This window comes from Microcoleus sp. AR_TQ3_B6, from assembly GCF_036702785.1.
In the GTDB taxonomy this organism is placed as follows: domain Bacteria; phylum Cyanobacteriota; class Cyanobacteriia; order Cyanobacteriales; family Microcoleaceae; genus Microcoleus.
This window is the reverse complement of the sequence record NZ_JAUBVJ010000002.1, coordinates 1-57671: the sequence shown is the minus strand read 5'-3', so window position 1 is coordinate 57671 and position 57671 is coordinate 1. Positions and strand designations below refer to the sequence as shown.

Below are 57671 nucleotides of genomic sequence, written 5' to 3'. Positions count from 1 at the left end.
CCCATTCTGCCGTCGGGAAATCGGCGGCGGAAATCAGCAGCCCCGTAAATTTTGTGCCCGGAAGCGACTTCTTCCGAAAGCGGAGCTTGCTTGATTGCTTCTGGATAAAGGTACTGGGTTAAGGCGATTTCGCTGGGGGTGGCGTGAGAACCTTCTTGGTTTCCGTACAGTTCTTTTGCGAGTTTGTAGACTGAACCGCACATGAACCAGTTGCCGATTTGACACTGGATTCTTTCGGCATTCGGTAAATTCAAGTCTGACAAATGCGCGTAAGTCTCGGAAAATGCTGCTTTCATCGTGGCAATGTTGCCACCATGACCGTTAATGAAGAAATATTTTACAAATCCCGCTTTTGCCAAAGAGGTGATATAATCCCTGATTACAAGTATCAGCGTCTGCGGTCGGAGGCTGATTGTGCCGGGAAAGCTGGTGTGGTGCAAGGCCATGCCTACATTAATTGTCGGGCCGATTAAGGCATGGGCAGCTTCGCCGACACCGCGGGCGATCGCACTCGCAGCAATGGCGTCAGTGCCGATCAAGCCGGTGGGCCCGTGCTGTTCGGTGGAGCCGATCGGGATAATTATGCCTCGGGAGCTATCGAGATAAGCTTCTACCTCGGCCCAGGTACTCAAATGCAGCAACATGATAGGCAGTCTACAGAATTTTTACTTGCTATCGTCGATCGTAGCCGGCACGGGAAAAAAAAGGACTTTGGGCAAATTTCTTATTGTCTTGTTAAAAAAGGTTCTACAGGGCGATCGCAACTTTATAGTTATATTACTTAACCTTAATAATTTAACGACTTGATTACCAAAACTTTACCTTTTAATAACCTTTTAAGAGTAGTATAGCAAGCATCTCCCTATAGATTGGGTGTTACCTGGTCGATTAACAGCGGGCAATGTTTTATGAAATTAACACCGACCCCTAAAAATGACCAGACTTCTGAGGCCAGGACGCAGGCAGACAGCGCGGCTCCGGCAACTGCTCTACGGCTGTATTCCTTGCACGAGCAAGTAGCAAAGGTCGAGCGCGTGTCTGTGGGATGGACTGGGGAAGGATTCTAAGCGATCGAACAAATAGGGATCGTACAAGCGATCTCCGCGCGAGAGTGCCTCAGCTACCGAACAAGGCCCCTCTCGCTAGCCACATACAAACATAACTCCCCCTGATATTTATGTCTTCTGCTGAATTAAGCGAAAGTCCTTCTAGGTTGGCTGTTGGACAAGCTGGCCGAATCTTATTATTGGAAGGTGAAGACCTGTTGCGGGAAATGCTAGCTTTAGCCCTTAAAGAACAGGGCTACGAGGTGGTGGTTACTAGCGACGGGCGCAACGCTCTGCCTTCTGTACAGGCTTCTTCGTCATACCACGGCGAATTTGCCTTCAACCTGTTAATTATGGATTCAATTAACGGTTTGGATCTGTGTCGAATGTTACGGCATCAAGGAAATCCCGTCCCTATTTTGATTATCGGTGCTAGAGGAAGTGCCAACAATTGCGCTTTTTACCTAGAAGCCGGATCGGATGATTATCTGACCAAGCCTTTTGGAATGCGGGAGTTTATCGCTCGGTGTCGGGCGCTGATGCGACGCCAGCGCCTCGGTCGGTTACCGGAACCGAGGATGCTGCAATATAAGAGCATAACTCTGTATCCTGAAGAGTGCCGGGTGTTGGTTCGCGGTCTAGAAGTGAAATTTTCTCCTAAACAGTTTCGCTTACTAGAACTATTTATGAGTTATCCCCGGCGAGTTTGGTCACGCGATCAGTTGCTGGAAAAAATTTGGGGTCAAGATTTTATCGGAGACAGCAAAACAGTTGACGTGCACATCCGTTGGCTGCGCGAAAAGTTGGAAATCGATCCGGGCCAACCGGAATATATCATTACGGTACGTGGGTTCGGCTATCGATTTGGTTGAATTTTTAAATCAGTTGTAGGGTTGCAAGTTGGAGTCGAATTGACGTAGGGACACAACATTCTTGTGTCCTTATTTGTCTGTGTAGGGTGCGCCACACAATAGCTTGGAGGTGCAACCAGTAGAGCTATTCCAGCCATCGTTGCCGTTCTCTTTTACTCTGCATAACTCAAAACTCCCCTGTCCACTCCCAACAATCAAGTTTCCAGCAATCTCCTGCAACCGCAACAGCCGCCACCATATCTGAACTGGGAAATAATTCAATTAAAGACCATTTCGATGCTTCTTCGGGGTTTCCTTCAACATTTAACAGCGCTGCTGGTTCTCCTGGTGCGAGGCTGACATCAAACTGATTCAGCGGAATAGAAAGTCCTTTTCCGACTGCTTTAATGTAGGCTTCTTTGCGAGTCCAGCAGGTGAAAAAAGCAGTGGCTTGGAGAGGTTCGGGGAGCGAACGCAACACAGAATTTTCTAATGGTGAAAAAAACTTTTCAGCAATCTCCAGACAAGAAAAATTTGGATTTATGCCTTCAATATCCACACCAATATCTCGATTTTTGGTAATAGCAATTAGAGCTATCCCCCGAGAGTGAGACAAATTGAAACGCAGGGTATTTCCACCTTGGGTGACGATGAGAGAAGGTTTGCCGTAGGGATTGTAGTCAAAGCGCAAAATGTCAGCACGTATGTTAAGATAGCGACTAAGAATCGCTCTCAGCGCGCCACGAGTCACAATAAATTGCGATCGATCTTTTGGAAACACAAAGCGATCGGCTTTTGTCCGCTCGTCGGTAGAGAGAGTCTGTTGTAAACTCTGCAAGCAAGATTCTGTTTGAGCCAGAGAGACGCGCCAAACATGAATTTCGCCCAAATCCAATGTCAAGTCTAGCGGTGGGGAATTCCACGAAGTAACAACAGCAATCATATATTTACCCTGCCTTATCCAAAGCTTCCACGTACCAAATTACAGATCTTCTTCTCGATCTTCTTTCTCTTCCTTCGCGCCCTACCCTTCGGGAACGGCTCCGCCGAACGATCCGAAAGCGGTTCGTTAAATAAGTCTTAATTCCAAAGGTTAATCGATTTTAGATTTTTGATTTTTGATTTTAGATTAAAGAATGGAAGAAAGCCACCCCAGTGATAAATCCCCGGGCCCGGGATCAAATTGCTTGATTGTCAATAAATCCAAGTCTGCACAACCTTGCCCGCTAATTGCTGTCCCAACCAAGGCGTATTTGCCGATCGCGACTTCAGACTAGACCCATCAACAGTCCAACTCATATCCGGGTCGAACAGAATCAGCTCAGCAGAGACACCTGGTGCAACCCTGGCGCAGGTTTGCCCGAGACAAACGGCCGGCCCTGCGCTCAAAACTCGCCACAGTTCTAAAGCCGAAAATTCGCCGGTTTCTACCAGTCCGTGCCACAGTAAAGGCAAAGCTAATTCCAAACCGATCGCCCCGGGCGGACTATCAGCAAAAGCCACAGTTTTCTCCTCATAAGTATGCGGGTTGTGGTCGATCGCGATCGCATCAATTACCCCATCTTTCACAGCTTGAATCAGGGCTAATTGGTCGCTGAGATTGCCCAACGGCGGTTCTAGGTGTAAATTCGGGTCGTAGGCCAACGAAGCAGTGAGAGCATTTTTCCCGCCGGAATCTTTAGAGTTTCCTGAAATTGCCCCGACATTCAACAGCAAGTGCATCCAAGTCACACTCGCAGTCACCGGCAAACCCCGCGCCTTCGCATCTCGAATCAATTCCACACTGCGCGCCGTAGAAACCCGCATAATGTGCACCGGAGTGCCCGCAGATGCCACCAACTCAAGCATTGCCGCCAATGCCGAAGTTTCCGCACTCGCCGGAATTCCTGGCAAACCCAAGCGCACCGACACCGCACCCTCCCGCGCCGCGCCCTTTCCTGCTAAAGTTCGATCGCACGGCCACAAAGCCACAGACTTGCCCAAAGGCTGGATATACTCAAGCAAACGCCTCACCAGAGCCGGATTAGACAGCGGCAAACCGTCCGCAAAACCCACCACCGCAGAGGAGACCAGCTCGCCCAACTCAGCCATCTGCTGCCCTTTAACGCCCGCTGTCAGCGCGCCCCAAAAATACAAGCGGGGCCCCCCGGGCGACAAATTGCGGATATGTTGCTGCAACAATGCTAAACCGGCCAAATTGTCAATTGGCGGCGAGGTATCCGGCAAAATCGCCAGCCGCGTAAAACCGCCAGCCGCCGCAGCCTGTATCAAGGATTCCAGGGTTTCTCGATCCTCAAAACCCGGTTCTCCGCTGTGGCTGTAGATATCAGTTAACCCCGGCCCCAAAATCAGTCCCTGGCAATCCCGCACTTCCGTGTCAGCGGGATACTCAGCTATTTTTTCCTCAACTGCTTTGATATTACCTTCAGCAATCAGAATATCAGCGATGCGATCGATCTCTGAAACTGGATCTAGCACTCGTACATTTTGTAGCAGTTCGCGGCTCATAACTTAAGATTCAAATATTTTGAAGAAGGAAGAAGGAGGTACGAACCGCGAAGACGCGAAGGACACGAAGGAAGAAGGAAGAAGGAATAAAATCAACGGTTTCAGCAATTAAGAATTTCCTAACCATCGGGCGCGGTTGTTATCGACTTTTAAACTTTTTTCAGGCGGGCGAAGCGTAGCGGTGGGCGTTCCTTCCGCTACGGGTTCGCGCCCAGCACTTTACTAATTACAGTGCTCCTGCGGCTGTTTGGTCAAAAACGCCGCCGCTCAAATGAGTTGTGATATTCATCGCTTGTAATACCGGCAAACCATCGGGGCCGTGGGGATAATCTATCACGCTAACGGCTCCGTTTCCTTGTTTGAATTTCCAGAAATGTTCTGGTTCCAAACCGAATAGGTGGCAGAGAATTGCTTTGTTAATGGCATCGTGAGCAACCACAATCCCCGTACCAGAAACTGATTGTACAATTTCTCGCCAAGATGCGATCGCCCGAGTCCAAACGTGCTGCAAATTCTCTCCTTCGGGCATTTGCACTGTTTCTGGAGATGTTTTCCATTCCTCTAGCAAACCCGGATAGGATTGTTCTATTTCTGATTCAAATTTTCCTTCCCAAAGTCCGTGGCTGATTTCTCTCAACTCGTCGCGGAGTTCTAGTTGCAAACCGCTGTGATATTTGAGAATAATTTCTGCAGTTTCTTTCGGGCGCAGCATCGAACTGCTGATCGCAAAATCTAATTTTACATCCTTGAGAAATTCTGCTGCCCGCCGGGATTGTTCGCGGCCGTTATCGTTGAGAGGCACGTCAATTTGTCCCTGAAATTTACCTGCTTTATTCCAGTCTGTTTCGCCGTGACGCACCAGCAACAAGCGCGGGCCCCGGTGTCCGTCTCTCGGTTTGGGAAAAATTTCTCCGTTATGGGCCGTTAAATTTAGCGATTCTAATTGAACTGCAAATTTCTTTTTCGGATCGGCTTGCTCATCGGTGGCAACAGGGGAAGTTCCAAAATTAATGACACTAATCCCGCAATTTGACTGTTGAATCGATTGATAGTAATCCGGGGAAATTTCCGATATTGTAGCGATGAGCGCGCGGTTAATTCCGTTGTGACCTACTACTAGAATTGTTCCGTCCCGGTGGCGCGATAAAATTTCTTTCCAAAACTGTCGGGCGCTAGCAAAAATGGCTAATACTGGGAAGTGTTCGATTTCTCCGTCAGCAGATGGCAGTTTCATGGAAAATTTGTCTGGCTGTTTTTGCCACTGCTGATATGCTTCGGGGAATTTTTCGATCGCCTCTTGGCGCAGCATTCCTTCCCACAGAGGCAAATCGATTTCCATCAATTTATCGGTTGGCTGGAGTTGTGGCGGATTTGTCAAGCGCGACAGGATAATTTCGGCTGTTTCTTTGGCTCGTTGTAGGGGACTGGTATAGGCGGCATCAAAGGCGATACTGCTGAGTGTGTCGCCTACTTGCAGGGCGCCGCTGCGGCCTGCTTCTGTCAAAATCGATTTATCCAGGCGGCCTTGGATGCGACGTTCTTGATTGTATGTGCTTTTGCCGTGACGGACTAAGATAATGCGAGTCATTCGATTTTAGATTTTAGATTTTAGATTTTAGATTTAGCCTGCTACCCAGCGGAGGTTGCGCCGTGCGGATCTTACCTCATACATCGGCTTATGCCGCACTACTCCTGTAGGGGGCGCTACAAGCACCGCTGCACTCTCGGTGGAAACCTTACGCATACATGGCGGAGGGAGGATTTGTGGCGTAAGTCTTGTTGAGGCGAGTCAAAAAGATAAGCCAGTGAAATTTTACCAGTTGTCGGGATACTCTCGTCTGCAACGACCTATGATTAAAGACGGAAAAGATTTAGCCACGGATTCGCGCGGGACGGAAAAGCAGGAATGACACTGAAGCGGGTAATTTTAGGTATTTTAACGGCGATCGCGATCGCTCTGGTCGGTTTATCTTTAGTTGCTAGTTGGAATCAGCCACAAATTCAAAGCCGGCTGGAACTCTACCAGACAAATTTGCTGCTTCACGCCTCTGAGTGGCAAGGAGAAAATAATCAGAGTGCTAATTTAAGTTCGGCGCGCAACAATATTGTCGGTGCAGATCCTTTAAATACGGCTTTGACGCAATATCAAGAAGCGCGAGACTCGACTCGCAAAACTCTCGAAACAACTCAATCACAATTTAAAGGAATTCAGTCTGCCATCGCCTCTAAGTCTGCTGACAATACTCTGAATATTGCTCAAAATAAGGCTTTGTCAGAGACGATAGAGCAACAGTCAGCGCTGCTAAACGAACTTGATTTGCGCTTAGGAATTTTGCAGGCAAGCAGCGGCAAAACTCAGGCGGCGCTCCAAACTTGGAAAAATTTAGTTGAGCGGTACAATACTCAAATTGATTACGACTCTTCGGCGGTAACTGCTAAAGTTTTAACGGGAATTTGGAGCAATCCGGCTCAACTGCTACCGGATGCCGAGCAGAACATTAAAAAGTCTTTGGATGGCTGGTTTCGCTATCGCGCTCTAGCTCAACTTTACAAGCTGCAAGAACGTTCTAAAGAGCTGGTGGCGCTGCAAGCTGCAGAGCAAGCAACGGCAGAGCAAGCTGTAGAAAAGTTGGCAATTATAGTTGGCGTTCCGGCGATCGCACTTTGTATTGGCACGGTTTTGCTGGTTGGTTTGACCGTGCAGTGGCTGTTGCAGCGGCAGCAGTTAGATCCAGCAGGTTCCGGCCCGGTGTTGGCGCGAAATGCGAGCTTGACTTGGGATGTGCCTTGGGATGGTGAGATTGTTTGGCAGGTACTTGTGGTCGGCTTTTTCTTTGTCGGGCAAATCTTGATTCCCTATTTGTTGCTGCCTGTTTCTCTGGCTGTTTTAAAACTCAATCCTGCTACTTTTGATCCGCGCGAGAAGGCTTTTTATATCTTTGCTACTTATTTGTTGCTGTCGGCTGGGGGGCTTTCGGTACTGTATTTTTCGGTCAAGTCTTTTTTGCCTTTGCCTGAAGGTTGGTTTCGGATTAATTGGCGGGGAAGTTGGTTTTTGTGGGGTTTTGGCGGCTATTTTGTTGCTTTGCCTTTGGTCGTTTTGGTGTCGCTGATCAATCAGCAATTTTGGCAGGGACAAGGTGGCAGCAATCCGATTTTGCCGATAGTTCTCGAAGGTAGGGACAACGTGGCTTTGGCGGTGTTTTTCGGCACTGCTGCGATCGCCGCTCCGGTTTTTGAGGAAATTGTGTTTCGGGGCTTTCTGCTGCCTTCTCTGACTCGCTATTTGCCTGTTTGGGGGGCGATCGCCGCTTCTGCTTTCTTGTTTGCGGTGGCTCACTTGAGTGTCTCTGAGATTCTGCCTTTGGCGACTTTGGGTGCGGTTTTGGGGTTTGTGTACACGCGCTCGCGCAATCTCCTCGCTCCTATGCTTCTCCACAGTCTTTGGAACAGCGGTACTCTCCTGAGTCTGTTTCTTTTGGGCGGCGGCGCGAGTTAATTCGGACGGTTGTTAATAATTGTGAATTAACCGGCTTTTTTTGATAGCGATGGTCAGGGCGATAAACTCTTGCCAAAAACAGCAGTAGGGTGTTCGGTGCGCCCCTGATATCTAGTCCGGTAAAATAACCCGAATTCCAGTAGGGGCGGGTTCACCCTAATCTGTAATATCAGCAACAGAGCCAGCTCCCTAGGGGCCCGGGTCGCTTATTTTAGCGGAAAAACTTGGTTTAACATGGAAGTAATATCTTGTCCGCTGATGATTGAGAGACTGACCCGGGCGCTTGTACCACACGGAAGTTGACAATCCGGCTAATTTATAGGTAAATTTTAATTTAGGATGAGGCTTAAACCCAATGAGCAATTTGAACAGCCGCAAGTTAGAGGGAACGCCGAGTTGGATGCGTTTCGCACCCTACGCAGCCTTGGGCCTTTTAATATTTTCTCTCAATTCAGGCAGCGAACTAAATTATTTCTTGAGAGGCTACTTGGTCATTCTACAAGCTCAAGCCGGTATAGTTCTGCTGTATTTTGCGATGTCTAAGTTTCGCAAAAATCCAAATAAATGAGTAAAAATTAGTAAGATTACTTAACTCGCTCGTTAAAGGTCGAGGGTTAAAGGTCGATCGCGGAAGTTAAAATAAAAAAATGGGGAAAGTAAAAATGGTAAAAGATAAAACCGTAGCAGTTGTGTTAGCTTTCTTTGTAGGAGGTTTCGGAATTCACAAATTTTATTTGGGCAATAACTTAGCAGGGGTATTATACTTGCTATTTTCTTGGACATTAATTCCGTCACTGATCGCATTTTTCGATTTTCTCGGCCTGCTGCTGATGTCAGAACAAGCTTTTCAGGTACAATACAATGGCGGAACTTTGCCATCTGGGTATGTCCTCAGAGCGGCAAAAGATGTTACTGGGGCGATCGGCGAATTAAAAAAACTTTACGATCAGGGCGCAATTACGGCCGAAGAATATGAAGAAAAACGCCAAAAACTGCTGCGAGAATTGTAATTAAGAAGGAAGGAAGAAGGAAGAAGGAAGAAGGAAGAAGGAAGAAGAAGGAAGGAAGAAGGAAGAAGGAAGAAGGAAGAAGAAAGCCCACTATTAAAAAAGTGGGATTGAAATAAGTGTGAGATCACAGATATTTAAGGATATAACTAAAGTGTCTCAAGATTTATACTGGCTGCGTCAAACTCCAAATTGGGTGTGGTATGCTTTTATTCCCTACTTCGGCGGATTGGCGATCGCCTATGCAGGCCAAAAGTCAAATATTCGCAGTTGGATGGGATGGGGTGTTGCCATTACTTTAGCAGCACTAGCGGTATCTTCATCAGCTAATTTGGGTACGCTCGTTTGGATTGCTCAAATTGTCACTGCTTTTAGTTTGAAAAAGCGCTATCTCATCAAAACCGCACCCAGAGGTTTACTGGTTCCGGCAACTGCAACAAATGCCGAAGAACTGGCAAACGTGCGCGGCAAGATAGATATTAATGAGTGTACCAAAGACGATATGGTCAGAATCTTGGGTTTGCCGATCGTCTACGCCAACGATATTGAATCTTTGCAAAACGAAGGCTACATTTTTACCCACGCCGAAGAGTTATCAGAAATAGCCGGAGTCCCCGAAAGTCACGTTCGACGCATCGCCCCGATGATTTGCTTCAGCTACAATTATCAAAAAGAAGCGCAGTTTACTTGGAAACGGTTAAATATTCTTTCGCCGGAAGAGTTAATCGCCAGCGGTTTAGATCGGGTTGTTGCCGAAAAAATAGTTAGAGAAAGGCAGAGAAAAGGCGCTTACAAATCAGTTGTCGAAGTCAAGCGGCGGACGGGACTGCCTTTTGATTCCTACCGCCATATTTGTTAATTTGCAGGGGAACGACTATTCAAACATCCACGCCTGAAAATCTGATTTCAGAAATAGAAGACATGGGGCGAAGTGAACGCCCCAGTTGAGAAAGTAATCTGGTGGTAATTCTCCTGGGCTTGCTTAAGTGGCAATTTCAACCGGATAAAAGAAGTGGTAGCATCTCTAAAATCTAAAATCTAAAATCTCAAGCAGAAATAGAAGACATGGGGCGAAGTGAACGCCCCAGTTGAGAAAGTCATCTGGTGGTAATTCTCCTCGACTTTGTTAAGTGGCAATTTCAACCGGATAAAAGAAGTGGTAGCATCTCTAAAATCTAAAATCTAAAATCTAAAATCTAAAATCTAAAATCGATTGATTGATTGATTTTCTGCCAGATGAGAGGATTCAAGCGTAGCATGGCAAAAAAGGTCGATCGCCTCCTGGTAATTGACCTTCAATGCACCTGCAGGCAAAAATCTCCCCCAGCAGGCGGACCCAGGGAAATTATTAAAAAAGTATTTATCCTCTTGACATTTACACAAAATAATGATATTAACATATATTGGTGAAAAGCGTACTTTTCCCTAGAATCAACTCGAATCGGGGGGTACTACCATTTGAGATTAGAGATTTGAGAATTGGGAATGACTCGTGAGAATCGGGGTTTGAAGCTTGCCTACAGTTGCATGATTTTTTTGAACTGGAATAAGTTTTCAAGACTCGACCTTAAATATCAGTGGTAAGCTATCTGAATTATTATTGAAATGCAAAACGACACAATAGTAGCAGTACCGCTAACATCAAATTATGTCTGACTCTCCTCCATCCCAAATCTCCCCAGAAGCTGCACCGTCCAGTGCTGCTACCGAAAACCGCAGTGCTAAAACTCGGCAACTGTTGGGCATGAAAGGGGCCGCTAGTGGGGAAACTTCCATCTGGAAGATTCGCTTGCAACTGATGAAACCGATTACCTGGATTCCCCTAATTTGGGGCGTTGTGTGCGGGGCGGCGTCTTCTGGAAACTATGTTTGGAACCTAGAGAATTTCTCGATCGCAGCAGCTTGTATGTTGATGTCAGGGCCGTTGCTGGCAGGGTACACTCAAACTTTAAACGATTTTTACGATCGCGACATCGACGCCATTAACGAACCCTACCGTCCGATTCCCTCCGGTATCATCTCGATTCCCCAAGTAGTAACGCAAATATTGGTATTATTGGCCGCTGGCATTGGGGTGGCTTATGCTCTAGACTTGTGGGCGGGTCATGAATTCCCGACAATGACTGTTTTGACTCTCGGCGGCGCGTTTCTAGCTTATATCTACTCTGCGCCTCCGCTGAAACTCAAGCAGAATGGCTGGTTGGGAAATTATGCCCTGGGTGCTAGCTACATTGCCCTGCCTTGGTGGGCGGGTCAAGCTTTGTTTGGTAAACTAGATCCCACCATTATGATCTTGACCCTGTTTTACAGTTTGGCAGGGCTGGGGATTGCGATAGTCAACGATTTCAAAAGTGTTGAAGGCGATCGGCAATTAGGGTTAAAATCTTTGCCAGTGATGTTTGGCATTAGCACCGCAGCTTGGATTTGCGTGTTGATGATCGACATATTTCAAGCTGGGATTGCAGGCTACCTGATTAGCATCCACCAAAACCTTTACGCTGTCATTCTGCTGCTGCTGATAATTCCCCAAATTACTTTTCAGGATATGTACTTTTTGCGCAATCCCCTGGAAAATGATGTTAAATATCAGGCAAGTGCTCAGCCTTTCCTGGTTTTGGGTATGCTGGTAGCAGCCTTGGCACTGGGTCATGCGAGTTAAGCAGAGTTTTGAGGTTTGAATTAAAAATTTTGAATGTAAAAAATCTAATTCACTTCTCAAAAAAATACCAAGCTCTGTAGTGTTAAGAAAAGTTTTGAATTTTGACTTATGAATTAAAAAAAAATTAATTCAAAAAATCTAATTCAAGGCAGCGTGTTATTCAAGAAAAAATGTCGAATTAAAAATTAAGAATTAAAGAAAGCTAGCTTTTTTAATTTTTAATTTTTAATCGGACTTGATGAGGTTTGAAGGTCTGAACGTGGCAGAATTTTTCTCAAATATCAAAGATAAGTTGAGCAAAGTCACTAACGCAATAAGCGGTAATTCCGATGGAGAACCGCCGAAGGCTGCGAAGGGCAATAAGCTCAAATCGCCGGAATCGGAGGCGGAATTTTATACAGGGATAAGGGAGGAGCGATCGGAGTATGTGGTATCGGAAGATGCTGCACCTGTAGAAGAGCCAGAATATTTAGAGTCAGAATATTTAGAGCCAGAATACGCTCGATATCCAATAGTCAAGCGCGATTGGGAAGGGTTGAAGCGCTTAATTGCTTGGTTGGAAATTGAACCTCAAGTTACCAGCTTGCAAACGAAGGGAAAAGAATTGTTGCGGCCGGGATTAAGTTTGCTGGCAACTAAATTACCCCAAAAATCCGATAGTAGCGAATTGCCGGAAAATAGCGCAGCGCAGAACACCGAACTGCAGAGAAATACGGCACTACAGGAAAATAGCGCAGCGCAGGAAAATACTAAAAAACGGATCTCCCGCAGCCCTAGATTTTGGATAAGTTTAGGTGTGGCAAGTATAGGCGGGGGCGCTTTAATCTACTGTTTATGGATTTTGTACACCTTAGACAAAGGTTTGCCGGATGTTAACGATTTGTCGGCCTTTAACCGCGACGGGACACTGACAATTAAGGCGGCAGATAATACGATTTTGTTGCAGTCGGGACCGGCAACTAGAGATAAACTGAAACTTCAAGAAATTCCCGAACTGTTGGTTAAAGCTTTTATTTCCATAGAAGACCGCCGTTTTTACAAACATCGGGGGGTGGATTATCAAGGTATTGTGCGATCGATGGTTTCTAATTTGATAGCGAGAGATTTAGTGCAGGGCGGCAGTACAATTACGCAACAATTGGCTCGCGTTGTTTTTCTCAATCAGGAAAGAAGTATTAGGCGGAAGCTTAGGGAAGCTCTTTTAGCTCAGAAAATAGAGCGGGAGTTGAGTAAAGACCAAGTTTTAGAAAGGTATTTAAATCTGGTTTATTTGGGTTCGGATGCCTACGGAGTGGCAGATGCGGCTTTGGTTTTCTTTAGCAAAACAGTCGATCAATTAACTTTGGCAGAGATGGCAACTTTGGCGGGTTTGCCGCCGGCACCGAGCGAATATTCGCCTTTGGTTAATCCGGATATGGCTAAGCAACGCCGCAATCTTGTGCTCCAACAAATGCAGGAAGCGAAGGTAATTACAGAGGCTCAGGCGAAGGAGGCGATGGCGGAACCTATGGCGGTTAAACCAAGTCCGCCGAAACGGTTTCAAGTGGCGGCGCCTTATTTTGCTAGTTACATTCGGAAGGAATTGCCCCGCTATGTTTCTCAGGATGCTTTGGAAGCTGGGGGTTTGACTGTTGAAACGACGGTGGATTTGAAGTGGCAGAAAATAGCGGAAGAGGTTATTAAAAATGCGATCGAAGTAGATGGCCGCCGTCAGGGTTTTGAACAGGCGGCTTTAGTTTCTATGGACACTCAGACTGGGGAAGTTAAGGCGCTGGTGGGCGGCGGAAATTTTAAGGAAAGTCAGTTTAATCGCGCTACCCAGGCTTTGCGGCAGCCCGGATCGACGTTTAAAGGGTTGGTTTATGCCGCGGCGATGGCGGCTGGTTTTTCTCCCTATGACAGTTACGAAGACGAACCAATTATTATCGACGGCTATCAACCGAATAATTATGGCAAAAAATTTAGCGGTTGGCGATCGATGTCTGATGCTTTGACACGTTCGGTGAATGTCGTAGCTGTGAAGGTGTTGATGGATGTGGGGTTTGAACCGACGATAAAATTAGCCCACGATATGGGAATTAAGTCTAAATTGAGTCCGATTTATTCCCTAGCTTTGGGTTCTTCGGAGGTGAATTTGCTGGAGTTAACCAATGCTTACGGTACTTTAGCATCGCAAGGGAATTTTATTGAAGCCCACGGAATTACTCGGGTGATTAATCAGCGGGGAGATGTGATTTATCAGGCTAATTTTAAACCGAAGCGGGTTTTGGATAAGGATAGCGCTGCGATTACTACTTGGATGTTGGAGGGTGTTGTGCAAGACGGTACGGGGGGGCCTGCGGCTTTGTCCGATCGCCCTGTAGCGGGCAAAACCGGTACTTCGGAAAATGTCAGGGATTTGTGGTTTATTGGTTACATTCCACAGGTTGTGACTGGCGTTTGGCTGGGGAATGATGATAATTATCCCACATGGGGAACTAGCGGTACGGCGGCGTATAATTGGCGCGATTTTATGAGTCAAGCTGTTAAGGGAATGCCGGTTGAGAAGTTTCCGAAGTTGCCGCAGTTGGAGGGCCGCAAAGGCAGTATTAAGGCTAAACCGGTGCAGCCTAATAGGATTATTCGGGGGATGATTGTGAATGATGATGGGGCGATCGTCCCTTACAATCCTAATCCTGAACCGAAGTATTACCCACCGCAAGAGCCTGCTTATCAAGAGCCTGCTTATCAAGAGCCTGCTTATCAAGAACCTGCTTATCAAGAACCGCAATATTAAACGGGTTTTGCCAACAATTGCCACCCTCGGGGGCGGGTTTCAGCAACAATAATTGCCTAAAACCAATAATCTCATAAACCCCCCCACTCCGGCCGATAAATCACAATCTACAAATCTAATCTTGCTTTAGCCTCACCATAAAAAAGCCGTCCATTTGATTTCGGTGCGGCCAAACTTTTACCCATCCTTCGGGTGATGGCTGTACGGGTAAATCAATTGTTGGCGGTTCTATTTGCCAGTGAGGATTGCTGTCTAAGAACGATCGAATAACTGTTTCATTTTCCAAGGGATGAATTGTGCAAGTTGCATAAACTAATACGCCGCCGGACTTGACAAATGTCGCTGCATTTGCTAGCAATTCCGATTGCAGTTGGGATTGTGTTTGAATGTTTTCGGGCGTGTGGCGCCAGCGGGCGTCGGCGCGGCGGTGGAGGGTTCCGAGGCCGGAACAAGGTGCGTCTAATAAAACTCTGTCTGCGAGGTTAACAAACTCTGGGAAATGGCGGCTGTCTCCGGTATGAATTTTAATGGATTTCATCTGGAGTCTGTCTGCATTTTCTGTGAGTTTTTTGAGTCTGCTGGCGGTTTTGTCGCAGGCATAAATAGTGCCTGTATCCTGCATTAATTCGGCGCTGTGGGTGGTTTTTCCCCCGGGCGCGGCGCAGGCGTCGATGATGGTTTCCCCTGGCTGGGGCCCTAGTAAATGGGTGACTAATTGAGCGCTGCTGTCTTGGATTGTCCACCAACCTTCGCTGTATCCGGGGAGGTTTTGAATTGCGCCGATGGTGCCATTTAGTCTTAATGCTTGTGGCAAGTGTGGGATTCTGCTAACGCTGATGTTTTGGGATTTGAAGGCGGTTTCAATTTGGGCGATCGAGCTTTTTAAGGGATTGATTCTCAGGTCAATTGTGGGGGATTGGTTGAACCATTCACAGAGTTGTTCGGTTTCGGTTTCGCCTATTTGTTCTATCCACAATTCTACCAGCCAGTCGGGGAAGCTGTGCAAAATTCCTAGGCGTTCAACGGTTGATTTATAATTAGTAACTTTTAATGGGTTTAAGTCGTTATCTGTTAAACGGATGTATTGGCGCAACAAACCGTTGACAAAACTGCTGAGTCCTGAAAATCCGTTTTCTTTTGCTAGTTGAACGGTGGTGTTGACGGCGGCGGAGGGGGGAATATGGTTGAGATATTCGAGTTGATATAAGCCTAAATGTAGGATGGTGCGGAGTTCGGGCGGTTGTTGGAAGGATTTCTTTGTGGCTAGTTTGTCGATGATAAAGTCGATCGATCGCATTCTCCTGACGCTACCGTAAACTAATTCTGTGACTAAACGCCGATCGAGGTCGTTGAGTTGAGAATTGCTGAAAGCGCGATCGAGTGCGGCATCTGCGAATGCACCGCGGCGGTGGACTTCGCGGAGTGCGAGAAAGGCTATTTGGCGGGGATTTTGCATGGTTAGTTACTGATAAAAATTCTCGGCGATGGGAAATCGCGTCTACACAAACAAAGTCCGCCTTCGCGCACTATAATCTAAATAACTGCTTATTTATTTTACCATTTCCTGTTTCGAGTTTCTGTACCCTTGATTAAAAGGTAATATCTTATGACTCAAACATCTGTAAAAAATACAAAAAATCTAGAACAACAAACTCCTTCGGAAGATGCAGAAAAGATGCTGCCTCTGGAAAATGGCGATCGGCTTTCGCAGCCTGAATTTCACGATCGCTATGTCGCCATGCCGCACGTTAAGAAAGCTGAACTAATAGAAGGAGTTGTGTATATGCCATCGCCAGTACGTCACAGAAGTCACGGTCAACCTCATGCCAGGATTACAGGATGGTTGTCCCACTATTGGGTAGCAACCCCTGGTGTTGATTTGGGTATTGAAACTACTGTATTTTTAGATGGCGATAATGAACCGCAGCCAGACGCTTTGCTGCGAATTGAAAATGGGGGAAATTCGCGCATTACTGATGATGATTACGTGCAAGGTGCGCCGGAATTGATTGTTGAAATAGCCGCTAGTACCGCGTCTTACGATTTGCACGATAAGAAAAAGGCTTATCGGCGAAATGGGGTGCAGGAGTATATTGTTTGGCAGATTAACAAAAAACGTTTGTATTGGTTTAGGCTAGATAAAGGTAAGTATGTTTCCATTCAACCTGATGAGAATGGTGTTGTACACAGTGTAGTTTTTCCTGGTTTGCGGTTGGCTGTGGCGGCTTTGTTGGAGGGTGATTTAGCGCAGGTGATGAGGGTGTTGCAGGAGGGGATTAATTCGGCTGAACATGGGGAGTTTGTTAAGTTTCTCGGCGGTTGAAACGGCGCCTACACAAAGAAAACCCGCCTCAACCAAAGAAACCGGGTTTTTGGCCGTTTTTCCGCTGTAACGTGTCTTGTGGGCAAAAAACCCGGTTTCTGACTACCCCTGCGTCCAGGACTATAAAAGTTTCAAATTTCCTCTGGATTTATCCCCATTTCTCGCAATTTTTCCGATAGGCGATCGGCTTTTTGCTGTACTAACTCTTTCTCCTCTCGTTCTTGTTCCATTTGTTGCTGCGCTTGTTCGATTTGTCTTGATAACTCCACATAAGACAAAAACTTCAGTCCGTCGGGACGATAAATTTCTAACTCTCCCGATGCAGTTTCAAAACGGATTTCCAAACGCGGACTTACCCAACCCTCCATTGATTCAATATAGTTGAGTCCTCCGTCACTTCGCACCCAACCCATTAACTCATTATCCTCTGGATCGTAGACATAATATTCTTCGACTCCATAATTCTCATAGAACTTAAACAGCTTAAACATTGCTGTCATGCGGTTGCCGGGGGAGATGATTTCAAAGACAACTTGCGGCGCAATATTATCTTCAAGCCACTGTTTGTAGGAACCTCTGTCACCTTTGGGTCTGCCAAAGACTACCATAGTATCAGGTGCTTGGCGAGTTTTGTTATCTCCTTCGACGGGATACCACAGTAAATCACCTGCTACAAAGACATTTTCGTTGTCTTTGAATAAAGCATCTATTCCGCCTTGAATTTTTACAATTAATTGGAACTGTTTGGTATTGTCAGACATGGGTTTTCCGTCGCTGTCTGGGTAGATGATTTCTGGCAAAGTTTGAGAGGGAATTGTTGTTGTCATGGGGATGACTCCATTGCTAGTAGCATCAATTTCTATTTTATATCTATTTTATAGGACTTACGCAGGGGGCCCAGAAACCGGGTTTTTTTACGAAATCACTTCCTTCGTACTCGAAGATTAGGTAAAAAACCCGGTTTCTTTGCGGGAGTGCGTAAGTCCTGTTTTACTTATTCTGGTTTGGTTGACACCAATGGTTCTAATAAATTGCGTTCTTCTATGGCAAGTTCTAGCAAAACTCGTCTGTCGCCCTTTGTTTCCTTATAGCGGACTGCCGCATTCAGCAGGCGCATGGGAATTTGGAATTGTTTGTAGTTGCTGGTTAGTTTTTGCCACAATTCTAACCAAGTGCGTGCGGCTTTGTCGCTGACCATTTCTGACATTAGCGCGGGGATGTTTCGCACAATTCCCTGTCCTAAGATTGAGAGAGATTTGTATTTTTCATAAACGGCTATCAGGCTGGTGATGCGAGTTTGAGATCTCGCTAGATCGTGCGTGTTGATGAACAGGTTGCGGATAATTAAATCGGCATCTTCTGCATAAGCTTCATAACCTGGTTCTAGGCGTTGGAATGCGTCGTCTAAGTCGGCGATACCTTCATCCCAACGATTTAATCCGAGAATGGCAATGGCGCGATTGAAGAATACAGGTGCACCTTCCTGACCAAGTTCGATCGCTTTGTCGCAAGATATTAAAGCTTCTTCATAGCGGCCGAGATTATCCAGCGTCCAGCCTCGGCTAAACCAAGCCCACTCATAATTGCTGTCAAGTTCGATCGCCCGATCGTAAGATACTAAGGCTTCTTCATAGCGTTTGAGGTTGTCGAGTACATCGCCTCGCTTAGCCCAAGCCCCCTGATAATTGGCATCAAGTTCGATCGCCCTATCAACGGATTCTAAAGCTTCATTGTAGCGTTTGAGGTAGGTGAGTACATTGCCTCGATTAGTCCAAGCCCACTGATAATTGTCATCAAGTGCGATCGCGCGATCAAAGGATTCTAAGGCTTCTTCATAGCGTTGGAGGTTGTCGAGTACATCGCCTCGCTTAGCCCAAGCCCACTGATAATTGGCATCAAGTTCGATCGCCAGATCACAGGATTCTAAGGCTTCCTCATAGCGTTGGAGGTTGTCGAGTACATCCCCTCGCTGAACCCAAGCCCACGGATCATTCTCACCAAGTTTGATCGCGCGATCAAAGGATTCTAAGGCTTCTTCATAGCGTTCAAGATTTTTGAGTATATCGCCTCTCCTAGCCCAAGCCCACGGATCATTCTCGCCAAGTTCGATCGCGCGATCAAAGGATTCTAAGGCTTCTTCATAGCGTTCAAGGTTTTTGAGTATATCGCCTCTGGCAGTCCAATGCCACGGATCATTGTCGTCAAGTTCGATCGCGCGATCGAAGGATTCTAAGGCTTCTTCATAGCGTTCAAGGTTTTTGAGTATATCGCCCCTCGTAGTCCAAGTCCACGGATCGTTCTCGCCAAGTTCGATCGCGCGATCAAAGGATTCTAAGGCTTCTTCATAGCGTTCAAGGTTTTTGAGTACAATGCCTCGTAAAACCCAAACAAGCTGAAAATTGGCATCAAGTCCCATCAACATATCACAAGATATTAAGGCTTCTTCATAGTGTTTGAGGTTGTTGAGTAGATAACCTCGCTTAGCCCAAGCCCCTCGATCATTGGAGTCAAGTTTGAGCGCCCTATCGTAAAATTCTAAGGCTTCTTCATAGCGTTTTCTCTCATAGTATACATCGCCTACGATATGCCAAACCCTTGCATCATCATAATTGGAGTCAATTGCAATAGCTTTGCCTAAACATTCTAAAGCTTCATCGTCGCGTTCCAGACTAATTAAGCAGAATCCATTTAGCAACCAATCCTTTGCCTCGCCGCGACTTGTTACTAATTTTTCCGCATATGCTAAAGCAGAAACATAGTCTTTTTGTTCAATACAATTTTCAAATTCATCAAAATAAGCCTTCAGACGCGGGTCTTCCTCATTTCTCTCAATAGCCTCAAGCGCCCGCGTATAATATTCTCGTTCCATCACAGCATCAGGTGGAATCGGTTTCAAACCTTGCCGATACATAAAATGACATTCTTTCTCCGCCAAATCAACATCCGCCATCCTCAATCCCAATCGCTGCTGCAATTCTTGCCGCGTATACCAAACCCGAATAAAATCCACAATTAATCGAATCGGTTGATTTCGCTGCTTCTTTACCTCCAGACAAAAACGCATCAAGGGTTCCCGCAATTCATACCACGATTCCCGTCCAATTTCCTCAGTTTTGACATAACCCTTATCTCGCAAATCTTTAAGTTGGCTAGATACAGTTCGCTGCTCAATAAAACAGCGTTTAGCAATTTGTTTTACTGGTGCGGCACCACCTCGATCGCACAAAAAGTCAACAATCTTTCGCTGCTGATTTGAAAGATATTTCATCCGATCCTGATAGTAGGGCGTGAGGCTGTCCAGCATTTCCATGAACGGTTCTACCAATTTATCGAGCGATTCAGGAGTCATCAGAAAAGCCGAAAAAACAATGTAGACGCGAGGACTGCCACCAGAAAGGTAACGCACAACTTTAATGCGATCGCGCCCTGTGGGACTTTGAATAAAAGATGCTAAATCATTATTCCCTTCTAACTTGGCAATATGATTTAATAAAGCTACAGCATCATCGAGCTTAAACTCATCTAATTCATGTAAATCAAAAAAGCCATAAAAAGGATTATTAGAGAGCTTGACTCCATCAAACAAGCTTTGTGATGTTGCCAAAATTGTCAAAAACGAATAATTTTTAATGTACGCCATCAACTGCTTCTGCCCGAAATCCCCCAAGCCGCTAAACACGTCCTCTAAATTTTCGACTATCAACAACAGCACCCGCTTGCCCACAAAGTCTCTCAGCAATTCTGCGGCCTTAAATTCAGCTTGCTCCGGCGACAAATCATAAAGCTTTTCAACATCATCATGTAACTGGGCTTTATATTCTGGCTCATATTCTTTAGCAAGTGCCCGGAATATTCCCCGCAATAAATCCAAAAAAGACGCAATCCCCCATTCCTCTTCCTGCAGCCACGCAATTAGCAATTTATCCCGCAAATCTTCCATCTTAGCAACGCGATGATAAACCAGGGAAACCAAGTGCGTTTTGCCAATGCCGCGCGGCCCAATTAGCAGTTGAAAATGCTTGTTATCTGTTAGGGCGCTCACCCGAATTAGCTCTACTAAACGTTCTGCCAGTGCGTGACGCTGTACTAAGATAGCTTCCAGGGTTTCTGGTGACATCAAGCTAGGAGTAAATCGAGAGATAAATGTATTTTTCATAATATCTATTGGGTTTAACTGGTTCTCCGGCTGTGCCTGGGAACCGATATAAGCGAGGCTCTGCTTCGTCGGCTGCGGAGGAAAACAGGAGGCAGAGCCTCCGGATCAGCGTCCCCTGGCAGAGCCGGGGAACGAGACAATGCTTATTAACTTCCCGGCTGTGCCTGGGAACCCATATCGAGAGGCTCTGCCTCGTCGGTTGCCCAGGAAAACAGGAGGCAGAGCCTCCGGATCAGCGTCCCCTGGCAGAGCCGGGGAACGAGAAAATATCTATTGGGTTTAACTTCCCGGCTGTGCCTGGGAACCCATATCGAGAGGCTCTGCCTCGTCGGTTGCGCAGGAAAACAGGAGGCAGAGCCTCCGGAGCGGCGTCCCCAGGCAGAGCCTGGGAACGAGAAAATGCTTGTTAAACTAAGCTTTTAGAATTTGTACGTCTACTTTACCATAGGTTTTATAAATATACGTTAAATCTGTTGTATATTTTTTGAAGCAGTGTTAGACTGCCCTTAACAAGCAAACAAGCGCCCCTAGCTTTTACTAGAGACGCTTTCGATCGCTTATTTTTTTCAGAGCGACTGGCGGCCACCAGAAACGCTCATCAAGTTCCCATTTTTACGGTCTTTATACAGACCAAGGAGTTTCTATGTCTAATGTTAGCACCAAGCAAGTCATTGTGGTTTCTACGGCTCCAACTGATTCGGCAAGACCGCCTGAAACTGGAGGTTTCATGCCTTTACTGATGTACGGAGGAGTTGCAGTAGCCGTGATTATTGCAATGGCTTACTTTTCCCAAACATTGCTCAACTCGATTACTGATTTGACCAAAACCCTGAACAAAAAACGCAAATAATCACGCATTTCCTGGTTCCCCGGCATAGCCTCGGAGCCGATATCCAGAGGCTCTGCCTCCCAAGTCTTAGACTAGGGGGAGGCAGAGCCTCCAAATCTACGCCCCCAGGCAGAGCCTGGGAACAAGAAAAAATCAGAAAAATATTCCTTAAGATTTGTTACAATACGCAAAACTTCATACTTTCCCCAACACTGGATGACCTTTTTCAACGCCTCCGAACCCTTAATCCGCAGCAAACAGGAACATCTTGATGTACAAGACCTCGAAGGCCTGTTGCGACTCCGCTGGCAAATTGGAAATTTTACTCTTTTCTCAGGATTTTATACCCGGATCGACCAAACTTTTCTGCTGTGGGGTTTGGTGACGGCGGGGATTTTTTTTACGGCTCAGTTTTTCCCCATCAGTTGGACTTTTCAGGCGATTCTGTGGTCAACTTTGACTCTAATTGGCACGGCGGGGATGGCGGTTTTGACTTTGTTTTGGGTAAGAGTCGAGCGAGTTAGCTGGATTCTTTACTCTTGGGCGATTTTGATGATTGCTGGTTTGGTTCTGACCGATTGCAGTATTTTTGCCGGTTGGGGAGGTTTGTTGCTGCACCTTTGCGATTTGTGGTTGGGGTTGAGCGCGATCGGCTATTTTTGTACTGGAGTCGGTTTGCGATCGCGCACTTTTCTCTTCTGCGGACTAACTCATCTATTTAGCATCCCTCTATTAACTTTTGTTGCACCTTGGCAATATTTAACCACTGGCATAGTTATGGCCGGCTGTTTGTTGTTGTTGTCCGAATTGCAGTGGGATATGCGATCGCCGATCGACAATACAATGCTTAGCGAAGAACAGAAACAATTTAACCGGATTCAACAGCAAATGCGGCAAATAACCGCGACACTAGGCAAATAGGTCAAAAATTCAACAAGTGCCTTTCCTTCCCCCCTTAGCAAAAAGCTACCTGGGCAGAAATTGTAAAGAATTCTGTACAACAGCTAACATTTTCCAAAAATCGCACACAATAGAAAAATACAGCATAAATAAAAAACCAACTTTAACCAGAACAGGTGTTTTGCTGTTTTACCTGTGAATCGCCAACCTTAGGAGAACGGTGTCCGGGAGGCGACTGGCTAACAATGCTGTACTGGCGACGATAAAAGTTAACTCCGGTTGAGAGTAGTTGTTAAAACACAAAAAGTGGTGCAGGGTTTTTACCGTTTCCCCTGCTTCGCAGTCTCCGAGGAGAGGCGAAACCCTCTACTAGAACAGCCTGAGGAGATTGGCACAGGTTTTGACAGTTGCTGAGGCGGATTTTTGAGTTCAGTGTTTAAGAAAATTGAGGAAAGGCTCGCTTAGCAGCCTAGCAGGACTTACTATTAAACAAGTCCTGCTTTATGCTGGGAAATTTAAATTATGTTTTACTCTGACGTGCGTTTTCGCAATATTTCCCTTACTTCCATTAAAATCTGTCCCAACATATTTTTGCCGCTGCCATCTTTGCCGCAACCCCAATAGTAATCAATAGGGGAATTTTCGACTATTTCCTCATCGCCAGTAGCTAATAAAATTTCTCTAATTTCGGGATGAGTTTCAAATTTGCGGAGTACGGCTTTTCGCATGATATCATCTTTGACTTGTTCCCAATCTTTGCGGAGGGGACGAGAGCGATCGCGTCCCATTTTTGCTGCATCTTTCGGCGTTTTTGCTTGGCGAATTTGGTCGCAGTCAGCCGTTGCCGGAAACTTTTGTGCTTGAAAATAATGTTCGGTAGTTGGCCAATATTCTCCGTCTAACTCGAATCCATGACTGGAAAAATTAGAAAAACAGCCGTAGTCGCTGCCAGTGGTGTAGAAGTAGATAGCCATAATATCTTCGATTTCAACCGCCCTAATAATCTTGGTCGTGAGTCAGCCTTACCTGTGTTGATTCTCCACTATCTTCAACCGCAAATCAATATTTTCAAGATAGGAACCGATGTAAGACAGCAGGGCGTAGATAAATACGATCACCCCTACCATTTCCAAAATTTCCTCAACAGAAGCCATCAAACCGTATATCAAGGTTCGCTGACCTACCGCATCTGCATAATAGCCGCCAACCATTTCCATGCCAAGTGCTCCACCGACATATATACTGCCTGCCTGTAAGAATAAGTCCCTTGTTTTCCGGGGTAGGTGCAGGAGAAACTTCAGATAAGCCAGCCCAGTAACCACAACAAAAATCGCCCCCGGAATTACCCAAATGAAGTAAAAAAATCCCCCTAAATCCAGTGCTTTTCGCAAGTCATTAATAATTAATATTTCGTGCAAACTAAAAATTTCATCTAAAGAAAAAAATACAAAGATGAACCCCAGCGCTTTCCAGTGTGCAAAATACCGATCGCCCTGCTTCTTCTTAGCACTAGCAATAATACCTAGCAAAATCGCGCAAAACAGCAAAGTAAATGACGAGTACCACGAAGGATAATTGATTTCTCTGTCTAAGTTAAACAAACTAATCCAGCGTTCTTGATAGTTAAAACCGTACCGCAGAACTTGTACGATGCAACCAGCAAGAGCAAAGAAGATCACCCAAATGCTGAGAGAGAAAGCAACTCTCTTCGGCGAAACAGAAATAATGAACTCCATCAAGTTTTTGATAAACTAGAACAAGCACAATCAAACTATAAAGTAAAAAGTAAAAAATCGCAATAGCGGCGCAATCCGCCACCTCGGATTTTTCTCTACAAAAAATCACCAATCACTGACAATGCACGTTCAAATTGAAACCTTTACTGTCCGCAAGCGGTTTGCGCTTACCATCAGCCGCGGTACAACAGCCCAAAGTACCAATTTATGGGTGAAGCTAGAACACGAAGGCATCGAAGGCTGGGGAGAAGCTTCGCCGTTTTCCACAGGTTCTCGGCCCCAAACTACCGAAATTCTGCTAGCAGCATTGCAGGAGGTTGCACCACTGCTAGAAAAGTTTACTCCGTTCGATCGCCAAAAAATCGAACAAGTATTAACAGAAGCCAACTTACCCTCAGCCGCCCGCGCCGGCATAGACATGGCAATGCACGACTGGCTGGGCAAAAAAGCAGGCTTGCCGCTGTGGAAAATGTGGGGATTAGATCGATCGCGCATCGTCCCCACCTCGGTCACAATCGGCATTAATTCGCCGAGGAGTGCAAGAGAAAGAGTGCGCGATTGGTTTGGTAAAGATGCGACAGATGCAGGAAGCATCAAATACCGCGCCGTTAAGGTTAAATTAGGAAATCCCGCCGGAATCGAAGCCGACAAAGCTATGTTAATAGCAGTGCTTGACGAAGCACCAGCTAACCTTAAAATTAGTGTAGATGCTAACGGCGGTTGGAGTTTGACCAGCGCGATCGAAATGTGTCGCTGGCTGGAAAAATACCAGATAAATTATGTCGAACAGCCGCTTTCACCCGTAGCCGATAGGGAGGAATTCTCAGAACTGTACCGTCAATCGCCGCTGCCCATTTTTGCTGATGAAAGTTGCTTTAATAGTTCCGATATACCCAAGTTAGCGCCCTGGGTCCACGGCATCAATATCAAAATGATGAAGTCAGGGGGATTGACCGAAGCAATGCGGATGATTCACACAGCCAAAGCCTGCAATTTGCAAGTAATGTTCGGCTGCTATTCAGATAGCGCGATCGCAAATACAGCAGCAGCACAACTTTCACCCCTAGCTGATTATTTGGATTTGGACAGTCACTTAAATTTATTAGACGATCCTTTCACGGGTGCGATCGTAGAAAATGGGTGTTTGCTGCCAAACGGGCGATCGGGATTGGGAGTGCGGCGAGTTGAGATGGGAGAATAGAAGTAAGTAGGTCGGCGCAAATAAACTTTACCATGTAACAGAATATCAAGCGATCGTAACCTTTGCAATTGTTTCCCTTCGGCTCGCGAAAGATACAGCTTCACTCACTGAGTCCCGGGCTTATGGATTTTCAAGTTTCATTTACTTACAAGGAACCAATGACTAAAAACTATCCCATCAAAAATGGCAAAGTTGCTATCTTGCTGCACGAGGGAATTCTCGGTTCTTCCGGCAAAACTGGTTTAGCATTTTTGCGCTACAGCGAAGCACAAATTGTAGCAGTAATAGACAGCCAATGTGCCGGACAATCTTTACCTGAATTAACTCGCCTTCCTCAACAAGTACCGATAGTTGCTTCCGTTGCAGAAGCCCTGCAATTTGCGCCGGATATTCTGCTAATTGGTATCGCTACTTCCGGCGGTGTTTTGCCTGCGGAATGGCTGCCAGAAATTAATCAAGCGGTAGCAGCAGGTTTGTCAGTTGTCAACGGTTTGCACGCGAAACTTGCACCTTTGATAACAGTTCCGTTAACCGAAAATCAATGGATTTGGGACGTGCGTCAGGAACCGGAATCTGTCGGTGCGATCGCCTCTGCTGCTGCTGCTAAATTAAGCTGCCGCCGCGTGTTAACTGTCGGCACAGATATGAGCGTTGGCAAAATGTCAACCAGTCTGGAACTCAATCGCATTTGCTTGCAGCGGGGTTTGCGTTCCAAATTTTTGGCAACCGGACAAACGGGTTTAATGATCGGAAATGAAGGCCTTCCTTTGGATGCTGTGCGAGTTGATTTCGCGGCTGGTGCTGTCGAACAAATGGTGATAAAATTGGGTTCTGAATGCGATATTCTGCACGTAGAAGGGCAAGGTTCGCTATTGCATCCGGGTTCGACGGCGACTCTGCCGCTGTTGCGGGGTGCGCAGCCAACTCACTTAATTTTAGCCCACCGAGCCGGACAAACTAACATTCGCAATCACCCGCACGTATCAATTCCCAGGTTATCAAAAGTGGTCGAAATGTACGAAATGTTGGCCGCTGCTGCGGGTGCTTTTTCAGGGGGAAAAGTGAGCGCGATCGCCCTCAACACTCATCACTTAAATGAGGCAGAAGCGCTGTTAGCAATAGCTGAAGTTCAAGCAGAAACGGGATTGCCTTGTACCGATCCGGTAAGGTTGGGCGCGGAGGTTTTGTTGGAGGCGATCGACAGTTGATATGCTACAATCAACATCCACCTGAAAATAGCTACATCAAACTATGACACAAAGCATTCAAGCAAAAACACTGACACTGCGCGATGTCAAAACAAAATTTAACTGCCAACTTGCACAAGAGGAGCAATTCTTCCGGGAGTGGATTGACGATTTACCAGAAATTACTGATGAAGAAAAGCGATATTTAGACAAAGTAAAGGCTGGCTATGCTAACAGTGCCGACTACCCCATGATAGAAGATACCGTAAAAATGGTGGTACTGGCTCCCTTGCTATTTTTAGCAGATTTCTACCTGACTCCCTTTCACATAGAGGCCGAAAAATCAGTAGAACTGACCATTGAAGATGAAGATACAATTGTCAGGGGCAGCATTGATGTCCTGCTATTGCTGCAATCTTTTTGGGTAGTGGCGATCGAAGCCAAGCGAGCGCAATATTCTGTTGAAGCTGGACTTCCCCAGTTACTATTTTATATGCTGAATGACCCTAGTCCAGAACAAGTAACATTTGGGCTTCTGACAAATGGCAGCAGCTTTCGATTTATCAAAATGACCAAACGAGACACACCGCAGTATGCCGTCTCTCAACTTTTCGATATTGCGAATCCCGGAAACGAACTGTACGAAGTCTTTCGCATTTTGAAGCGGCTAGCTGGTATAATTTCCAGTAACATTTCTTCTACTTAAATACATAATATGGAACTAGATTCGGAAAGTAACCATAAATTCGCTAAAGCTCATTTTGACTTTAACAATTTGCCCCAACTCACCAACCCTTGGCGACAGCTAAATCTGCAAGGAGTAGCTTTAGGTTTCATTCGCTTGCCTGCTGGCGATGGCTACACATTTACTCACAGCCACGCAGAACAAGAAGAAGTTTATATTGTAGTTGAAGGCAAAGGTATGATGGTTGTAGATGGGGAACTATTGACACTTGAGGGCGACGATATTGTGAGAGTTTCTCCCGCAGCAAAGAGAGCATTAAAAGCTGCTGATAATACAGATTTATTTGTTATCTGTACTGGAGGATTGGCAGCAGGTTATCCCAAGCAGCCCAACGCGCGCTATCTGATAGATGATGGAATTCCCGATTATGATGATGTTCCGCCTTGGTATGAGGGAAACCCCGAAATTACCGAGAGAAATGCGCGATTAAAAGAAAGGATGTTGAAAGCTCAAGCCAAACGAGACAGCCAACAGGAATCACAATGAATGAAAGTTCTTTTTCTTTACCGTCAGAATGCCTCATCCGCCCGGCCTGTGCTCAAGACATCAAATCAATTAGAATGTTAGTGTGGAGGGCAAAACTCGATCCTACTCAGTTGCGCTGGCAGCAATTCTGGGTGATAGAATGCAGCGGGGATTTGGTAGCTTGCGGACAGTTGCGGAACTTTGCGGGCGCGCAAGAATTGGGCAGTTTGGTGGTGATGAAAGATTGGCGCGATCGAGGTTTGGGCAGCTACCTCACAAAATATTTAATTCAACAAGCTACACAACCGCTATATTTAGAATGTTTGGGAAAGCGACTCGCATCATTTTATACTCGCTTTGGCTTCAGAGAAGCTGCATGGCAAGAATTGCCGCAGTCGCTTAAATTAAAATTCGGCTTGTCTCAGTTAGCTAAAACTTTATTCAGAATTCCTGTAACAATTATGCAGTATCAAGCAGGTTTTCTATAATATCGACATCTGCGTGAATCAGCGTCAATCCCTTGTCATCTGCGGTCCGAGAAATTCTCTTTTTTTGACCGCAGATACAGGCAGATAAACACAGATTAACGCAGATTAATTAGATCGAGTCCGGTTGCACGATCCGTGATTGTTGACTGTTGACTGGATTTTACGATCGAGGATGCTACCGGATTTGATATCAGTCTCGATCGCCTATTTTCTATGCCTAAGTAGGTAGGTACAAATCAACATCGCATGGGGAGGGCGGTGAGTGTCCTAGTAAAGTGGCTTAGATCGTATATCTGCGCGCTTGCGGACCCGTAATGGCGCACAGGGTGTCACAAACTGGGTTTTTAGCCGTTTAGTGCGTAAGTCACGGACTAGATATTTATGGATATTCCGGATGGGGCGATCGAGACTGCGTAAGTTCATAGTTCACCGTTCGCGGTAGTCCAGTTTGCTAAATTGGCACAGCCACCAGCCTGATATTTAGGCAAAAACCTTTGATAAATGGTTGTTTGCGGGTTTATGAGTGTCATGTGCCAGTACCAAACCAGGAAAGTGGACTGGCGATCGCCCCAAAGGTATTGGACTCCTGGCAAATTAGTAAGTGTAAAGCAAGTGAGTCACAACCCAATCAAAAAGCTAAACCCAAAGATTCAACCCAAAAATAAAACATTTTCATAGCAGCAGTAATGCGGAATCAGACAATCTCTAATGTAGCTAACAACATCTACCCTTGAGCCAAATTCCACCCACTGCTCAACCATGAAATCCTTAATTCAATACCTCGGAATTACTGGATTTATACTCGCCGCAACCGCTTCTCAAATCCCTTCAACCTTTCAAAAATTCTTTGCCTTTTATCCCGATAGAACCACGGCAGGCAAGAACAATGAAATATCAGGGCAATAAATCAATCTTAACCGAGGAAATGCAGCCTCTCAAATAGCATAAACAGACAATTACACATCCATATATTTTAGCACAACAGGAGTAAATATCATGTTCAACGTAGTAAAAGCTTTCGGCTCGATTTTCTCCACCCCAGGATACAGCACAGCTAACAATATGCTAATCAGAAATTACGTCAACACTAATTTTAACTACTTCAATGAAGAAGCTGTCGTGGATGAATCGATTTACCCGAATCAAACAGGTCGCGTCCGCTTCCAAGGTAGCTGGTGGCCCGCACGGTGCGATCGCCAAATCACTCTCACACCGGGAGACACGGTTTATGTCATCGGCGTTGACAATATCACTCTGTTAGTTTCTCTCGCTCCCGCAGATTAAATCAGAGCATGAAGGACCAGGTAATCAATCCCAACTAGGAAATGCTACTTTTCAAAGAGCATCAATAGGCGATTAAACTTCGATATATATTAACACAAAAGGAGTCAGGAAAATGTTCAACGTAGTAAAAGCTTTCGGTTCTATTTTTTCTACTCACACCTACAGCACAGAAAAGAATATCTTAATGGATAACTACATCAACACCAATTTTAACTATTTCAACGAAGAAGCAGTCGTGGATGAATCGATTTGCCCGAATCAAACAGGTCGCGTCCGCTTCCAAGGTAGCTGGTGGCCCGCACGGTGCGATCGCCAAATCACACTCACACCTGGAGACACGGTTTATGTCATCGGCGTTGACAACATCACTCTGTTAGTTTCTCTCGCTCCCGCAGACTAAATCAGAGCATGAAGGACCTGGTAATCAATCCCAACTAGGAAATGCTACTTTTCAAAGAGCATAAATAGGCGATTAAACTTCGATATATATTAACACAAAAGGAGTCAGGAAAATGTTCAACGTAGTAAAAGCTTTCGGTTCTATTTTTTCTACTCACACCTACAGCACAGAAAAGAATATCTTAATGGATAACTACATCAACACCAATTTTAACTATTTCAACGAAGAAGCAGTCGTGGATGAATCGATTTACCCGAATCAAACAGGTCGCGTCCGCTTCCAAGGTAGCTGGTGGCCCGCACGGTGCGATCGCCAAATCACCCTCACACCTGGAGACACGGTTTATGTCATCGGCGTTGACAACATCACTCTGTTAGTTTCCCTGGCTCCTGCAGACTAAACTAGAAAGTAATCTCAACTTTTTCACTGTCAGAACCCCGACTTCTTGAATAAGTCGGGGTTCTGACTGTTCTGTTTTTTAGTGGCAATTTGGCGATCGCTTCTACTCAACACCTGACGCAAGAGAGCAATATCTGCCTCTGTTTATTTGCCAGTAGAAATATGGCAGCTCGCGCTACAATAAAATGGCATTTGTGAGAGTTTGTTTGTTGGGGCGATCGCCGAGTTGAGATTCGCTAGTTTCTCGGGTGACTGCTGCTTTTTCTGATGCCTTAGCCGGCGGTAGTGGTTCGAGCAGTTTGGCTTGAGCTTCCTGAATTGAAGGGTAATTTTCAGCCCAGGATGAAATCGCTTCTGAAAGGACATCGATCTCATCGGATAAGGGTTCAATTAGCTGGGCTAGTTGGGTTAATTGTTCGGCCCCGAAGAGCGATCGCTGCTGAGTTAATAGTTCGATAAATGAGTCGATATTTTGTTCGGGGAGTGACATCGATTCCCGTTGAATTTTGTTAATTGTTTGGCGAACAAATTCGAGAGACAAATCTAATAATTGCGCGATCGTCTCTAAATTTATCCCCAACCCTATCGTGCGACGAATGGCTTCTAACTTCGCCTGCCGCTGACCTTCCTGCTTGCCTTGTTCGAGTCCTTCTTCTAAGCCTTCTTGCTTGACTTCCTGGTAAAATCGAGTTTGTCTGAGTTCGCTTAAATTCAACATGGCGGCAATTTCCTCGCGGCTTTTCTGGGGGAGTTTGTAGACGATAATTGTTTCGATGAGGTTAATTAAATCGCGTAGAACGGTTGGATCGGACAACTGTTGTCGGGCCATTGCGATCGACTGGCGTGCTTGTTCTGCTGCTGTCTCTGCTGGCTCAATTACCAGTTTAACAACTTTGACTCAAGCGCGATCGATCTGCAGCTTCTGGCAATTCATCGAGGTAAATCCGTGGAGGGATAAAAAAGCTCTGAGTTCTTATCATCAGCCCCTGGATTTATCACTGGAGTCGATTCTTCAATTCTTCAAGTCTTTAATCTAAAATCTAAAATCTAAAATCTAAAATCGATTGACTGGTTAAGAGTTCCTGAAATTGCAGCATCTGTTCGTGTTCGATGCGGCGATTGGGATAAATGACAACCACCCGCCAAGGATTGAGGGGTTTGTATTGTCGCAGGTAGAGAAAGAGTTCGCCGAAGATGCGGTAGTACAAGTCGGCATCGGGTTGAAACTGAACTTCAGCCAAGTAAAATGGTTTTTCAGGTTCTTCGGTTTTGGGGAGAAATAACCCGTCGATGCGGAATGCGAGTTGTTTGATTTCGCGGGAGGTGAATTCATAGGCGGCGGCTTCGTCTGGAGGGCGATCGATCAGTTCAAAGAAGAAGCTGGGGAATTCTTGAAACAGGCTGTAGAAAATGGTGTCTGTTTTCATGAGTTGTCGATGGGAATCGAAGATGGGTACTATACCATGCCAAGAGAGAAACAACCATGACACAAGAATCCATTATGGGAGAAATCGATTTTTAGGCTGGGCAACATTTTATGCTATTGTCAAACTTGATTTTTACAGGAAATTTCGTATAAAATGGTCGATAACAAAGATAATATAGAAGTGCCTTTACGACCTCTTGTTTGGATGGGAGACTCTCGCAAAAATATCCGCGAGTTTCCTGAAGAGGTACAAAAAGCGGTAGGTTATGCGCTACAACTGGTGCAAGCTGGGGAAACTCCTTTGTCAGCCAAGGCCTTTAAAGGGGTGGAAAGCGGTGTGTATGAAATCGTCAAACGTTACGATACGGATACTTACAGGGCGGTTTATGCTGTAAAAATTGGTGACAAAATCTATGTGTTGCACGCTTTTCAGAAGAAATCAAAGCAAGGGATTAAAACCCCACAGGCTGATGTTGATTTAATTAAAAAACGCTATCAAGACGCACTAGCGAGTGAGGAACAATTATGACCGAAGAAACCATTTTTGAAGAAAGCAGCGGTAATGTATTTGCTGACCTTGGATTGGCAGATGCTGACGAACTTTTTGCGCGGGGTAAAATCGGAATTCAGGTACTTCGTCTGTTGAAACAGCGAAACTTGGAACAGCGTGAAATGAGCGAATTACTGGGCATCCCACAACCAGAAGTCTCTGATTTAATGAACGGAGAGTTTCAACGGTTCAGCGAGGGAAAACTACTGCTTTTCCTCAAGCGACTCGATACGGAAATTACCTTACATCTGCGCCCTCGTAATGGGGGAAATCAATCTGCTGAAATTGCGATATCGCTATAGGAATTTGGGGAACCGATCGCCCTGTTGAATTTTTTCGCAAAGGCGATCGGGGATTTCTAGCTTTTATCTATTTGACTCGTCTCATCTTTCTGCAATGCTGTCAGGACTTGAAAGCACAGCTTGAGCAGAAACAGCAGAAATCCTGCGTGGGGATTGAGGCAAGTGGCAACGCCAACCACTGCAAACTCGGTTACTTTGAGCCATTTTTTCTTATTTGAAATCTTCATGTTGGTCATCTTTGTTGAAACTCTCAACAATCTGCCAAATGCAAGATAGGAGGCTGGTTTTAGATACGATCGCCTACCGCCCAGGTTATGTACAAGTTTGTCCAAGTTACGATCGCGTCGCTAGAATTGGGGAAAGCTGGAACCACTACATGACAGAACGTACCGGGCGATCTCTCAGGTTATCGCCAACTCAACTGAAAAACGCGGACAGCGCATTAGCAAAATTTGGTAGCAAATCCGATTTGGCTGCTGAATTAAAGATGTCGCGTACTACCATCAACAAATTTTTCAAAGGTGAACCTGTTCAGCGCAAGCAGTTTCTTTGCATCTGCAAAAAGCTCAAACTTAAATGGGAACCCGATGATGAACTCGTTCAGCAGAAAGGTAAACCACCGAGTTCACTCTCAGATCCGCCTGCAGAGAGCGAGAAAGATGACATTGATGCGTTAGTTCAGCAGGTACGATCGCGCCTCCACGATGACATCCAACGGTTGCACGGCACCATGCCGCTTTGGGGGGTCGATCGTTGGGTGCCGTTGGGTGATTTGTTTGTGGATGTCAATATTCTGGAGAAACTGAGCAGTAGTCGTAAGTCGGAATTCCATGATTTGTGCCAAGATTTCAGCAACAATCCCAGCTATCGCAGTTTAGATCGCATTGGCTTGGGCAGGGAAGACGAACGAGTGTCAGGCAAAGAGGTGCTGGCGAAGAATAAAAACCTGATGGTGGTGGGCAAACCGGGTTCGGGAAAAACCACGTATTTGCAGCGAGTGGTGATGGAGTGCAACGCAGGTAATTTACAAGCGCACCGGATTCCGGTTTTGATTAAACTGCGAGATTTTGTCGAGGATGGGCGTGAGGTTGCCTATTCGCTAGAGCGTTATCTAGAGGGATGCTGGCGGTTATCGGATGCCGAAACTCAATTGGCGTTAGATCGAGGTCGGGCGCTGGTGCTGCTGGATGGGTTGGATGAGGTGACGGGAGAAGATGGGAAGAAAATCGCCAAGGAAATCAAGCGGTTTGCTCGCAGTTATCCGCAGGTGCAGGTAATTGTGACCTGTCGAACGCAGAGTCAGGAATCGCGGTTTGAGCGGTTTGATTATGTGGAGGTGGCGGATTTTAATGAGTCGCAGGTGCAGGCTTTTGCCCAACATTGGTATAAGGCGGTGATGGGGGATGAGTCGGGGGGACTGGCAAAAGCCGAGGAGTTTCTCGGGCTGCTCTTTTTGGAGGAGAATAAGCCGATTCGGGAGTTAGCAATTACGCCGATTTTGCTGAGTTTGACTTGTGCGGTGTTTCACCACAAGGGAAAGTTTTACTCGAAGCGTTCCAAGCTTTATGAAGAGGGGTTGGAGTTGCTGCTGGAGCAGTGGGACAAGTCTCGGGAGATTGAGCGGGATGAGATTTATCGCGATTTGTCGGTAGAGCGGAAGTTGGAGTTATTGAGCCATTTGGCGGTGAAGAAGTTTGAGCAAGAGCAATATGTGCTATTTGAGCAGGAGGAATTGGAGGATTATATTTCGGAGTTTTTGGGAATTGGGCAGCGGGATAGTCGAGCGGTGTTGAAGGCGATGGAAGCGCAGCATGGGTTGTTGATTGAGAGGGCGCAGAAGGTTTGGTCCTTTTCGCATTTGACGTTTCAAGAGTATTTGGTGGCTAAAAATATTGCTGATAATAAAGAATTATTTCCATATCTAGCCACTCACATTACTCAAATCCAATGGCGCGAAGTATTCTTGATAACAACGCAAATTTTACAAGATGCCAGTGACCTTTTACTCTTGACTAAAGAAATAATTGATGAACTCATAGCAGAAGATAAAAACCTTCAGTTTTTTATAAATTGGTTATACCACAAAACTCAATCTATTAGTAGTTGTTATAAATTCTCCGCTATCAGAGCCTTTTATTTTAGTCTTGAGCTTTTTGACGATTTTTCCCCCGCTATAGAGTTTGCTTGTAATCTTGATATTAACTTTGATAATGAGTTCCAAACTTATAGTGATATAAATCCATTTGTCCATGTAGACGATGACGATAATTTTATCATATGTAATCATAATTTTGATACTACTCTTACCCATGCACTTAATTATGATCTAGCGATAGATTGTGAGCTGACACGTGTTCTCATTCGTGGAATATATCTTTGTCAAGAGTTAGAAACCTCTATATCTCCAGTTCGTGCTTCTGTTCTTATGGTTGCTTTAAATAGGCTTATCTCGCTTATTGATAAATCAACAATTAAACAAATCTTAGAACATCTAAAGAAACAGTTGCCCACACCTTCGCCATTTATAGTAGGCAGACAAGAATTTATCTCTTTTTGGCAACGCAAGGGAGAAGTTTGGCTCGCTCAATTACGAAATATGACAATTGAGTATCGTAATATTGGACATATTTGGCAATTTAGTGATCTACAATGGGAATTACTGTGGCAGTATTATGAGGCAAATAAGTTGTTAATAGATGGCCTGAATAGCGGGTGTAAAGTCACCCAGACAGTAGGCAAAGAAATAGAAGAAAATTTACTATTACCGATCGCCGAAATCGAAAAACGCAAACGTGAAAAAGCAGAGTAGGGCAATTCGCTATAAATCCTGTCTTATCTAATTTCGGCAGGGTTTATTTCAATAAACCGTGCCTTGAGTATGCTTAAATAAGTTTAGACACTCGCTAACCATATTTAAACCAGTGAACTTTCAATCAGTCATTGCAACTTTGAATCAATTCTGGAGCGATCGAGGCTGCCTGATCGCCCAATCCTACGACACAGAAAAAGGTGCAGGAACCATGAATCCCCACACCTTTCTCAGAGCAATCGGCCCCGAACCTTGGTCAGTCGCCTACATCGAACCCTGTCGCCGCCCCACCGACGGACGCTACGGCGAAAATCCCAACCGCTTCCAACATTACTATCAATATCAAGTTTTAATTAAACCCTCTCCTCCCAACATCCAAGATATCTATTTAGACTCCCTCAGAGCATTAGGAATTAGCCCTGAAGACCACGACATTCGCTTCGTAGAAGACAACTGGGAATCGCCCACCCTCGGAGCTTGGGGCGTCGGCTGGGAAGTCTGGCTCGATGGCATGGAAATCACCCAATTTACCTACTTTCAACAGTGCGGTAGCATTGACTGTCGCCCCGTATCTATTGAAATTACCTACGGACTAGAACGCCTAGCAATGTATCTCCAAGAAGTCGATGCGATGACGAAAATTCAGTGGAAAGATGGCATCACTTACGGCGACGTTCACCTGCAAGGAGAAATAGAACAGTGTACTTATAACTTTGAAGCTTCCAATCCCGAATTGCTGTTTACTCTATTTGGATTGTACGAGCAAGAAGCCGAACAATTGACAAAAAAAGGATTGGTTTTGCCTAGTCTTGATTATGTGCTAAAATGTTCTCACACTTTCAATTTGCTCGATGCTAGAGGTGTGATTTCTGTAACGGAAAGAACTCGGTATATCACCAAAATTCGCAACTTGGCGCGGCGAGTTGCTCAGCTTTATTTGGAACAGCGCGAAAAGCTGGGTTTTCCTTTAGAAAAAGCTGTAAAAGTTTGAGTTTGGGTTGGATTGTGGGGCGGGCATCTTGCCTGCCTCCAGAACGGGCAAGATGCCCGTTCCACAAAGAGTGAGTTGGATTGGGGAGTGGGCATCTTGCCTGCCTTAAGAACGGGCAAGATGCCCGTTCCACAAAAGCCATATTTTTAATTAATTAAATGCCTAATTATTCGGAAAATAATACAGAAACAAATCCTCAACTGCGAATTGACAGTGTAAGCTTGAAAACACCGATCGCCTCCAGTTATTTGTTGGAAAATATATCGTTTCAGGTACACAAGGGATCTCGCGTGGCAATTGTGGGCCCTTCAGGTGCCGGCAAAACAACGCTGTTGCGACTGCTAAATCGGCTCAGCAGTCCCACCAGCGGCTCGATTTATCTGGAAAATACAGAATATCGCCAAATACCTGCGATCGAACTCCGCAAACAAATCACCCTCATCCTGCAAGAATCCAAGCTTTTGGGAATGTCGGTGCGAGAAGCATTGGCTTATCCTTTGAAGCTGCGGGGCGTGACTGCATCAAACATTGCTGAGAGAATTACCGGGGCGATCGAACAACTGCACATACCCCAAGAATGGCTCGATCGCAGCGAATTTCAGCTTTCCACAGGCCAAAAACAGCTCGTGGCGATCGCCCGCGGCATCATCCTGCAACCAAAAATCTTGCTTTTAGACGAGCCCACATCCGCCCTAGACGCAGGAAAAGCCGGCCACCTTTTGCAAGTATTGATACAGCTAACAAACGGCCAAACCACAATTGTAATGGTCAACCATCAATTAGAATTAGCCGAGCAATTTAGCACGCGAATTCTGCATTTACAGCGCGGAAAGCTCATCGAAGACTTGCCCTCCCATCAAATAAATTGGGTGCAACTGCGGCAAAATTTAATCCAAGCAGAAGCAGAAGCTCAACAAGAATGGTAAATAAGCTAAAAAACATTTAGTTGGCATTTTGAAAACTCTTAAAATTATTGTGGGGTGGGCAGGAGAGCCCGCCCCAAAGATGCAGCGCACTCCGCCCCCTACATAATCCAATACGGTTCAGTTAAAATATTTATTCCTCTGAGATCCCCCTAAATCCCCCTTCTTAAGGGGGACGCAAGAGTAAGTTCTTGTCCCCCCCTTTTTAAGGGGGGCTAGGGGGGATCGAGCTTAACTGAACCGTATTGCTACACAATCAATGAGCTCCCCCAGCACCCGCACCCGCTTTCACCTTTTTAAAACCCAAAATAGCAATCCCACTTAACAGCAAAGCAATTCCCACAAAATAAAAACAATCATTAAAAGCCATTACATAAGCTTCACGGCGGACAATATTATCAATTGCCTTAATTGCCTGGTCTTTCGCCACGCTTAAATCTGCACCGCGACTCACAAAATACTGAGTCATTTGATTAATTCGCTCCTGGGTTGCCGGATTGTACAAAGAAACAGATTCCCCCAATCGATTCGAGTGAAATTGCTGGCGTTGCGTCACCAAAGTTGCTAGGGCCGCAATCCCCATCGAACCTCCCATATTTCGCATCATATTAAACAAACCAGAAGCCGAACCAGCCTCGTGTCTCTCCATACCAGCAGTGGCAATAGTTGACAGCGGCACCATAATTAAAGGCTGTCCCAATGCCCTTACTAATTGCGACCAACGCAACTGATCGATACCCGTCTCGTGAGTCATGCTGGCATTCATAAAACAACTCACCGCAAACAAACTCACACCGATGCCAATCATCAGCCGCATATCGATTCGCTGCATCAATTTCGGCACCATCGGCACGAGGAATAACTGCGGCACCCCAGCCCACATAATCACCTCGCCAATTTGCATGGCATTGTACTGCTGAATCTGACCTAAATACAGGGGCAAAATGTACACCGAACCGTACAATCCCACCCCCAAGGATACATTCACAATAGTTGCTAATCCGAAATTGCGGCGGGTCAGCAAGCGCAAGTTAATAAACGGCCGTTTGCGAGTTAGTTCAATCCAGAAAAAAGCACTGAGAAATATTGCAGCAATTATGCTTAAACGCACAATAAAATCCGAACTAAACCAGTCCTTGCGGCTTCCTTCTTCTAAGACGACTTGCAGCGAACCCAAGCCGATCGCCATCGAGATAATTCCCCACCAGTCGCCCTCTTTTAGCAGTTCGAGTTTCAGCGGTGTGGGGGCGACGGCGTACCACACAGCAGCTAGCAGCATCAGCCCTGGAATTAAATTTAAATAAAAGACATATTGCCAGCCGTAATTCTCAGTCAGCCACCCTCCCAATGTCGGCCCGATGGATGGTGCAAAAGTAGCTGTCAGTGCAAACATGGCCATGCCGATTGGCTGCTTTTTGGGCGGCAAATTTGTCAGCAAAAATGTAAAAGCCATCGGAATTAAAATGCCGCCTGACAACCCCTGCAAAGCCCGAAATACAATCATTGAATTCAAATTCCACGCCCAAGCGCAGCACATGGAAAAGAATATAAAGAAAGCGGCATTTACCAAGATGTAGCGACGGAATGAAAATACCTGCGACAGCCAGCCAGTCAGCGGAATTACGACTATTTCTGCAACTAGATAGGCGGTGGATATCCAAGAACCTTCTTCTAAGGTTGCGCCTAAAGCTGCTTGAATATCTTTGAGAGATGCGTTGGTGATTTGGATGTCCAAAACTGCCATGAATGCGCCGAGAATTGTTCCCATGACGCCGATCCAGGTTTTTAAGGGAACGCGATCGCTCTGCTGTGGTATTGCACTTGTATTTGCCATTGGTTTAACCTCTGGTTGCGTAATTAATTTGGATGTTTTAACCGCAGAGGGCGCAGAGGGCGCAGAGAAAGAGATGAGAAGAGAGAAGTTGACAAGTTGTTGAGGATTGCTGGAGATACAGTCAATCGATTTTAGATTTTAGATTTTAGATTTTAGATTGACCCCACGGATAAATGCGGGGGCTTGAGGATTTTCAATTTTCGATTTGGGATTGATTCCACGGATAAATTACGTGGCGGGTACCACCTTTGAAATTCTTGGTCAGATATTAGCTTTGGGAATGTTGTTTAATGTTGGCTTTTGTGCTTTTAGGCTAAATCGCTAGTGCGGAATTAAACCCATTTTTTGATAAAGTGGTCGGACTAAGTTTTTTAAAGCTGGCAACTGTTTGGTAAAAACTATTGAGCCTAAAACACAAAGTATACCTCCAATGATGACTGTATTGGGAGCGCCGATATAATTTGCCAAGCCGCCGGCAACTAAATTCCCAAACGGTGTTACTCCAAAAAATGCCATGGTGTATATGCTCATCACCCTTCCGCGTTTGTCGTCTTCAACGATTGTTTGTAAAAATGTGTTTCCTCCTGCAAATTGCAAAATGAAACCAAACCCCACAAACAACATCATGATTAATGACAGCCCTAAGACGCGAGACAATCCCAAACCTATCAGTCCGAATCCCATAATTGCTGGTGAAATCGCAATCCATTTGCCGAGGCCAACTATACTTGTGCGCGAAATCAATGAAATCGCCCCCGCAAAGGCTCCGACTCCCGAAGCAGCCATCAAGAAGCCGAGAGTTTGTGGGCCGCCTTGCAGAATTTTGGTGGCAAAAATTGGGACTAAAACTGTGTGGGACATTCCGGCAAAACTGACTAATGCTAATAGCAGTAAAATTGCTCGAATTGGGGGAAATCCGAAGGCATAAACGAATCCTTCTTTTAATCTTTGTAAGGGTTTGGTATTAGTTGCTGGAATTTTACGGGCTTTGATCTGCATCGCTAATAAGCCTGCAATTACAGCGATGTAGCTGAGTCCGTCAATGAGAAAGCAATAACTTGCGCCGACTGTAGCTATCAGCAAACCTGCAATTGCTGGGCCGATTAGTCGGGCTCCGTTGAACATGGAAGCGTTGAGGGCGATCGCATTTGCTAAATCTTCTTTCTTTTCTACAAGTTCCGGTACAAAAGCTTGCCGTGCCGGCGCGTCAAAGGCATTAATTGCGCCTTGAAAGAAACTCAGTACCAGGATGTGCCAAATGTTAATGACTCCTGTTAGCGCTAAAACTGCTAGCGCTAAGGATTGAACCATTGCTAATATTTGAGTGGCAACTATGACTCGGTGGCGGTTCCAGCGATCGATTAAAACTCCTGCAAAAGGCAGTAAAATTAATGTGGGGATTTGACTTGTAAATCCTACTACGCCGAGCATCCAAGGTGAATCGCTCAAATTGTAGACAAGCCAAACAGTAGCGACTTGCGTCATCCAATTGCCAATCAGCGAGATTCCTTGTCCTGCAAAAAACAGGCGATAATTTCTCGATCGCAGCGCTGGAGGAAGTTGTATTGTTTTGATTTTTGCTAGTAGATTCATGCTGCAAGTACGGCCTTAGCAATCCTATTCGATTGGTAAACATTTTGTAGGGGTAGCACCCCTAAGCCTAGCCCTAATTAGCGAAGGGCAACCATCGGGGGGCTCCCCTAGACTTATTTTACGAATCCTTGACAATTGCGATATGAGCCGGAGGTTCTATTTTACAACTCCCGAAAACCAGGATTTGAGTAGAGTTAAATTTTTGCCCGTAGCAAAACGATCGCAACATTTAATTTTTCTGTTGCGATCGCTTGACTAACGAGAAATTCCTTCCCCGAACTCTTCCCTCAATTAATGCTCAACAGCCAAGTACCGAGGTAACGCAGCAAGGGAACGTCCCCAGGGGTGCGGATGCGGACGTTGAAATGGTACATTCCGCCCGGAGATGGGTTTGTGACGTTGGAGAGTACAACCTCAACATTATTGCCGGCGGCAATTGGTTCTTTGGGATAAATTTCTATGAATCGATTTTCTTTGTCCCAGATTACTTCTTGCAATTCGATTGATTTGTCTTTGACGCGCACTTTAATGTCTTTTTGGTCGAATTCGCCTTTGTAGTAGTCTGGATAGGATATGTTCAGTTGGGCGATCGCCAAACTTACTTTTTTGGAAGGAATTCGCAGCCGATATCTATCGCCGCTCATCCCCGCTTTGCCGTAATCTAAGCGATAGTTTAATTGGTTGGCGCGATCGGGCCCACCGAAAATTGTGAATCCTGGCATGGACTGGGCTGAGCTGATGGCGGGCAACCCAGTCACCAAGCAACTTGTCACCGCTAATGCTGAAAATAATCGTCTCATAATCACTCCTCTTATCAAAATTACGATGGAACCTTAAATATTTACTGGGGGCAATTTGCTATGAATGTCTTTAATATACCGACTGTCTCGGCAATTCGAGCGCCAGAATCGATCGCACGCTGGCTGACATCAATTATTTTTTGGGTAATACTGACAACAGACCTTTAAACTACAGAATTACTCAGCAGTAAAGTCTATCATACCCTGACGCAAATTTCACAGTTTAGCGGAGTTCAATCTATAAAAGAAGTTAAAGAAGCTGCCCTCCTGGTGGCGATCGGCTTTACTATCAACGTCAGAAGTAAGCCAGCGATGGAAATCGCGCCTACACTTGCCTCTGGTGGGTCCACGCCGACTGGGAAATTTGAGCCAGCCAGCGATGGAAATCGCGCCTACACTTGCCTCTGGTGGGGATGGTGCGCGGACTGGGAAATTTGAGTTTCAATCCCTGGAGGCAGGTTGTCTGTGTAGACGCGGTTTCAACCGCCCTGTCTGTGTCTGTCGATATCGGTCTGTGTCAACGTAGTTGAAACCCCCAGACAAGGGTTAACTAGAATCAAGGAGAGTTCATGAAATTAGCGATCGCCAAAGAAGTCGAAGCAGGGGAACGCCGGGTGGCTTTAGTACCCGACGCTGTAGCCCGATTAGTCAAACAGGGCGTCGAAGTTTGGGTTGAGGCCGGTGCCGGCGCAAAATCCTTTTTTTCGGATCTTGCTTACGAAGAAGCGGGAGCTCAGGTTGTCGCCGATACCGCTAGGCTGTGGGGCGAAGCCGATGTCGTCGTGAAAATCGGGGCCCTGCAAGAATCAGAAGTTCATCAACTCCCCGAAGGAGGCGTTTTCATCGGATTTTTGAATCCTCTGGGAGCTCCAGCTTTAGTGCAGCGTTTAGCCGATCGCAAAGTAACGGCATTCAGCATGGAAATGATCCCGCGCACCAGCCGCGCTCAAAGCATGGATGCACTGTCATCTCAGGGCAACGTTGCCGGTTACAAAGCGGTATTGATCGCAGCAGCGGCTTTGCCGAAATATTTTCCGATGCTGACAACGGCGGCGGGTACTATTCGCCCCGCGAAAATATTGGTAATGGGTGTGGGCGTTGCGGGCTTGCAGGCGATCGCCACGGCGCGCCGTTTGGGTGCGGTAGTCGAAGCCTTCGACATCCGCCCGGAAACAAAAGAACAAGTGCAAAGTTTGGGCGCTAAATTCCTTGATGTCGAACTCAAGGAAGAAACCGTCGCCGCCGGAGGTTATGCTAAAGAGCTATCAGAAGCGGCCAAAGAATACACCCGCCAAGTGCTCACCCAACACGTCAGCGCTTCCGATGCAGTGATTACCACCGCTCAAGTTCCCGGCAGAAAAGCACCTATTTTAGTTACTAGAGAAATGGTTTCTCAAATGAAGCCCGGATCGGTAATTGTTGACCTCGCGGCCGAACAAGGCGGCAATTGCGAATGCACGGAAGCGGGGAAAGAAGTTGAATGGAACGGCGTTAATGTCATCGGCCCGATTAATGTGCCCTCGTCGATGCCCGTACACGCTAGCGAAACTTACTCGAAGAATATCTCGGCTTTAGTTCAGTTGATGGTCAAAGATAAGGAACTAAATTTGAATTTTGAAGACGATATCATTGCTGGTGCTTGCGTTGCCCGCGACGGTGAGATTAGCAACCAGCGAGTTCGCGATGCTTTGGCAGCTCAGGCTGAAGCCGTCAGTTAGATTCTGTCGTTATGAGGCAAAGTCCGGCAAGGGTTGAAACCCCTGCCTCAAAGCTAAAGTCCTCTTAAGAGGACTGAAGAACTGATTAGATATCTCCATAAAAGCCTTTTTTGAACAGGCTTTCCGGCCTGTTCCACAATAATTATTGGAGATTTCTATTAGTCCTCTTAAGAGGACTTTGGCTTTGAGCCAGGGAATTCATTCCCTGGCGGACTGGCGGATGCAACCGGGAACGAGTTATTTCCAATTACCAATTACCAATTACCAATTGTCATGGCAGAAGGATTGATTGCAGGTTTAGTGGTGTTTACTCTAGCGTCGTTTGTGGGATTTGAAGTAATCAATAAAGTCCCGCCGACGCTGCACACACCTTTGATGTCGGGATCGAATGCGATTTCGGGAATTGCGGTTTTAGGTGCAATTCTGATTTCTGGCCAAGGCAGTGTGACTGTTACTTCGATTTTGGGGACGATCGCGATCGCCCTGGCCACAATTAACGTAGTCGGCGGTTTCTTAGTAACCGATCGAATGCTGCAAATGTTCAAGAAAAAAGAGGTTAAAGCGTGAGCGATTTTCTGCCCAGTGGCATTCAACTAGCTTATTTAGTTGCCGCATCTTTGTTTATTGTCGGTTTGAAACAGTTGGGTTCCCCTGCAACCGCCCGTCAAGGAAATGTGTTAGCTGCGATCGGGATGTTAATTGCGATCGTCGGTACGTTGCTGGAAAAACAAGTAGTCAGCTACGAATTGATAGCTGTCGGAATTATCGTCGGTTCCATTTTGGGAACGATTATGGCGAATACCGTGGCGATGACGGATATGCCGCAGATGGTGGGTTTGCTTAACGGTTTCGGGGGCGCGGCTTCTGCACTCGTTGCTGTGGGCGAATTCTGGCGCTATCTCAGCATCCCCCAATCGCCAACTCCAGACGCGACAATCACGATTCTTTTGGGTGTGCTCATTGGCGGAATTACCTTCACTGGTAGCCTTGTGGCCTTTGCGAAACTGCAAGAATTGCTGCCGGGTGCGCCTGTCACGTTTCCGCTGCAACAGCCGTTTAATGCCATGCTGGCGATCGCACTTTTAGCCGGCAGCGGTTATATGCTGACGAATCCCGAAAATGTGCCGGTATTCCTGGCTTTGGTGGCGATTTCCAATATTCTGGGCATCATGTTTGTGCTCCCGATTGGCGGCGGCGATATGCCCGTGGTGGTGTCGCTGCTTAACTCTTATTCGGGGATTGCGGCGAGTGTGGCTGGGTTCATTTTGATGAACAATATGCTGATTATCGCTGGTGCATTGGTGGGCGCGTCGGGGATTATTTTGACGCAAATCATGTGCAAGGGGATGAATCGATCGCTTTCTAGTGTGCTGTTTAGCGCCTTTGGTAGCGGTGGCGGTAGTGCTGCGGGTGCTGCTGGGGCTGCTGGTGCTGCTGACAAAACTGTTCGCAGCATCAATCTCGAAGAAAGTGCGATGATGTTGGGTTATGCGCGATCTGTGGTAATTATTCCGGGTTACGGAATGGCTGTAGCGCAAGCACAGCACGCTGTGCGCGAGTTGGCCGACGGTTTGGAAAAAATGGGTGTTGACGTGAAATACGCGATTCACCCGGTGGCTGGGCGGATGCCGGGGCACATGAATGTACTGTTGGCGGAAGCAAACGTGCCTTATCCGCAGTTGTACGATATGGATGATATCAATCCGCAGTTTGAAGAAACGGATGTTGCTTTGGTAATCGGTGCGAATGATGTGGTGAATCCGGCGGCGCGTCACGATACGGCGAGCCCGATTTATGGGATGCCGATTTTGGAGGTTGATAAGGCTAAGCATACGATCGTGATCAAGCGCGGGATGAGTGCTGGTTTTTCCGGTGTGGATAATGAGTTGTTTTACAAGGATAAGACGATGATGTTGTTTGGTAGCGCTAAGGATGTGGTTGCGAAGTTGGTTTCTGAAGTGAAGCAGTTGTAGGATTTTGCAACCGCTGATGAAGGCGGATTAACGCGGATTAACGCAGATGATTAAACCCGGTTTTTTGGATAAACCGGGTTTTTGTTTTGGGTTTTGTTTTGATATTAATATTCTTCAGTCGGCGGAGGCTGACTTTGTTTGTATAGTCGCGATTTCAATCGCCGAGTATCAACCTATTCTTTACTTCAGAAGGATCTGCTGTCTCAAAAAATAGTTCTAGCGCCTCAATCAGATTCCGTCGCGCTTCTTCTATATTGTCACCTTGGCTGGCCATATCAAGTTCTGGGCAAAGGGATACATATCCGTCGCCTTCTCGTTCAATGATTGCTGTAAACTGTTGTGTTGACTTCATAATTTGAAGTGGCGGACTGCCAAGCTCAAACAATTATACTTTTACTTGAGATTATATCGCATTTTTCGCTGTTCGCTGGAGAGGGGCGATCGCCCTATACAATGCTAGCTTGGTTTAAATAGTCACGGGCGATCGGTGCTAGTCAAATATACCTGCGCTCGGAGATTTTTTAAATATAATGAAATCCTAAAGAATTAATAGAACTGCAAAAATTGTACTAACCTTAGAGCTAAAGTCAATTAAATTAAAAAATTTTCAACTATGTCAGATCAACCTTTTAATATCCGCCAACTAAATGGCCTAGATTATGACGAAGCAGAACCACTCCTGGAAGATTATCAGGAAACGCTAATCGAGCTATTTGTCAATTCTACCGAAGGAGAAGAATACTGTAAAACTTATCCAGACGTTGGATTTTGGATCTCGCAGTTCATTTATTACGGTTTCGGCTATGAAGGTTTTACGCTGCCTCGCATGAAAGTGGAAGATGTCGCAACTGTAGTCGAAGAGTTGTTTCCCAGGAAAGTGACTTTGCTTTCGCCGGAAGAAGGTGAAAATGCTATCCCGGAATTATTGGCGTTCTGGCAATTTTTGAAGCGAGAATTTAAACTGCGAAATGCCACTTCAATTATCAAATACCTGCGGGATATCGAGCCGGAATTTAAGGAGATTATGGAAGATTCCTCTAAATTTGGATTTGCCAAATCCTTTGTAACGCTCGGTCATCAAGCAGGGTTTGATATGAGTACGGGGGAAGGTCTAACACAATTTCAGGAGATATATAATGCTAGCATTGCTCCTATAATTGCAGCTAAAAACTCCGATACATCGGGATTTTCCAGCAAACCGATAAGTGGTAGTGCTGTCAATGGATCTAAAGCAAGTAAAGAAAAACAAAAAAAAGCAAAAAATACGGCGACTGAATCGATAAAACGCAACCGCACTAAGAAAAAATGAGGTTTAGCAAGTATCTATCCTCACTTCACTCTTCTTCTGATTCTTCTCAGCATCTTGTTAGCTTCTTCCCTCCCGCGAAACTTCCAAACTAATAAATAACACATCAAACAAAACCCAAAAATTCCTAACACGATCGCACTTTCTTCCGGTGAGTGGGTAGTTCTATCGAACTTCCCACTCTTCGGAATTGCTTGGATGTTGTTAGTTCGATCTACCGTTCGATCGCCCGCTTGCAAGTTAAAATTGTCTTGTTCAATCGCATTACTATTTTTAAATTTTCGATCTATTTCTTGAAAGGAATTCGCCTGTTCGCAGCTTGTTAAAAATAATCCCATAAGGATAAAAATTAGGAAATAACAGGGCGATTTCACGATTTTTACTTCCATTTATGGAGAAAGCGACTAAATGAATATAAGACTGACTCGTGGGAAGGCAGAAACCGGGTTTTTTGCGAAAATACTTCGTATACAGCCACAAATTCCCTGAAAAACCCGGTTTCTTTGGTCTGAGTGTGCGGTCAGAAACCGGGTTTTTTGCGAAATACTTCGTACACAGCGACCGATTCTCTAAAAAACGCGGTTTCTTTGGTCTGAGTGCGTAATTCCTACGAATAATTTCTACAATAGCGGTGTATGATTTTCTCGATCGCACATTAATACGATCGTACCATTTTTTTCAAGTCGCAGCTACGGGTAAGGAATCAGTATTGCCGAGATGTGCTAACAAAACGGGCGATCGCGCTGATTCAAGCGCTATAATCTAGCTAATAGATTGCATTCAAATTCTGTTGGTTAATTGCAGATATTTGTCAGGATAAGGCACTGCCGTATCCCTATCCGAATTGTTTGTAGAAACAGGGCAATGCGGTGTACTCTAACCAGGATGTTATTCAATCTCAATTAAATAGCAAACACTGACAATAAAAGAATTAGAAAAAAAACTACTGACCTTAACTCCTGATGAAAAAATTCAGGTAATACAGCTATTATTTCAAAGTTTAAGCAATACTTGGCAAGGAATCGAAAAAACTCCGGGCGTGTGCGGTGGCGATGCTAGAATTGCCAAGACTCGCATACCTATTTGGTCGCTGGTAAATTATCGCATTCTGGGTGCAAGTGATGTGCGGATTTTGCAAGACTTTCCTCATTTGAGTGCAGCAGATTTGGCGAATGCTTGGGCTTATGCTGAGGCATACCCAGAGGAAATTGAAGCTGCGATCGCTAGAAATGAGGCAGCCTAAAACATGGCGGGAATTTGCTATAATCTAGATAATATATTCCGGCGATCGCACTTATGACTATACAAGAATTAGAAACTCAAGTCTTAACATTAAATGCGGTTGATAAAGCTAAACTAATCAGCATCCTAACTCAAAATTTAACCAACGGTTCTTTAGGCATTAAAAAGACTCCCGGTGTCTGTGGAGGGGATGCCTGTGTGGGCAATACTCGCATACAAGTTTGGGTACTGGTGGGTTATCGCCGTCTCGGATGCAGCGATGCGGAACTTTTTAAGTGCTATCCCCATTTGACTGCGGCTGATTTAGTAAATGCTTGGGCTTATGCTGATGCTTACCCAGAAGAAATTGAACAAGCAATAAAAAAAAATGAGGCTGCTTAAAACATGGCGCGAATTTGCTATAACAAGACTTACAGACTCCGACAAAGAAACCGGGTTTTTACCGAATCAGTCCGCAGCAACAATGTATTTTCTTAAAAAACCCGGTTTCTGGGCCGCCATGGGTAAGTCCTTATAATTAAATCCCCCACTGCTCCCAATATTAGGTAAAATCATTTGGGTGTCTGAGGATAAACTATATGCGCTTGGTTAAATATATTGCGATCGCCATTATCAATGGTTTCGGTGTCGTCATCGGTATTATTTGGGTTGCAGTCCCCGCAACAGTGGCTCAACCTTCCCTAAACTACCAACTCGCACTCTCTGGGCGAGGGCCAGACGGCGAAACTGGGCAATCCCTTTCCGAACTCTACAAATTGCGCGATCGCCTCAAAGTACAATTAGATAACCTTGCCAAAACTCCCGACAGCGCCCCGTTTCCTGGTGAATTTTGGAAACCACAAATCCACCGCCAGCAATCCCAAACTCTGGCCCAGCAACTCCAAAACGTTCAAGTTCAGATTCAAATAGAAGAAATCGCCAAAAATAATTGGGACGAAGCTGCTAAATTAGCCGCCCAAGCAGTCGAAATTGGACGCACTTCTAATCCTTCTTCTGCTACTTGGGAACAGTCCCAACGGCGGTGGCAGTGGGCTATCGATACGCTGCGACTCATTCCTCACGGTTCTTTTTTGAACGATCGGGCGATCGACAAAACCATCGAATACCAAGGAAACCTCACAGTCGCTACCTATGAACTGCAAGTTGCACGTTCTGTTGAAAAAATTAGAGCCGAGGAAGAAGAGATAAGAGAGCGAGCCCGAAAAGAGCAAGAGAAAAAAGAATTAGCTCGTCGAGAAATAGAGAGAAAAGAGCAAGAGAAAAAAGAACTTGCCAGAAAAGAACTTGAAAGGCAAGAATTCCAAAGGCAAGAATTAGTCAGAAAAGAACAAGAAAGACAAGAATTAGCCAGGAAAGAACTAGAAAAACAAGAACAAGAAAGACAAGAATTAGCCAGGAAAGAACTAGAAAAACAAGAACAAGAAAGGCAAGAGTTAGCCAGGAAAGAACAAGAAAGGCAAGAATTAGCCAGAAAAGAACTTGAAAGACAAGAACAAGAAAGGCAAGAATTAGCACGAAAAGAACTTGAAAGACAAGAACAAGAAAGGCAAGAATTAGCACGAAAAGAACTTGAAAGACAAGAGTTAGAGAGAAATCAGCAAGCAACTCCTCAACCAACCACAACACCAACTCCCGACCCAGTTACCTCCTCCGCGTCCCCCTCTAACTTTTTCTTTGCGGGAGATACTAACAGAGATGGCCAAATTAACGAGCAAGACGAAGCGGGAAAAGAACAATGGTCTTTGTCCAAAGGCGCGCTAATTTTATTTAACGATCGCAATAACGATCGCGGCAAGATACCGACTTGGCAACAAACCAAAGTTATAGCTCCCCGCCGTGCAGCAATGCTTTCTCAAGTTAACTTAACACTGTCTGAAAACTTCAAAACCTCTCAATTATTTATCACTGCCGACAGCATTGCCAGCCCTCACATCAGCGTTTTCCAGAAGACGGGCGACGGCTGGAAACCTGTAGATATATCCGGTGCTCAACCTCTAGTTTTCAGCACCAATATTGTTTTAGGCGTCGAAGCTAAACAATTTGCCGATCGCAACTGGAACGGCACGGTTAATCTCAAAGCAACTGCCCAAAACAACGGTCAAGAAATCGCCTCCACAACAATCCAAATGGGCGTTAGTCCTTGGATGTTAGCGCCAAATACAGCACCAGTAACCGAAGTTGTGGTGAGCGACCGAGGAGCGGCAAACAGCGAATTTATCTCCCAACTAAAACAAGCAGTAGAACCAACAGGCGCTCAAGTAAAAATTATCCAGGGCGATCGCACTTGGATGCAAGATACCCAGAAAAACGGATACGTTCAACTCCCAGAAAACTCAGAAATACGCCACTTTAATGTAGCCCTAAAAAGCAATAGCGAGCCCGACAAAAACCAGCCTGCTAAATCACCTCAAGACCGGAATTTGAAAGTATTTAAAATTGGCACTCGTCGCTCTGAAGACCCTGTAAGTCAGTGGTCTGACGGCTACGGCAATTTGCAGGTGACGCCGCCGATTCCCGGACACCCAATGGGTCGAGTTTATTACGGGAATTCGGGAAATGGTAGTTTTAATCCAGAGGTACTTGATTTTATTCAAGCTCAGAGAATTCAAGGGCCACCAGTGGATCTTGATACTTCTTGGCTTTTGACTCGCCAAGTCGATGAAATTATCAATTTTATTCCCACTCAAACTCCCGGAAAATATGTAATGGCGATCGCCAGTCCCGAAGCCGGAGTTAAGCTGTTGGAAGAATTGCAGGGAAGAGGTTACGGCGATGTTACGATCAATCGCGGTTTGAGCACTCAAACAACAGTCAGCGCCGCCTTGAAAAATCGCGTTTTAATTCAACACAATCTTAATTTACAAAATCAGAAACTTAATCCGATTGTAGAGAAGTTGAAAAGAGAGTTTTTACTCGGAGACGACCAAATTATTCAAGTTCCGGTGATGTTTGGCTACAGCGGTTATGCTTGGTGGCCGAATATGGTCAATTCGGTGCCAGTTAACGGCAAGTTGTTAGTTTCAAATCCGCGCGGGCCAATGATTGACGGTGTAGATTACACTCAAGAAAGATTGCGCCAACTGCTGCTTCCTGCTGGCGTCAGCGTTAGTTTTCTCGATGACAGGTATTATCAAGAATTGAAAGGAAACGTACAGTCGGCGACGAATACTGTGAGGAAGCCAGAAGACCGGACTTTTTGGCAGTCTTTGCCTAATAATTACTAATTGGGAATCGGGAATCGGGAATCGGGAATCGGGAATCGTGAATTAGGAATTTGTAGGGGCGGGTTCACCAACAATACTCGCCTGTAACGAACAATCTCGTAAACCCGCCCCTACCCAACAGTAAATCTCAATATACCTCCTAAACCCGCCTCCCTATGCTAATATTTAGCCAAACTATAGCAATCCTAAATGATTCAGATAAATTTGTAGGGGTAGTGCCCCCGTGCCTACCCCCTATCTATCGGGCAACCACGGGGGGATTGCCCCTACAATAATTATGCAAATGATTTAGGATTGCTATATGCTAGGAGTTTAACAGATGGCTACCCTGCAAATAGAAAATATACCAGAGGAATTGTACGCGAGACTGCAAGAGTTAGCCGCAGCTCAAAACCGCTCGATTAGCGCGTTTGCGATCGCCATTTTAGAAGCCGAGTTGTCAACAGAGAGAAAACCCCTCTCAGGAAAAGGTAAAAAGTCTGTAAGAGAACTATTGGCAGAAATCAGCCGTCGTCGCGAGTCTCGTCCGGCGAATCTGGGGATGATACTAGATAGTACGGCTTTAATTAGAAAGGATCGCGACAGATGACCGCTCCTGTGAGGTGCGTAGTCCATGCTAGCGTGGGAATTAAGCAATTTCTCCCCGATCCGCTATCATCTAAAGTTGTTCTATTGTTTACCCATCTTGAAATTCCACAGACTGAAATATTTGTACCAGATCTGTTTTACATTGAGTGGGCAAATATTATCTGGAAGTATGTCCGTGCTGGACTTTACGCGGAGGCCGATGTTGCAACAGATTTAGCTAATCTTAGAGCTTTATCCTTGCGTGCAGTATCTACTGCTGAACTGATTTTAGATGCAACAAATATCGCCTTAAATTGTGGAATCTCTGCGTATGATGGCAGTTACGTTGCTCTTTCACAGCAAGTTGACGCGCCTTTGCTAACTCTCGACCAAAAGCTAGTCACAGCTTTAGCAGGCACATCTTATGATGTTCGATATTTTAACGATTTCGAGGTACCAACACCGGATTAGCCTTAGTTTTATAGGAACTCCATTCACTTGTTTATTCTTATTACTAAAAAATTGAGCGCTATAATACTGAGCGCTATAATATAGACTAATATCATGGCAGCTTTGTATGTAGATGAACAATTTTCCTTATAACTGTGGACTAAGGAATGAGAATTAAATAACTTCCACTCTTGAAAGTGGGATGGGCGTCTCGCCCGTCCTTTTTGGACGGGCGGGACGCCCATCCCACAATAATAATTAAAATTGTAAGTTATTTAATTCGCGATCCTAAGGCTCGATAATTAATCCCTGTATCCTTGTCAAAATCCGTGTCGTGCCTTCTTCGTGATGCTAGATAATTTCAGTGCCGGCGATCGCACCAGTAACGTAAAATGTCTAAAAGCGGTCTTTGTAAAATAAATTTAGCCCCATGAGCGACGAACAGGAAAAAAAACAAATTTTGACTCAGCAACCGGAAACAATTTCCCCTACCAGCGATGAAATCGAGCGCAGTCAAATTGCCAGTGGCGATTCAACTTCCGCACCCGCAGAAACTCCCGCAGAAATTGCCGCCCCCGAAGATATTTCAGCGCCAATCGACGAAGCCGAAACAATTCCAATTGCCGGCGATAGCGCGCCGGAAACAACTCAACTTGCAAGTTATCCGCCTCCAACAATTCAAACTGCGAACCCCGAACCAAAACCAGCCCGAGCTTGGCAAATCTTGGCAGTTTTTCTCAGCGGAATCTTAGTCGGTTCCGTCCTTAGTCTCGGCAGTTTGCTAGCGTGGAGAATGTATCAGGAAAGAGCGAACCTTCAAATCAAACTACCTGCTGACGTACCCCTCCCCGAAAGCCCTCCGCCTGTCCCAGCAGCGCCCGCCAACCGCCGGCCCGGACTTCCCCCAGCACCTGGAACGCGACTGCCCGCCACAATCCCTCCGTCGCCGGGTCCGACTCAAATACCCTCTCTGTCTGCTGTTGGGCAACTTGCTTCCCCCTCGCCGTCGCCTTCTCCTTCTCCAACTGCAACTCCCGCTGCAGTTGAAACCCCTGTAACCGAGCGAGTTAACTTTCCAGCCGGTGCTACGGGAACTACTCTGAGCAATAGTTTGCGAGCCAACATATCCAGGCGCTACTTACTGGAGTGCAATAGCGGCCAAAGCATGACAGTAAATGTTCAACAAGGTCAAGTTAGCGCAGCAATTATTGCTCCTAACGGTGAAAATTTAGGTACTGCTGATAGCACAGGTCAGTGGCAAGGTCAACTAGCCAGTAGCGGCGATTATACTATTGAAATTTCAGGCGATCGCCAAGCAAACTACCAAGTTAAAATTGAAGTCAAATAGCAAGTATAATTGTATCAGGGGGTAGTTACAAAATACATAACCCCCCCTGTTGCTAATTACAAATTACCAATTACTTATTACCAATGATCGCACAAGTATCTGAAAACATCTACGAAGCAAAAACCCAGGAAATTGCCAAAGAAATCCTGCGGCTAACTCAAGAGAAAAAGCGCTCTTTTTTCGGGCAACTCCAAGACCAAATGCGCTGGGACGACAAACTGATGGATTGGGCGATGGCCAGCCCCGGACTGCGGGTGCAGCTGTTTCGATTTATTGACTGTTTGCCGGCGCTGCGCAGCAGGCCGGAAATTGCCCGCCACTTGCAAGAATACCTGACCGCCGAAGAGGTAGAATTGCCCGAAGCATTGAAAAAACTGCTCAACTTTGCTAGCCCTGATTCGGTTCCCGGTCAATTGGCGGCGACGACAGTTGCGCCTGCTGTGGAAACATTGGCGCACAAGTATATTTCTGGGGAAAATATCAAGCAGGTAATTAAAACCTTAGAGCGACTTCGCAAAGATAAAATGGGTTTTACAGTTGACCTTTTGGGGGAAGCTGTCATCACTGAAACTGAGGCGCAAATTTATCTTAACCGCTATTTGGAATTGATGGAGGAACTGGCGAAGGCAGCGAAGAATTGGCCGCAGGTAGATGCAATTGACAAAGCAGACGGCGAAACTCTGCCGCGAGTGCAAGTATCGGTAAAGTTAACGGCTTTTTATTCTCAGTTTGACCCTTTGGATGCTAAAGGTAGCGAGGAGAAAGTAAGCGAGAGAATTCGCCTGTTACTGCGCCGCGCCAAGGAATTGGGATGTGCTGTTCATTTCGATATGGAACAGTATGCTTACAAAAGTTTAACTCTGACCATTCTCAAAGACTTATTGTTAGAGGAAGAGTTTCGCAGTCGCACGGATATCGGCATTACATTGCAAGCATATTTGCGCGACAGTGCCCAAGATTTGCAAAACCTGATTTCCTGGGCAAAAAAACGCGGAAATCCGGTAACAGTGCGGCTGGTAAAAGGCGCTTACTGGGATCAGGAAACTATCAAAGCGATGCAGAAAGATTGGCCGCAGCCGGTCTACAATGACAAAGTTGCTACCGATGCCAATTTCGAGCAGATGACGCAGTTGCTGCTAGAAAATCACGAATATTTGTATGCAGCTATTGGCAGTCATAATGTACGATCGCAAGCGAGGGCGATCGCCATTGCCGAAACTCTGAATATACCGCGCCGCCGCTTTGAAATGCAAGTGCTGTACGGCATGGGCGACAAATTGGCTAAGCTTTTGGTCGATCGGGGTTATCGCGTCCGAGTCTACTGCCCCTACGGCGATTTGCTGCCGGGAATGGCTTATTTGATCCGCCGTTTGCTGGAAAATACCGCCAACAGTTCTTTCATCCGGCAAAGTTCCGAAGAAATGCCGATAGAACAATTGTTAGCCGCCCCAGTTGCTAGTGGCAATGACCAGCTAGTGTACAGCAAAGTATTTCCCAACGTTGCCGATACCGACTACGCCAATACCAAATTGCGGCAACAAGCAGAAACAGCCATCAAATCAGTGCGCGCCAACTTAGGTAAAACCTATTTACCGCTAATCAATGGCGAGTACCAAAATACTGAAGCAACCGTTAACTCACTCAACCCTTCCAATCCCACAGAAGTAGTCGGCACCATCGGATTGATTTCCGAAGAACAGGCCAAACAAGCCCTTCAAGCAGCAAAAGAAGCCTCCACCAGTTGGCGAAAAACCCCCGTCCGACTGCGCGCCGGCGTCCTCCGCAAAGCCGCAGAATTGATGGAACAGCGGCGGCACGAACTATCAGCTTGGATGGTGTTGGAAGTCGGCAAACCAGTCAGAGAATGCGACGCCGAAGTTTCCGAAGCTATTGATTTTTGCCGCTACTACGCCGACGAAATGGAACGGTTGGAACAAGGGAAAAATTACGACGTAGCCGGAGAGACCAACCGCTACACCTATCAGCCGCGCGGCATTTCTTTAATCATTTCGCCTTGGAATTTTCCCCTGGCAATTCCCGTCGGCATGACAGTTGCCTCCCTAGTTGCTGGAAATTGTACTTTACTCAAACCGGCAGAAGTTTCCTCAGTAATTGCAGCAAAAATAGCCGAAATTTTGCTAGAAGCCGGCATCCCCAAAGGCGTATTTCAATACGTGCCTTGCAAAGGTTCAACCGTCGGCGCTTACATGGTCAAACATCCTGACGTTCACATGATTACTTTCACCGGTTCTCAGGAAGTTGGCTGTAAAATTTATGCCGATGCTGCGATTTTGCAGCCGGGCCAAAAACACCTGAAACGAGTAATTGCTGAAATGGGCGGCAAGAATGCAATTATTGTCGATGAAAGTGCGGACTTAGACCAAGCAGTTGCAGGCGTAGTTTATTCGGCATTTGGATACAGCGGCCAAAAATGTTCCGCTTGTTCGCGAGTAATTGTGGTCGAGTCGGTGTACGATAATTTTCTGGCAAGATTGGTAGAAGCGACGCGATCGCTCAATGTCGGCCCTGCAGAAAATCCCGGCACTCAAGTCGGCCCTGTGATCGATGCAAATGCCCAGTCGCGCATCCGCGAATACATCGAAAAAGGTCGCGCCGAAGCTCAAATAGCTTTAGAAATGCCGGCACCGGAAACCGGTTATTTTGTCGGCCCAGTCATAGTTACCGAAGTATCGCCGACAGCAACTATCGCCCAAGAAGAAATTTTCGGCCCGGTTTTGTCGGTGATTCGGGCAAAGAATTTCAGCGAAGCGATTGCGATTGCTAACGGCACGAATTTTGCTTTAACCGGCGGATTGTATTCTCGCACGCCTTCCCATATCGATCGAGCCGCATCAGATTTTGAAGTCGGAAACCTCTACATCAATCGCGGAATCACCGGCGCTGTGGTATCGCGGCAACCCTTCGGAGGATTCAAACTTTCGGGAGTTGGTTCTAAAGCTGGCGGCCCGGATTATTTGCTGCAATTCCTCGAACCCCGCACAATAACCGAAAATATTCAGCGGCAAGGTTTTGCACCGATTGAAGGAGTAGATGATTAATCTCAAATTCAGTTGATTAAGATTTGATACCCGACTTCTTAAAGAAGTCGGGTATATGCTATCATGCTTCAAAAAATTCGGGGATATCCTATTCTTTCGTTTTAAGTTAATTTACTTAAAATAGAATCTACAAAAAATGGTGAGTGACTAAATTCTCACAAGCCTTCACTTGGCAAATGGGTGAGATTTTTAATCATAGTTATATTAGTCATCAGTATGTTTTTTCGTTTCGCCAATCTCCAAAAGAAAGTTTACTGGATAGACGAAGGTTACACTTCTGGGCGGATTTCCGGTTATACTACTCTGAATTTATTCAAGAGCTTGGTGAGTGTACAATCAAGCACATAAAAACTCTACAAAACTATCAGCGTATCAATGCAGAGAAAAGCGTTTTTGACACCGTAAAAGGATTGGCATTAGAAAAATCTCAACTTACTCCCCTGTACTTTGTAGCAGCCAGATTTTGGGTGCAACTGTTTGGAGATTCAATCGCAGTAACTAGAAGTTAGTCGGCGGTTTTTAGTGTGCTGGCATTACCTTGTATGTATTGGCTATGCTTAGAATTATTTGAGTCATCGGTGACCGCTTGGTTAGCAGTTGCCATAATAGCTATCTCGCATTTTCAGATAGTTTATGCTCAAGAAGCTCGACCTTACATTTTGTTTGTCATGTTAATTTTACTGTCAAGCGCGGTCTTGCTACGAGGAAGGCGGCTAAAAACTAATAGTAGTTGGACAATTTATGCTGTAACATTAGTAGTTGAATTTTATTCAAATCTCAAGCTAATTTTTGAGTATGGTCGCGTAAAAGGGTGGAAATTCTCCCTAATTTTAACAAGATTTGTTGGTACGGTCTTTCCCCGGAGTAAAAAGTGAAATAGAAAAAAAATGGGTGATGAAAAGCCAAATATTTATGATATAGCCTGTCTCAGTAACATGAGGTGCTCATAGGGCATAGGGCATAGGGCATAGGGCATGGGCATAGGACTTGCCCCCATACCTCACTTTTTTGAGAACCGCTATATAAAAGATTAAGAGCTAATTTGGAGTAAATTGGGAAAAAGTGAAGTTGGGTTAAAAAAATGCGTTTTAATGTTT

51 protein-coding genes and 2 pseudogenes (1 of these 53 running past the window's edge) are annotated in these 57671 nt (G+C 45.7%); 37 read left to right on the top strand and 16 right to left on the bottom strand.

Going from position 1 to position 57671, the window contains the following annotated elements:
• Positions 1-644, bottom strand: partial view of a creatininase family protein gene (locus QUB56_RS01485; protein WP_332952524.1) — the 5' portion only. It extends 103 nt beyond the left edge of the window; the window shows 644 of its 747 coding nt (coding positions 1-644); the start codon lies at positions 642-644; its stop codon lies beyond the left edge, outside the window.
• Between the two features lie 264 nt (positions 645-908).
• On the opposite strand from QUB56_RS01485, the gene QUB56_RS01480 reads away from it, so the two are divergent.
• Both QUB56_RS01480 and QUB56_RS01475 read left to right on the top strand, forming a co-directional pair.
• Complete coding sequence (locus QUB56_RS01480) at positions 909-1067, top strand: hypothetical protein (RefSeq protein ID WP_172188909.1); 159 nt, start codon at positions 909-911, stop codon at positions 1065-1067.
• Positions 1068-1177: 110 nt separating this feature from the next.
• Positions 1178-1918 carry a response regulator transcription factor gene (locus QUB56_RS01475; RefSeq protein ID WP_332952521.1) on the top strand — a complete coding sequence of 247 codons (741 nt, stop codon included), beginning with the start codon at positions 1178-1180 and terminating at the stop codon, positions 1916-1918.
• Positions 1919-2084: 166 nt separating this feature from the next.
• Here QUB56_RS01475 and QUB56_RS01470 read toward each other — a convergent pair whose 3' ends face one another.
• From QUB56_RS01470 to QUB56_RS01460, 3 genes are all read right to left on the bottom strand, one after another.
• Positions 2085-2840 carry a 4'-phosphopantetheinyl transferase superfamily protein gene (locus QUB56_RS01470; protein ID WP_332952519.1) on the bottom strand — a complete coding sequence of 252 codons (756 nt, stop codon included), beginning with the start codon at positions 2838-2840 and terminating at the stop codon, positions 2085-2087.
• A 251-nt stretch (positions 2841-3091) separates the two neighbouring features.
• Positions 3092-4405 (bottom strand): dihydroorotase, encoded by a 1314-nt coding sequence (locus QUB56_RS01465; protein WP_332952518.1) that lies wholly within the window; start codon positions 4403-4405, stop codon positions 3092-3094.
• Positions 4406-4631: 226 nt separating this feature from the next.
• Positions 4632-5993, bottom strand: coding sequence for a histidine phosphatase family protein (locus QUB56_RS01460; protein WP_332952517.1), 1362 nt, complete (start codon positions 5991-5993; stop codon positions 4632-4634).
• A gap of 318 nt (positions 5994-6311) precedes the next feature.
• Here QUB56_RS01460 and QUB56_RS01455 point away from each other — a divergent pair, with 318 nt between their 5' ends.
• From QUB56_RS01455 to QUB56_RS01425, 7 genes and pseudogenes are all read left to right on the top strand, one after another.
• Complete coding sequence (locus tag QUB56_RS01455; RefSeq protein WP_332952514.1) at positions 6312-7904, top strand: type II CAAX endopeptidase family protein; 1593 nt, start codon at positions 6312-6314, stop codon at positions 7902-7904.
• A gap of 355 nt (positions 7905-8259) precedes the next feature.
• Positions 8260-8472, top strand: a complete 213-nt coding sequence (locus QUB56_RS01450) for a hypothetical protein (protein WP_332952513.1) — start codon at positions 8260-8262, stop codon at positions 8470-8472.
• 94 nt (positions 8473-8566) lie between these two features.
• On the top strand, positions 8567-8914 hold the full coding sequence (locus QUB56_RS01445; RefSeq protein ID WP_332952511.1) for an NINE protein: 348 nt from the start codon (positions 8567-8569) through the stop codon (positions 8912-8914).
• A 151-nt stretch (positions 8915-9065) separates the two neighbouring features.
• Positions 9066-9770, top strand: coding sequence for a helix-hairpin-helix domain-containing protein (locus tag QUB56_RS01440; protein WP_332952509.1), 705 nt, complete (start codon positions 9066-9068; stop codon positions 9768-9770).
• Positions 9771-9805: 35 nt separating this feature from the next.
• Positions 9806-9931: pseudogene (locus QUB56_RS01435) on the top strand (DUF29 family protein); the annotation flags it as partial.
• 628 nt (positions 9932-10559) lie between these two features.
• Positions 10560-11570, top strand: a complete 1011-nt coding sequence (gene chlG, locus QUB56_RS01430; RefSeq protein WP_332952508.1) for a chlorophyll synthase ChlG — start codon at positions 10560-10562, stop codon at positions 11568-11570.
• 238 nt (positions 11571-11808) lie between these two features.
• A complete protein-coding gene (locus QUB56_RS01425; RefSeq protein WP_332952780.1) occupies positions 11809-14346 on the top strand; it encodes a penicillin-binding protein 1A in 2538 nt (845 codons plus the stop codon).
• 115 nt (positions 14347-14461) lie between these two features.
• Here the strand turns inward: QUB56_RS01425 and QUB56_RS01420 are convergent, their stop codons facing one another.
• Positions 14462-15802 (bottom strand): 16S rRNA (cytosine(967)-C(5))-methyltransferase, encoded by a 1341-nt coding sequence (locus tag QUB56_RS01420; protein ID WP_332952507.1) that lies wholly within the window; start codon positions 15800-15802, stop codon positions 14462-14464.
• A 150-nt stretch (positions 15803-15952) separates the two neighbouring features.
• Here QUB56_RS01420 and QUB56_RS01415 point away from each other — a divergent pair, with 150 nt between their 5' ends.
• Complete coding sequence (locus tag QUB56_RS01415; RefSeq protein WP_332952504.1) at positions 15953-16669, top strand: Uma2 family endonuclease; 717 nt, start codon at positions 15953-15955, stop codon at positions 16667-16669.
• A 131-nt stretch (positions 16670-16800) separates the two neighbouring features.
• On the opposite strand, the gene QUB56_RS01410 is transcribed toward QUB56_RS01415, so the two are convergent.
• Together QUB56_RS01410 and QUB56_RS01405 are read right to left on the bottom strand one after the other, a co-directional pair.
• Positions 16801-17496, bottom strand: coding sequence for a Uma2 family endonuclease (locus QUB56_RS01410; RefSeq protein ID WP_332952502.1), 696 nt, complete (start codon positions 17494-17496; stop codon positions 16801-16803).
• Positions 17497-17663: 167 nt separating this feature from the next.
• Positions 17664-20825: a tetratricopeptide repeat protein gene (locus tag QUB56_RS01405; RefSeq protein ID WP_332952501.1), complete on the bottom strand. Its 3162-nt coding sequence runs from the start codon at positions 20823-20825 to the stop codon at positions 17664-17666.
• Between the two features lie 643 nt (positions 20826-21468).
• Between QUB56_RS01405 and QUB56_RS01400 the strand changes: the two genes are divergently transcribed.
• Positions 21469-21675, top strand: a complete 207-nt coding sequence (locus QUB56_RS01400) for a hypothetical protein (protein WP_332952500.1) — start codon at positions 21469-21471, stop codon at positions 21673-21675.
• A gap of 195 nt (positions 21676-21870) precedes the next feature.
• The gene (locus QUB56_RS01395) at positions 21871-22575 is read left to right on the top strand and encodes a hypothetical protein (RefSeq protein WP_332952498.1); all 705 of its coding nucleotides are present in this window, start codon (positions 21871-21873) and stop codon (positions 22573-22575) included.
• A gap of 506 nt (positions 22576-23081) precedes the next feature.
• On the opposite strand, the gene QUB56_RS01390 is transcribed toward QUB56_RS01395, so the two are convergent.
• Positions 23082-23528, bottom strand: a complete 447-nt coding sequence (locus QUB56_RS01390; protein WP_332952496.1) for an NADAR family protein — start codon at positions 23526-23528, stop codon at positions 23082-23084.
• A gap of 48 nt (positions 23529-23576) precedes the next feature.
• On the bottom strand, positions 23577-24290 hold the full coding sequence (locus QUB56_RS01385; protein WP_332952495.1) for a hypothetical protein: 714 nt from the start codon (positions 24288-24290) through the stop codon (positions 23577-23579).
• Positions 24291-24411: 121 nt separating this feature from the next.
• Here QUB56_RS01385 and QUB56_RS01380 point away from each other — a divergent pair, with 121 nt between their 5' ends.
• The 8 genes from QUB56_RS01380 (at position 24412) to QUB56_RS01345 (ending at position 30460) form a co-directional block, all read left to right on the top strand.
• Positions 24412-25491, top strand: a complete 1080-nt coding sequence (locus QUB56_RS01380; protein WP_332952493.1) for a dipeptide epimerase — start codon at positions 24412-24414, stop codon at positions 25489-25491.
• Between the two features lie 158 nt (positions 25492-25649).
• Positions 25650-26699, top strand: a complete 1050-nt coding sequence (locus tag QUB56_RS01375; RefSeq protein ID WP_332952492.1) for a DUF1611 domain-containing protein — start codon at positions 25650-25652, stop codon at positions 26697-26699.
• 43 nt (positions 26700-26742) lie between these two features.
• The gene (locus tag QUB56_RS01370) at positions 26743-27384 is read left to right on the top strand and encodes a type I restriction endonuclease (protein ID WP_332952491.1); all 642 of its coding nucleotides are present in this window, start codon (positions 26743-26745) and stop codon (positions 27382-27384) included.
• Positions 27385-27393: 9 nt separating this feature from the next.
• Complete coding sequence (locus QUB56_RS01365) at positions 27394-27909, top strand: cupin domain-containing protein (protein ID WP_332952490.1); 516 nt, start codon at positions 27394-27396, stop codon at positions 27907-27909.
• The gene (locus tag QUB56_RS01360; protein WP_332952488.1) at positions 27906-28376 is read left to right on the top strand and encodes a GNAT family N-acetyltransferase; all 471 of its coding nucleotides are present in this window, start codon (positions 27906-27908) and stop codon (positions 28374-28376) included. The genes QUB56_RS01365 and QUB56_RS01360 overlap by 4 nt, the downstream gene beginning before the upstream one ends.
• A 996-nt stretch (positions 28377-29372) precedes the next feature.
• Positions 29373-29660, top strand: coding sequence for an NfeD family protein (locus QUB56_RS01355; RefSeq protein WP_332952486.1), 288 nt, complete (start codon positions 29373-29375; stop codon positions 29658-29660).
• A 112-nt stretch (positions 29661-29772) separates the two neighbouring features.
• Positions 29773-30060 carry an NfeD family protein gene (locus tag QUB56_RS01350; protein WP_332952485.1) on the top strand — a complete coding sequence of 96 codons (288 nt, stop codon included), beginning with the start codon at positions 29773-29775 and terminating at the stop codon, positions 30058-30060.
• A gap of 112 nt (positions 30061-30172) precedes the next feature.
• Positions 30173-30460 carry an NfeD family protein gene (locus QUB56_RS01345; RefSeq protein ID WP_332952483.1) on the top strand — a complete coding sequence of 96 codons (288 nt, stop codon included), beginning with the start codon at positions 30173-30175 and terminating at the stop codon, positions 30458-30460.
• A 546-nt stretch (positions 30461-31006) separates the two neighbouring features.
• On the opposite strand, the pseudogene QUB56_RS37075 reads toward QUB56_RS01345, so the two are convergent.
• Positions 31007-31886, bottom strand: a pseudogene (locus QUB56_RS37075) (Rpn family recombination-promoting nuclease/putative transposase); the annotation flags it as partial.
• A gap of 153 nt (positions 31887-32039) precedes the next feature.
• On the opposite strand from QUB56_RS37075, the gene QUB56_RS01330 reads away from it, so the two are divergent.
• Both QUB56_RS01330 and QUB56_RS01325 read left to right on the top strand, forming a co-directional pair.
• Positions 32040-32414, top strand: coding sequence for a type II toxin-antitoxin system RelE/ParE family toxin (locus QUB56_RS01330; RefSeq protein WP_332952479.1), 375 nt, complete (start codon positions 32040-32042; stop codon positions 32412-32414).
• Entirely contained in the window at positions 32411-32737 is a 327-nt protein-coding gene (locus tag QUB56_RS01325; RefSeq protein WP_332952478.1) for an XRE family transcriptional regulator, read from the top strand. Before QUB56_RS01330 ends, QUB56_RS01325 begins: the two co-directional genes overlap by 4 nt.
• A 56-nt stretch (positions 32738-32793) precedes the next feature.
• On the opposite strand, the gene QUB56_RS01320 is transcribed toward QUB56_RS01325, so the two are convergent.
• The gene (locus QUB56_RS01320; RefSeq protein WP_332952476.1) at positions 32794-32964 is read right to left on the bottom strand and encodes a hypothetical protein; all 171 of its coding nucleotides are present in this window, start codon (positions 32962-32964) and stop codon (positions 32794-32796) included.
• Positions 32965-33002: 38 nt separating this feature from the next.
• Here QUB56_RS01320 and QUB56_RS01315 point away from each other — a divergent pair, with 38 nt between their 5' ends.
• The 3 genes from QUB56_RS01315 (at position 33003) to QUB56_RS01305 (ending at position 37463) form a co-directional block, all read left to right on the top strand.
• The gene (locus tag QUB56_RS01315; protein ID WP_332952475.1) at positions 33003-35546 is read left to right on the top strand and encodes an NACHT C-terminal helical domain 2-containing protein; all 2544 of its coding nucleotides are present in this window, start codon (positions 33003-33005) and stop codon (positions 35544-35546) included.
• Between the two features lie 112 nt (positions 35547-35658).
• On the top strand, positions 35659-36537 hold the full coding sequence (gene glyQ / locus QUB56_RS01310) for a glycine--tRNA ligase subunit alpha (protein WP_332952474.1): 879 nt from the start codon (positions 35659-35661) through the stop codon (positions 36535-36537).
• 158 nt (positions 36538-36695) lie between these two features.
• Positions 36696-37463 carry an ATP-binding cassette domain-containing protein gene (locus tag QUB56_RS01305; RefSeq protein ID WP_332952473.1) on the top strand — a complete coding sequence of 256 codons (768 nt, stop codon included), beginning with the start codon at positions 36696-36698 and terminating at the stop codon, positions 37461-37463.
• Between the two features lie 253 nt (positions 37464-37716).
• On the opposite strand, the gene QUB56_RS01300 is transcribed toward QUB56_RS01305, so the two are convergent.
• The 3 genes from QUB56_RS01300 to QUB56_RS01290 all read right to left on the bottom strand — a co-directional run bounded on the left by QUB56_RS01300 (position 37717) and on the right by QUB56_RS01290 (position 41687).
• Entirely contained in the window at positions 37717-39294 is a 1578-nt protein-coding gene (locus QUB56_RS01300; protein ID WP_332952472.1) for a DHA2 family efflux MFS transporter permease subunit, read from the bottom strand.
• Positions 39295-39615: 321 nt separating this feature from the next.
• Positions 39616-40887 (bottom strand): MFS transporter, encoded by a 1272-nt coding sequence (locus QUB56_RS01295; RefSeq protein WP_332952470.1) that lies wholly within the window; start codon positions 40885-40887, stop codon positions 39616-39618.
• A gap of 287 nt (positions 40888-41174) precedes the next feature.
• The gene (locus tag QUB56_RS01290) at positions 41175-41687 is read right to left on the bottom strand and encodes a DUF2808 domain-containing protein (protein WP_332952469.1); all 513 of its coding nucleotides are present in this window, start codon (positions 41685-41687) and stop codon (positions 41175-41177) included.
• 569 nt (positions 41688-42256) lie between these two features.
• Here QUB56_RS01290 and QUB56_RS01285 point away from each other — a divergent pair.
• The 3 genes from QUB56_RS01285 to QUB56_RS01275 all read left to right on the top strand — a co-directional run bounded on the left by QUB56_RS01285 (position 42257) and on the right by QUB56_RS01275 (position 45378).
• Positions 42257-43405 (top strand): Re/Si-specific NAD(P)(+) transhydrogenase subunit alpha, encoded by a 1149-nt coding sequence (locus QUB56_RS01285; protein ID WP_332952467.1) that lies wholly within the window; start codon positions 42257-42259, stop codon positions 43403-43405.
• A gap of 273 nt (positions 43406-43678) precedes the next feature.
• On the top strand, positions 43679-43972 hold the full coding sequence (locus QUB56_RS01280; protein WP_332952466.1) for an NAD(P) transhydrogenase subunit alpha: 294 nt from the start codon (positions 43679-43681) through the stop codon (positions 43970-43972).
• Entirely contained in the window at positions 43969-45378 is a 1410-nt protein-coding gene (locus QUB56_RS01275; protein ID WP_332952464.1) for an NAD(P)(+) transhydrogenase (Re/Si-specific) subunit beta, read from the top strand. Before QUB56_RS01280 ends, QUB56_RS01275 begins: the two co-directional genes overlap by 4 nt.
• A 154-nt stretch (positions 45379-45532) precedes the next feature.
• On the opposite strand, the gene QUB56_RS01270 is transcribed toward QUB56_RS01275, so the two are convergent.
• Positions 45533-45730, bottom strand: a complete 198-nt coding sequence (locus QUB56_RS01270; RefSeq protein ID WP_332952463.1) for a type II toxin-antitoxin system HicB family antitoxin — start codon at positions 45728-45730, stop codon at positions 45533-45535.
• 261 nt (positions 45731-45991) lie between these two features.
• On the opposite strand from QUB56_RS01270, the gene QUB56_RS01265 reads away from it, so the two are divergent.
• Positions 45992-46687: a hypothetical protein gene (locus QUB56_RS01265; RefSeq protein ID WP_332952460.1), complete on the top strand. Its 696-nt coding sequence runs from the start codon at positions 45992-45994 to the stop codon at positions 46685-46687.
• A gap of 20 nt (positions 46688-46707) precedes the next feature.
• Here the strand turns inward: QUB56_RS01265 and QUB56_RS01260 are convergent, their stop codons facing one another.
• On the bottom strand, positions 46708-47022 hold the full coding sequence (locus QUB56_RS01260; protein ID WP_332952459.1) for a hypothetical protein: 315 nt from the start codon (positions 47020-47022) through the stop codon (positions 46708-46710).
• A gap of 578 nt (positions 47023-47600) precedes the next feature.
• Between QUB56_RS01260 and QUB56_RS01255 the strand changes: the two genes are divergently transcribed.
• The 8 genes from QUB56_RS01255 to QUB56_RS01220 all read left to right on the top strand — a co-directional run bounded on the left by QUB56_RS01255 (position 47601) and on the right by QUB56_RS01220 (position 57083).
• On the top strand, positions 47601-47927 hold the full coding sequence (locus QUB56_RS01255; protein WP_332952777.1) for a DUF433 domain-containing protein: 327 nt from the start codon (positions 47601-47603) through the stop codon (positions 47925-47927).
• A 53-nt stretch (positions 47928-47980) separates the two neighbouring features.
• Positions 47981-48307: a DUF433 domain-containing protein gene (locus QUB56_RS01250; protein ID WP_332952458.1), complete on the top strand. Its 327-nt coding sequence runs from the start codon at positions 47981-47983 to the stop codon at positions 48305-48307.
• A gap of 197 nt (positions 48308-48504) precedes the next feature.
• Complete coding sequence (locus tag QUB56_RS01245; protein ID WP_332952457.1) at positions 48505-51150, top strand: protein-arginine deiminase family protein; 2646 nt, start codon at positions 48505-48507, stop codon at positions 51148-51150.
• A 319-nt stretch (positions 51151-51469) separates the two neighbouring features.
• Positions 51470-51739, top strand: coding sequence for a FitA-like ribbon-helix-helix domain-containing protein (locus QUB56_RS01240; protein ID WP_332952455.1), 270 nt, complete (start codon positions 51470-51472; stop codon positions 51737-51739).
• Complete coding sequence (locus QUB56_RS01235) at positions 51736-52188, top strand: type II toxin-antitoxin system VapC family toxin (protein ID WP_332952452.1); 453 nt, start codon at positions 51736-51738, stop codon at positions 52186-52188. The genes QUB56_RS01240 and QUB56_RS01235 overlap by 4 nt, the downstream gene beginning before the upstream one ends.
• Positions 52189-52597: 409 nt before the next feature.
• A complete protein-coding gene (locus QUB56_RS01230) occupies positions 52598-53515 on the top strand; it encodes a hypothetical protein (protein WP_332952451.1) in 918 nt (305 codons plus the stop codon).
• A gap of 83 nt (positions 53516-53598) precedes the next feature.
• Complete coding sequence (gene pruA / locus QUB56_RS01225) at positions 53599-56574, top strand: L-glutamate gamma-semialdehyde dehydrogenase (protein WP_332952450.1); 2976 nt, start codon at positions 53599-53601, stop codon at positions 56572-56574.
• A gap of 143 nt (positions 56575-56717) precedes the next feature.
• On the top strand, positions 56718-57083 hold the full coding sequence (locus tag QUB56_RS01220) for a hypothetical protein (protein ID WP_332952449.1): 366 nt from the start codon (positions 56718-56720) through the stop codon (positions 57081-57083).
• Positions 57084-57671 lie beyond the last annotated feature (588 nt).

Bases quoted from the DNA above. Each gene is read 5' to 3' on its own strand.
- QUB56_RS01360 (WP_332952488.1), top strand. From the start codon at position 27,906: ATGAATGAAAGTTCTTTTTCTTTACCGTCAGAATGCCTCATCCGCCCG.
- QUB56_RS01475 (WP_332952521.1), top strand. From the start codon at position 1,178: ATGTCTTCTGCTGAATTAAGCGAAAGTCCTTCTAGGTTGGCTGTTGGA.
- QUB56_RS01250 (WP_332952458.1), top strand. From the start codon at position 47,981: ATGACTATACAAGAATTAGAAACTCAAGTCTTAACATTAAATGCGGTT.
- chlG (WP_332952508.1), top strand. From the start codon at position 10,560: ATGTCTGACTCTCCTCCATCCCAAATCTCCCCAGAAGCTGCACCGTCC.
- QUB56_RS01300 (WP_332952472.1), bottom strand. From the start codon at position 39,294: ATGGCAAATACAAGTGCAATACCACAGCAGAGCGATCGCGTTCCCTTA.
- QUB56_RS01380 (WP_332952493.1), top strand. From the start codon at position 24,412: ATGCACGTTCAAATTGAAACCTTTACTGTCCGCAAGCGGTTTGCGCTT.
- pruA (WP_332952450.1), top strand. From the start codon at position 53,599: ATGATCGCACAAGTATCTGAAAACATCTACGAAGCAAAAACCCAGGAA.
- QUB56_RS01240 (WP_332952455.1), top strand. From the start codon at position 51,470: ATGGCTACCCTGCAAATAGAAAATATACCAGAGGAATTGTACGCGAGA.
- QUB56_RS01370 (WP_332952491.1), top strand. From the start codon at position 26,743: ATGACACAAAGCATTCAAGCAAAAACACTGACACTGCGCGATGTCAAA.
- QUB56_RS01285 (WP_332952467.1), top strand. From the start codon at position 42,257: ATGAAATTAGCGATCGCCAAAGAAGTCGAAGCAGGGGAACGCCGGGTG.
- QUB56_RS01350 (WP_332952485.1), top strand. From the start codon at position 29,773: ATGTTCAACGTAGTAAAAGCTTTCGGTTCTATTTTTTCTACTCACACC.
- QUB56_RS01315 (WP_332952475.1), top strand. From the start codon at position 33,003: ATGCAAGATAGGAGGCTGGTTTTAGATACGATCGCCTACCGCCCAGGT.
- QUB56_RS01400 (WP_332952500.1), top strand. From the start codon at position 21,469: ATGTCTAATGTTAGCACCAAGCAAGTCATTGTGGTTTCTACGGCTCCA.
- QUB56_RS01410 (WP_332952502.1), bottom strand. From the start codon at position 17,496: ATGACAACAACAATTCCCTCTCAAACTTTGCCAGAAATCATCTACCCA.
- QUB56_RS01385 (WP_332952495.1), bottom strand. From the start codon at position 24,290: ATGGAGTTCATTATTTCTGTTTCGCCGAAGAGAGTTGCTTTCTCTCTC.
- QUB56_RS01405 (WP_332952501.1), bottom strand. From the start codon at position 20,825: ATGAAAAATACATTTATCTCTCGATTTACTCCTAGCTTGATGTCACCA.
- QUB56_RS01460 (WP_332952517.1), bottom strand. From the start codon at position 5,993: ATGACTCGCATTATCTTAGTCCGTCACGGCAAAAGCACATACAATCAA.
- QUB56_RS01305 (WP_332952473.1), top strand. From the start codon at position 36,696: ATGCCTAATTATTCGGAAAATAATACAGAAACAAATCCTCAACTGCGA.
- QUB56_RS01395 (WP_332952498.1), top strand. From the start codon at position 21,871: ATGACCTTTTTCAACGCCTCCGAACCCTTAATCCGCAGCAAACAGGAA.
- QUB56_RS01270 (WP_332952463.1), bottom strand. From the start codon at position 45,730: ATGAAGTCAACACAACAGTTTACAGCAATCATTGAACGAGAAGGCGAC.
- QUB56_RS01455 (WP_332952514.1), top strand. From the start codon at position 6,312: ATGACACTGAAGCGGGTAATTTTAGGTATTTTAACGGCGATCGCGATC.
- QUB56_RS01420 (WP_332952507.1), bottom strand. From the start codon at position 15,802: ATGCAAAATCCCCGCCAAATAGCCTTTCTCGCACTCCGCGAAGTCCAC.
- QUB56_RS01355 (WP_332952486.1), top strand. From the start codon at position 29,373: ATGTTCAACGTAGTAAAAGCTTTCGGCTCGATTTTCTCCACCCCAGGA.
- QUB56_RS01390 (WP_332952496.1), bottom strand. From the start codon at position 23,528: ATGGCTATCTACTTCTACACCACTGGCAGCGACTACGGCTGTTTTTCT.
- QUB56_RS01260 (WP_332952459.1), bottom strand. From the start codon at position 47,022: ATGGGATTATTTTTAACAAGCTGCGAACAGGCGAATTCCTTTCAAGAA.
- QUB56_RS01230 (WP_332952451.1), top strand. From the start codon at position 52,598: ATGAGCGACGAACAGGAAAAAAAACAAATTTTGACTCAGCAACCGGAA.
- QUB56_RS01245 (WP_332952457.1), top strand. From the start codon at position 48,505: ATGCGCTTGGTTAAATATATTGCGATCGCCATTATCAATGGTTTCGGT.
- QUB56_RS01470 (WP_332952519.1), bottom strand. From the start codon at position 2,840: ATGATTGCTGTTGTTACTTCGTGGAATTCCCCACCGCTAGACTTGACA.
- QUB56_RS01295 (WP_332952470.1), bottom strand. From the start codon at position 40,887: ATGAATCTACTAGCAAAAATCAAAACAATACAACTTCCTCCAGCGCTG.
- QUB56_RS01280 (WP_332952466.1), top strand. From the start codon at position 43,679: ATGGCAGAAGGATTGATTGCAGGTTTAGTGGTGTTTACTCTAGCGTCG.
- QUB56_RS01325 (WP_332952478.1), top strand. From the start codon at position 32,411: ATGACCGAAGAAACCATTTTTGAAGAAAGCAGCGGTAATGTATTTGCT.
- QUB56_RS01345 (WP_332952483.1), top strand. From the start codon at position 30,173: ATGTTCAACGTAGTAAAAGCTTTCGGTTCTATTTTTTCTACTCACACC.
- QUB56_RS01235 (WP_332952452.1), top strand. From the start codon at position 51,736: ATGACCGCTCCTGTGAGGTGCGTAGTCCATGCTAGCGTGGGAATTAAG.
- QUB56_RS01465 (WP_332952518.1), bottom strand. From the start codon at position 4,405: ATGAGCCGCGAACTGCTACAAAATGTACGAGTGCTAGATCCAGTTTCA.
- QUB56_RS01330 (WP_332952479.1), top strand. From the start codon at position 32,040: ATGGTCGATAACAAAGATAATATAGAAGTGCCTTTACGACCTCTTGTT.
- QUB56_RS01375 (WP_332952492.1), top strand. From the start codon at position 25,650: ATGACTAAAAACTATCCCATCAAAAATGGCAAAGTTGCTATCTTGCTG.
- QUB56_RS01425 (WP_332952780.1), top strand. From the start codon at position 11,809: ATGAGGTTTGAAGGTCTGAACGTGGCAGAATTTTTCTCAAATATCAAA.
- QUB56_RS01290 (WP_332952469.1), bottom strand. From the start codon at position 41,687: ATGAGACGATTATTTTCAGCATTAGCGGTGACAAGTTGCTTGGTGACT.
- QUB56_RS01320 (WP_332952476.1), bottom strand. From the start codon at position 32,964: ATGAAGATTTCAAATAAGAAAAAATGGCTCAAAGTAACCGAGTTTGCA.
- QUB56_RS01480 (WP_172188909.1), top strand. From the start codon at position 909: ATGAAATTAACACCGACCCCTAAAAATGACCAGACTTCTGAGGCCAGG.
- QUB56_RS01415 (WP_332952504.1), top strand. From the start codon at position 15,953: ATGACTCAAACATCTGTAAAAAATACAAAAAATCTAGAACAACAAACT.
- QUB56_RS01445 (WP_332952511.1), top strand. From the start codon at position 8,567: ATGGTAAAAGATAAAACCGTAGCAGTTGTGTTAGCTTTCTTTGTAGGA.
- QUB56_RS01450 (WP_332952513.1), top strand. From the start codon at position 8,260: ATGAGCAATTTGAACAGCCGCAAGTTAGAGGGAACGCCGAGTTGGATG.
- QUB56_RS01365 (WP_332952490.1), top strand. From the start codon at position 27,394: ATGGAACTAGATTCGGAAAGTAACCATAAATTCGCTAAAGCTCATTTT.
- QUB56_RS01265 (WP_332952460.1), top strand. From the start codon at position 45,992: ATGTCAGATCAACCTTTTAATATCCGCCAACTAAATGGCCTAGATTAT.